The 57,671-nt window shown below is 53.5% G+C and carries 33 protein-coding genes (1 of these 33 running past the window's edge); 4 read left to right on the top strand and 29 right to left on the bottom strand.

Annotated features, from left to right (window positions below; all coding sequences use genetic code 11):
* The 5 genes from FKP33_RS18540 to FKP33_RS18520 all read right to left on the bottom strand — a co-directional run.
* On the bottom strand, nt 1–689 hold the 5' portion of the coding sequence (locus tag FKP33_RS18540; protein WP_141336032.1) for a molybdopterin molybdotransferase MoeA. The gene continues 577 nt to the left of window position 1, outside the view; 689 of the gene's 1,266 nt are visible here — the first part of the coding sequence; the start codon lies at nt 687–689; the stop codon falls past the left edge of the window.
* Nucleotides 690–701: 12 nt separating this feature from the next.
* Nucleotides 702–1,487 (bottom strand): formate channel, encoded by a 786-nt coding sequence (locus FKP33_RS18535; protein ID WP_141336023.1) that lies wholly within the window; start codon nt 1,485–1,487, stop codon nt 702–704.
* Between the two features lie 248 nt (nt 1,488–1,735).
* The gene (gene moaA / locus FKP33_RS18530; protein WP_141336022.1) at nt 1,736–2,752 is read right to left on the bottom strand and encodes a GTP 3',8-cyclase MoaA; all 1,017 of its coding nucleotides are present in this window, start codon (nt 2,750–2,752) and stop codon (nt 1,736–1,738) included.
* Between the two features lie 23 nt (nt 2,753–2,775).
* Nucleotides 2,776–3,570 carry a formate dehydrogenase accessory sulfurtransferase FdhD gene (fdhD, locus tag FKP33_RS18525; protein ID WP_127608959.1) on the bottom strand — a complete coding sequence of 265 codons (795 nt, stop codon included), beginning with the start codon at nt 3,568–3,570 and terminating at the stop codon, nt 2,776–2,778.
* 5 nt (nt 3,571–3,575) lie between these two features.
* Complete coding sequence (locus FKP33_RS18520; protein WP_127608960.1) at nt 3,576–3,932, bottom strand: Na-translocating system protein MpsC family protein; 357 nt, start codon at nt 3,930–3,932, stop codon at nt 3,576–3,578.
* Nucleotides 3,933–4,293: 361 nt separating this feature from the next.
* Between FKP33_RS18520 and fdhF the strand changes: the two genes are divergently transcribed.
* The 3 genes from fdhF (at nt 4,294) to FKP33_RS18505 (ending at nt 8,897) form a co-directional block, all read left to right on the top strand.
* Nucleotides 4,294–7,233 carry a formate dehydrogenase subunit alpha gene (gene fdhF, locus FKP33_RS18515; RefSeq protein ID WP_141336021.1) on the top strand — a complete coding sequence of 980 codons (2,940 nt, stop codon included), beginning with the start codon at nt 4,294–4,296 and terminating at the stop codon, nt 7,231–7,233.
* A 15-nt stretch (nt 7,234–7,248) separates the two neighbouring features.
* Nucleotides 7,249–7,731, top strand: coding sequence for a helical membrane plugin domain-containing protein (locus tag FKP33_RS18510; RefSeq protein WP_141336020.1), 483 nt, complete (start codon nt 7,249–7,251; stop codon nt 7,729–7,731).
* A gap of 113 nt (nt 7,732–7,844) precedes the next feature.
* Nucleotides 7,845–8,897: a P-loop NTPase gene (locus tag FKP33_RS18505; RefSeq protein WP_141336019.1), complete on the top strand. Its 1,053-nt coding sequence runs from the start codon at nt 7,845–7,847 to the stop codon at nt 8,895–8,897.
* A gap of 187 nt (nt 8,898–9,084) precedes the next feature.
* Here the strand turns inward: FKP33_RS18505 and FKP33_RS18500 are convergent, their stop codons facing one another.
* The 19 genes from FKP33_RS18500 to FKP33_RS18410 all read right to left on the bottom strand — a co-directional run bounded on the left by FKP33_RS18500 (nt 9,085) and on the right by FKP33_RS18410 (nt 50,119).
* Nucleotides 9,085–10,062 carry a uroporphyrinogen decarboxylase family protein gene (locus FKP33_RS18500; protein WP_141336018.1) on the bottom strand — a complete coding sequence of 326 codons (978 nt, stop codon included), beginning with the start codon at nt 10,060–10,062 and terminating at the stop codon, nt 9,085–9,087.
* Between the two features lie 23 nt (nt 10,063–10,085).
* Nucleotides 10,086–12,140 (bottom strand): hydantoinase B/oxoprolinase family protein, encoded by a 2,055-nt coding sequence (locus FKP33_RS18495; RefSeq protein ID WP_141336017.1) that lies wholly within the window; start codon nt 12,138–12,140, stop codon nt 10,086–10,088.
* Nucleotides 12,141–12,172: 32 nt separating this feature from the next.
* Nucleotides 12,173–14,374 (bottom strand): hydantoinase/oxoprolinase family protein, encoded by a 2,202-nt coding sequence (locus FKP33_RS18490; RefSeq protein ID WP_258313487.1) that lies wholly within the window; start codon nt 14,372–14,374, stop codon nt 12,173–12,175.
* A 4-nt stretch (nt 14,375–14,378) separates the two neighbouring features.
* On the bottom strand, nt 14,379–14,717 hold the full coding sequence (locus FKP33_RS18485) for an acetone carboxylase subunit gamma (protein ID WP_219996676.1): 339 nt from the start codon (nt 14,715–14,717) through the stop codon (nt 14,379–14,381).
* A gap of 5 nt (nt 14,718–14,722) precedes the next feature.
* Nucleotides 14,723–16,768, bottom strand: coding sequence for a hydantoinase/oxoprolinase family protein (locus tag FKP33_RS18480; RefSeq protein ID WP_141336016.1), 2,046 nt, complete (start codon nt 16,766–16,768; stop codon nt 14,723–14,725).
* Nucleotides 16,769–16,785: 17 nt separating this feature from the next.
* A complete protein-coding gene (locus FKP33_RS18475) occupies nt 16,786–18,117 on the bottom strand; it encodes a phenylacetate--CoA ligase family protein (protein WP_054797056.1) in 1,332 nt (443 codons plus the stop codon).
* A gap of 225 nt (nt 18,118–18,342) precedes the next feature.
* A complete protein-coding gene (locus tag FKP33_RS18470; RefSeq protein ID WP_181410205.1) occupies nt 18,343–20,259 on the bottom strand; it encodes a XylR N-terminal domain-containing protein in 1,917 nt (638 codons plus the stop codon).
* Nucleotides 20,260–20,539: 280 nt separating this feature from the next.
* Nucleotides 20,540–22,432 carry a substrate-binding domain-containing protein gene (locus tag FKP33_RS18465; protein WP_141336014.1) on the bottom strand — a complete coding sequence of 631 codons (1,893 nt, stop codon included), beginning with the start codon at nt 22,430–22,432 and terminating at the stop codon, nt 20,540–20,542.
* Entirely contained in the window at nt 22,429–23,634 is a 1,206-nt protein-coding gene (locus FKP33_RS18460; protein WP_141336013.1) for a response regulator, read from the bottom strand. Before FKP33_RS18460 ends, FKP33_RS18465 begins: the two co-directional genes overlap by 4 nt.
* Before the next feature lie 36 nt (nt 23,635–23,670).
* Complete coding sequence (locus FKP33_RS18455; protein WP_219996675.1) at nt 23,671–25,437, bottom strand: sensor histidine kinase; 1,767 nt, start codon at nt 25,435–25,437, stop codon at nt 23,671–23,673.
* A 119-nt stretch (nt 25,438–25,556) separates the two neighbouring features.
* Nucleotides 25,557–26,621, bottom strand: coding sequence for an ABC transporter substrate-binding protein (locus tag FKP33_RS18450; protein WP_258313486.1), 1,065 nt, complete (start codon nt 26,619–26,621; stop codon nt 25,557–25,559).
* A 123-nt stretch (nt 26,622–26,744) separates the two neighbouring features.
* On the bottom strand, nt 26,745–27,806 hold the full coding sequence (gene yjfF / locus FKP33_RS18445) for a galactofuranose ABC transporter, permease protein YjfF (protein ID WP_141336011.1): 1,062 nt from the start codon (nt 27,804–27,806) through the stop codon (nt 26,745–26,747).
* The gene (locus tag FKP33_RS18440; RefSeq protein WP_127608970.1) at nt 27,803–28,816 is read right to left on the bottom strand and encodes an ABC transporter permease; all 1,014 of its coding nucleotides are present in this window, start codon (nt 28,814–28,816) and stop codon (nt 27,803–27,805) included. The genes yjfF and FKP33_RS18440 overlap by 4 nt, the downstream gene beginning before the upstream one ends.
* Complete coding sequence (locus FKP33_RS18435) at nt 28,788–30,320, bottom strand: sugar ABC transporter ATP-binding protein (RefSeq protein ID WP_141336010.1); 1,533 nt, start codon at nt 30,318–30,320, stop codon at nt 28,788–28,790. Before FKP33_RS18435 ends, FKP33_RS18440 begins: the two co-directional genes overlap by 29 nt.
* 234 nt (nt 30,321–30,554) lie before the next feature.
* Nucleotides 30,555–34,814, bottom strand: coding sequence for a PA14 domain-containing protein (locus FKP33_RS18430; protein ID WP_181410204.1), 4,260 nt, complete (start codon nt 34,812–34,814; stop codon nt 30,555–30,557).
* A 233-nt stretch (nt 34,815–35,047) separates the two neighbouring features.
* Nucleotides 35,048–36,745, bottom strand: coding sequence for an S-layer homology domain-containing protein (locus FKP33_RS18425; protein ID WP_141336008.1), 1,698 nt, complete (start codon nt 36,743–36,745; stop codon nt 35,048–35,050).
* A 26-nt stretch (nt 36,746–36,771) separates the two neighbouring features.
* Nucleotides 36,772–40,707, bottom strand: coding sequence for a beta-L-arabinofuranosidase domain-containing protein (locus FKP33_RS18420; protein WP_141336007.1), 3,936 nt, complete (start codon nt 40,705–40,707; stop codon nt 36,772–36,774).
* Between the two features lie 19 nt (nt 40,708–40,726).
* Entirely contained in the window at nt 40,727–41,332 is a 606-nt protein-coding gene (locus FKP33_RS18415) for a TlpA family protein disulfide reductase (protein WP_141336006.1), read from the bottom strand.
* Nucleotides 41,333–41,419: 87 nt separating this feature from the next.
* Entirely contained in the window at nt 41,420–50,119 is an 8,700-nt protein-coding gene (locus tag FKP33_RS18410; RefSeq protein ID WP_141336005.1) for a family 43 glycosylhydrolase, read from the bottom strand.
* A gap of 520 nt (nt 50,120–50,639) precedes the next feature.
* On the opposite strand from FKP33_RS18410, the gene FKP33_RS18405 reads away from it, so the two are divergent.
* A complete protein-coding gene (locus tag FKP33_RS18405) occupies nt 50,640–51,890 on the top strand; it encodes a copper amine oxidase N-terminal domain-containing protein (RefSeq protein ID WP_141336004.1) in 1,251 nt (416 codons plus the stop codon).
* Nucleotides 51,891–52,228: 338 nt separating this feature from the next.
* On the opposite strand, the gene FKP33_RS18400 is transcribed toward FKP33_RS18405, so the two are convergent.
* From FKP33_RS18400 to FKP33_RS18380, 5 genes are all read right to left on the bottom strand, one after another.
* Nucleotides 52,229–52,963 (bottom strand): gluconate 2-dehydrogenase subunit 3 family protein, encoded by a 735-nt coding sequence (locus tag FKP33_RS18400; RefSeq protein WP_141336003.1) that lies wholly within the window; start codon nt 52,961–52,963, stop codon nt 52,229–52,231.
* A 19-nt stretch (nt 52,964–52,982) separates the two neighbouring features.
* Nucleotides 52,983–54,653, bottom strand: coding sequence for a GMC family oxidoreductase (locus FKP33_RS18395; RefSeq protein WP_141336002.1), 1,671 nt, complete (start codon nt 54,651–54,653; stop codon nt 52,983–52,985).
* 172 nt (nt 54,654–54,825) lie between these two features.
* Complete coding sequence (locus FKP33_RS18390; protein WP_181410203.1) at nt 54,826–56,490, bottom strand: GMC family oxidoreductase; 1,665 nt, start codon at nt 56,488–56,490, stop codon at nt 54,826–54,828.
* 135 nt (nt 56,491–56,625) lie between these two features.
* On the bottom strand, nt 56,626–57,258 hold the full coding sequence (locus tag FKP33_RS18385) for a gluconate 2-dehydrogenase subunit 3 family protein (RefSeq protein ID WP_181410202.1): 633 nt from the start codon (nt 57,256–57,258) through the stop codon (nt 56,626–56,628).
* A 190-nt stretch (nt 57,259–57,448) separates the two neighbouring features.
* On the bottom strand, nt 57,449–57,671 hold a 223-nt coding region (locus FKP33_RS18380; protein ID WP_181410201.1), incomplete at its 5' end, for a DJ-1/PfpI family protein.

Here is a 57,671-nt window from a genome sequence, read left to right as displayed (position 1 = left end):
TATTTGGCTTCTCCCCCAGCTCTTTGGATTTGAGAAAGAATCATATACGTGTTGCTATTTCGAATTTTCCCCGGCTTAAGCGGCTCATTTGCATCAAGAAGCTCACTTCCAGTCGCAATGATTCCGATGACTGGTTTTCTGGCAACAGGTACTTGACTATAGCCAAATGTAGCAAGAAGGGCCATGATCCCTGGATTTATGTAAGTACCTCTCTTCGCTAGAATCATCCCTTTTCGTGCTTCTTCACCTTGAAATGAAATGTTGTCTCCATGTTTAAACGACCTTTTAATCTCTATATAGGCTTGACCGTCCTCTTCAAACGGGCGTGTTAATTCAAGCATGACAACGGCGTCGCAGCTTTTCGGAATTTCCGCACCTGTCATAATGCGGACCGCTTGAAAGGGTCCAACCTTATCACGGTATACCGAGCCAGCCCCGATTGTACCCGTGACTTCGAAGGTAATTGGATGGTCCTTGCTTGCCCGAACCGTATCCTCGGATCTAATCGCAAAACCATCATAAGGAGAACGGTCAAAGGACGGAATATCATGATCCGCCGCCAAATCTTCAGCTAAATAACGCCCGTCTGCCAATTCAAGGGCAACCATTTCTTTTAAACCAAAACTGGCATATGCCATCAGATTACGAACGGCTTCTCCTACTGGAATGGGTGTCCTTCTCTCTACCATTTCTCTCACTCCTTATATCCCTTTTTCCTTTAAACTTTTTTGGAAAGAAAAGAAATAAGCAAACCCGACAAATACAGCACCGCCAATTGCATTTCCTATAAAAGCAGGAACAATATTCCCTGCAAATTCTGCCCATGAAAAATGCCCCGCAAAAATCGCTGCCGGAATCACAAACATATTTGCGACAACGTGCTGAAAGCCAATGGCGACAAAGGCCATGATCGGAAACCACATCCCGACAATTTTCCCAATGATATCGTCCGCCCCATAAGCGATCCAAATCGCAAGGCAAACAAGCCAGTTGCAACCAATTGCAGAAATTAACGTTTGTCCAAAAGAGTCCTGTAATTTCGCCTGGGCTATGGCCACGGTTTTACCCAAATAGGGCCCGGACTCGGTCAATCCGACCACGTGTCCGAAAAAATAAGCAACAAAAAGAGCACCGGCAAAGTTAGCCAATGTTACCCAAAACCAATTATTCAGTAACTGTTTCAAAGAAATTTTCCGCGCGTAAAGTGCAATTGACACGGATAACATATTTCCTGTAATGAGTTCTCCGCCTGCCAGAATAACTAATATGAGTCCCAAAGGAAAAACGATGCCTCCCAGCAAATTGGATAGGCTCCCCCAATGTTGCGGCAAATTGCCGATTACCCGAATATCAAGCAAAAAACCTAATGAAATGAATGCTCCTCCCAAAAAACCAAGCATAAGCATCGTAGGCAGAGACAGCCTCGTCTTTTGGACTCCTGCCTCAATCGCCATGCCGGCGATTTTTCCGGGTACATGAAATGACATAGCCAAACCAATCCTCCATTTTTAAATAAAAAAGCAGCACCAAGAATCCCTACACAAGGTACGGGTTCTCGAATGCTGCTTAATTTCCTTGCACACGTTCTCCTACAAGGCTATCAATCATCACTGTCGTTAGAATAGAAAATATACAGAACTTGCATACCTTCCATTCCTCATATACAAACGTATATGCAGGCGTTGTTCATCATAACAAAAAATGAAGATAACGGCAATCCTCTTTGGACATTTTCCTATCCCCCGATATGCGACATTTCCACTTTAGGAGATACCTTAGGATGGGTATGACTTAATCGTTCGTCTGAGTAGCGATCGGAACGATGATTCCAAACTGCCGAGATGGCGGCGGCAATCGTTTGATCATTTTGCCCGGAATGGAGCAGTTCTCTGAGATCATAGCCTTTGGAAGCAAATAAGCAAGTATAGAGTTTTCCTTCTGCCGAGAGGCGGGCCCTTGTGCAGGATGAACAAAAGGAATCTGTCACGGACGAAATAATTCCCATTTCCTGATCACGATCTGTATAACGATACCGGGTCGCCACTTCTCCGTTATAATTAGCAGGAATTCGTTCAATGGGCATCCGCTCGTTAATCGACTCGATAATCTCTTGTTTGGACACCACTTCATCTAATTTCCAATCATTGGAATTCCCGACATCCATGTATTCAATGAAGCGCAGGGTATATCTCTTCTCTTTGAAGTATTGTGCCATCGGGATGATGTCCTGGTCATTTTTTCCTTTTTGGACCACCATGTTTACTTTAACTTTCATTCCCGCTTCTGACGCGGCCTGCATGCCTTCAAGAACCGTTTTCACCCTGCTTCGATTTCCGTTCATATAAGCAAAACGCTCTTCATCCAGCGAATCCAGACTTACTGTCACACGGGATAAGCCGGAATTGTATAGATCACCTGCAAATTTCTTAAGTAATGAACCGTTAGTGGTTAAGGCAATGTCCTCTACCCCATCGATTAGCTTCAGTCGCTTGATAAGTGCGGGGAGATCTTTGCGCAGCAAAGGCTCTCCTCCGGTAATACGCAATTTTTTTACGCCTAAAGAGACGAAAATCCGTGATAATCTTTCAATTTCATCAAACGATAAAATGTTATCATCAGACAAAAAAGCATAGTCCGGACCGAATATTTCCTCCGGCATGCAATACCGGCAGCGAAAATTGCAGCGATCGGTAACCGATATCCGCAAATCCCTTAAGGGGCGCTGCAGTTTATCCAACACAACATCTTCCATGTGGATGGCCTCACTTCTGTATATCAAATAGTTAGAATCCGATTCGGACACGTATACACATTTAGCGAATGATTACGGATAAAGCCTATTGTGGTAATTCCCAACTGTTCAGCCAGCTGTAATGCCAATTCTGTCGGAGCTGACTTTGACAATATCACTTCGCAGCCTATTTTTGCAACTTTCAATAAAATTTCGGAGGAGATACGACCGCTAAAAACGATGATTTTGTCACCGATGGAAATGTCATTCTTCAAACAATAACCATAAATTTTGTCCAAAGCATTATGTCTTCCTATGTCCATCCGGCTTAAAACAATTCCGTTCGCATCACATAAAGCCGCATTGTGGACCCCGCCAGTATGATGAAAAGTATCCGCAGATTGCTGCAGATCATTCATTAACCGAAAACAATCGTCGATGGAAATTTTTACACGAATATCCTCCATCTTCTTGGCGGTCAACGCATCGTTTACAAAAACAAATCCTTGTCTGCTCATCCCGCAGCAGGAGGTAATATATCGTTTGCTTTGAAAATCACGGTAATACGAATTGACTTTGGTTGTTGTCACGTGGACAAAGCCTTCTCTTTCTTGTATCCATATTTTGTCAATGTCCTCGTATTTCCTGATAATCCCTTCAGACGCCAAAAAACCGATGACCATATCTTCTATAAATTCTGGCGTACAAACCATCGTAACAAATTCCTGTCCGTTAATTTTCACCGTAACCGGATATTCCGTTACAATGCTGTCCTCAACTTTCTCGGCATGACCATTAACAAAACGAAGGACTTCCCTTTTCACCTCGATGGGTTTCATGCTCTTTACCCCCTCTCCACTTCGATGTTTTTATCAAAGACAAAAACGGAAACGGCAATATCTTCTTCTACCTTCATATCCGAAAACAGGTGAACCAATTTGGCGCCGACGATATCCTCCAAGCCTTGTGGAAGATTATTCGAATACACTTGTTGAATCATTTTAGTTCTGGCGATATGGACCATATCCGTACCGTCCGGTGTTCCTGCAATAAACTTCTCTGTAGGCGTCAAATTTCCGTACAGCGTGGAAACGGCCATGTTCTCGACAAATACGGTATGAATACGCTCCGGCCCCTTGCCAAACAAATCTTTGCGAAGCTTTCGAATAATATCATTAAATTCATGAACCATTTTTGACATGACACCATTCTCCTTGTTCAACGATTGATATAAAATTTTTACTGTTGGCTTTTTATTAATTTTCTTATCATAAATCAACACTTGAGAAAAAAAAAGAGCGGCGTCCGAAACTGCGTATTCCAAAAAATAGTTTTTTGTATTGTTAATACGCTAACTAAGCGCTATAATAGTAACCGATAAAGATGGAGTCATGATATTTACCCTGTTATGATTCTATTATTTCATTCGCTTATAATGGATTGGTGTGTTAGCAAGATCTGCTAATGAACTATTCCACCATGATCGTACACGGCCTCCTGTTACCTCAGGCGTGTTTGATTATGGTGGTTTTTTTATTTGTCTAAAAGGAGGAAGTAGAACCATGAACGATAACATGGTTAGAATTACAATTGACGGCAAAGGGTATCAAGCCGCTCCCGGTTCAACCATCCTGGAAATCATTAATCAAAATGGGATCGAGCATCCGCAAATCTGTTATGTTCCAGAGGTAGATCCCATTCAAACTTGCGATACCTGTATCGTAGAAGTCGACGGAAAGCTTGTACGTTCTTGCTCCATGGTTGCTATGAACGGTATGAACATTGAATTGTCATCGAAAGGCGCCAAAGAGGCTCAAACTGAAGCGATGGATCGCTTATTAGAAAATCATCTGCTCTACTGTACGGTATGTGACAATAACAACGGAAACTGTAAGTTACATAATACCGCTGAGCTGATGGAGATTGAACACCAAAAATACCCCTATACCCCAAAAGCAGACGTATCTGAAGTCGATATGTCCCACCCTTTCTACCGTTATGACCCTAACCAGTGTATCGCCTGCGGTCAATGCGTTGAGGTTTGTCAGAACCTTCAAGTCAATGAAACTCTGTCCATAGACTGGGAAGCGGAGCGTCCCCGCGTGATATGGGATGATGGAGCGGCAATTAACGATTCTTCCTGCGTTAGCTGCGGGCAATGTGTCACTATTTGTCCATGTAACGCGTTGATGGAGAAATCGATGCTGGGCGAGGCCGGATTTATGACTGGATTGAAAGAGGACGTTCTCGAACCGATGATCGATCTGGTCAAAGAAGTTGAGCCGGGCTATAGTGGTATTTTTGCCATTTCGGAAGTAGAAGCGGCGATGCGCGATACGCGTACGAGAAAAACCAAAACCGTATGTACCTTCTGCGGCGTAGGCTGTTCATTCGAAGTTTGGACGAAGGGTCGCAAGATTCTTAAAGTTCAACCTACTTCCGATGCACCGGTCAACGCCATTTCAACTTGCGTAAAAGGGAAGTTCGGCTGGGACTTCGTTAACGCTGAAGAACGTCTCACTAAGCCGTTAATTCGTAAAAACGGCGTATTCGTCGAGTCCACCTGGGATGAAGCGCTTGATTTAGTCGCAAGCAAATTAGGCGCGATTAAACAACAATACGGAAATCGTTCCATTGGCTTTATCTCTTCTTCCAAGATTACAAATGAAGAAAATTATGTGATTCAAAAGTTAGCACGTCAAGTTTTCGAAACGAACGACGTCGATAACTGCTCACGTTATTGCCAATCTCCTGCAACAGACGGTTTATTCCGGACGGTAGGTATGGGCGGCGATGCAGGTACGATTAAAGATATTGCGCAAGCAGGTCTTGTTATCATCGTTGGCGCAAATCCGGCAGAAGGTCACCCGGTATTAGCCACTCGTGTCAAGCGTGCACACAAGCTTCATGGGCAAAAACTAATTGTTGCGGATCTTCGCAAAAATGAAATGGCTGAGCGGTCTGATATCTTTATCAGTCCTAAGCAAGGTACAGACCAAGTATGGCTTATGGCGGTTACCAAATATATCATCGATCAAGGCTGGCACGATCAAACCTTTATTGATGAGAATGTTAACTTCTTCGATGATTTCAAGGCTGTGCTTGAGAAATATACGCTCGAATACGCAGAAGAAATTACGGGAATTTCAAAAGAAACGCTTATTCAAGTAGCTGAAATGATTCGCGATGCAGACGGTACTTGCATTCTTTGGGGTATGGGCGTCACCCAAAACACGGGCGGATCCGATACTTCCGCCGCGATTTCGAACTTGCTGCTTGCGACAGGAAACTACCGTCGTCCAGGCGCCGGCGCCTACCCGCTTCGGGGCCATAACAATGTACAAGGCGCTTGTGATATGGGGACTCTTCCAGGCTGGCTCCCAGGATATCAGCACATCACCGATGATGCAGCCCGTGCCAAATTTGAACAAGCATATGGCGTGAAAATCGATGGCAAACCAGGTCTCGATAACATTCAAATGCTTCATGCGATTGAAGAAGGCAAGATGAGAGCCATGTATCTTGTCGGCGAAGATATGGCGCTTGTCGACTCCAATTCCAATCATGTGCACGATATTTTATCCAGTCTTGATTTCTTTGTCGTTCAGGATATTTTTCTTTCCAAAACAGCACAGTACGCAGACGTTGTACTGCCTGCAACTCCATCTCTTGAGAAAGATGGGACATTTACAAACACCGAACGTCGTGTACAAAGGTTGTATCAAGCCCTTCCTCCGCTGGGAGATTCCAAGCCCGACTGGTGGATTGTGCAAGAGGTCGCAAACCGTCTGGGCCAAAACTGGAACTACAGCCACCCAAGCGAAATATTTGCAGAAATGGCAAGCTTATCTCCAATTTTCGGAGAAGCCAATTACGAAGTGCTTGAAGGCTGGAATAGTTTCTTATGGGGAAGCCTTGATGGTGTCAGCACGCCGCTTCTTTATGTCGATGGATTTAACTTTCCGGATAAGAAAGCCCGCTTTGCCCTATCTGATTGGGTGCTCCCGGCCGAATTCCCGGAAGAGTACGACCTTCACATCAATAACGGCCGTATGCTCGAGCATTTCCACGAAGGTAATATGACGAACAAATCAAAAGGCATTCAATCCAAAGTGCCTGAGATTTTCGTTGAGGTTTCTCCGGAGCTTGCGGAAGAACGCGGAATTAAAGACGGTTCGCTCGTTCGTTTGGTATCCCCATTCGGAGCGCTTAAATTACATGCTCTTGTAACGGATCGCGTGAAAGCAAATGAAATCTTCCTGCCGATGAACTCGGTAGATAAGGAATCAGCGATTAATTTCTTAACCGGTCCTGCGGTCGACCAACGCACCAATACACCTGCATATAAACAAACCAAGGTTCGTCTGGAAGTGCTGCGTGTAGACGGAGAAAACCCTCTGCCGCGCACGAACCCGCGCAACAAAAAACGTCATCCCCAAAATGGCGTCGAGGTTCAGCGCAAGTGGGATCGCCCGGGGTATGTCCACTTAACCAATAACTAGACAGGAGGAACGTATATGGCAGCACCAATTACAGCCATTCAAAAGCAAGAATGGACCGATGAAGAGCGGCGGCAGCAAAGGCTGGAAGATTTAAAAACACTGCTTGCCGATAACGAACAAGCCATAAACAAAATATTGGATATCGTTGGTGAACTGAACGACATCGGCGTATTTGAAGCTGCAAACGCTATGCTTCAGGCCAAAGAAAAAATCGCAAAAATTGCCCTGGGACAAATAACCCGTGAACCCGTAACGAATATGATCAATAATCTTATGGGTGCGGCAGGCGCATTAACCAGCCTTGATCCGGAACTGACAAAAAAACTGGCAGGCAGTTTGTCATCAGGCTTGGATGAAGGCAGCAAGCACTTGCAAAGCAATAAAAAAATAGGCATGCTTGACCTTGTAAAAGTATTAAATGATCCGGATATTAACCGTGCAATCGGATTCGGTATTCATTTCATGAAAGGTTTAGGCAAAGGATTAAAAGAAGAATAAATTAAAAAAAAATTGTTAAATCCTGCTTGAAAGGAACCTTTTCGTCTTATTTAGACAAAAGGTTCCTTTCATAAATTGGATTTGACCCCTTCTATTAGAAAAGGAATGATCGTATGCTGACAAACGTAAATGTTTTAGAAGCCCTCAGGCATGTAGAAGATCCTGAGCTTCATAAAAGCATTGTTGATTTAAATATGATAAGAAATATCAAAATCGATGGTGTCCGAATTGGACTGGAAGTTGTATTAACCATCCAGGGCTGCCCTTTGAAAGCTAAAATTGGGCAAGATATCGAAGAATCTCTCAGACGCATCGGCGCTGCAGACATTTCCTTATCATTCAGTTCGATGACGAATGAAGAGCGCGCTGCCTTAACCCAGTCGTTAAAAAAAGAATCTACATCTGAAGGAGGAATGCCCGCAATGTTACGTCCGGATTCCGGTGTAACGTTTATCGCTGTAACTAGCGGAAAAGGCGGTGTAGGAAAATCAACGGTAACGATTAACCTCGCAGCCGCATTGGCGCGATTAGGCAAAAGAGTAGGCATATTAGATGCAGATATATACGGTTTTAGTATCCCGGCCATGATGCAAATCAGCCAGAAGCCAACCATGATTGACCAGACGGCGATCCCTCCCGTTAGTCACGGTATTAAAGTCATGTCAATGGGATTTTTCGCACCGGATAACAATGTAGTGATGTGGCGCGGGCCTATGCTCAACAAATGGATCCGGAATTTTCTCGGGAATACCCACTGGGGAGAATTAGATTACCTGCTTCTTGATTTACCTCCCGGTACGGGTGATGTCGCGATTGATGTAGCTGCCATGATTCCTCAAGCCAAAGAAATCATTGTGACCACTCCTCATAATGTAGCTTCTTTTGTCGCTTCAAGAGCAGGTGCCATGGCGAAGCATACCAAACATGAAATTATAGGCATCGTGGAAAACATGTCTTATTATGAAGACAAAGCTGGAACGAAGAATTACCTTTTTGGACGAGGTGGCGGCGAAACACTTGCGTTGGAGCTGCAAACCGAGGTAATCGCCAAAATTCCTTTTGCACAGCCAGAGGAAAATACCGGTTCATCTGTTTATGAGGAAGATTCTCTCCTTGGGGAGGTCTTCTCACATTTAGCGGAAGAGCTTGTCAACAAAGGTAAATAACTTTTTCGAGGGCGGTCGTAGACGTCTCTAGCAAGATAGGATAAAAAAAGAAGCGATCCTCACCGACAATGTAGCCCTATTTCATATCGTTGTCGCTGAGGACGCAGAATATGCAGCACTCTCGTGCATTCAAAAGTTAAAAACTGTGGATGGGTCTTCAACCGGGCAGCTTCATTTCCTATTCACATCAGCCGTTCCAGTAGGCATCCGTCAATAGTTGTTCAATCCTATCCTGCAGATCCAATAAATCGATATCTTCTTGATCCAACGGGGATTCCGTCGTTAGAAATACGCCTTTGTTTTTGAACGCGGAGCCAAAGCCGACGATCGGCAAGGAGTCCGAAGCTTCAGACCAGAAGTCTTGTTTCAGCGGAATTCCGATCGCCCCCCGTATATTTTCCCCGCCCGAATGGGGATGTAACGAACAAATGCAAGCGTCCGCCCCCAACGATGTGAAGGGAAACCGATTTCCTTCCGTCTGTTGAGGACTCCTTAATACCCCCGGCAGATTAAAATGTCTTATGACGTTAAATATCGGTTTGTATACCCCCGATAAGGCGACTAAACTTTCTTGTGAAGCGCCGCTGCTCCCTTCATTTACAATAATTCCGTCCACACCCGCCTCCGCATACTCCCTGCATAAGGCAATCACAGCTTGAACAACGGTCTCTAGGTGCGGAAGATCGGATAGATCAGCCCCTTCGTCGCTTCCCGCTTGCCGGCCGTAAAGCCCGCTCCAAACCGATAACGGACCGGAAACGGACGCGAACAGAGGAATTTGCTTGCCTTCAACCTGGGCATACCGTGTGGCCGCTTCGATAAAGACCGGGACTCTCCCCCGTCCAAGCCAGGCCTCGGAGTCAAAGGGAGGGGGCTCCTCCCTGGAAAGACGCCCCCCGATCTCCGGCTTTCCGCCGTCCCACCGCACCGGCAAACCGAAAGCTTCGGCTTCCAGCGATGTGTCGAGCGGCATCACGACCGCATCGTAATTCAATAATTGCTGCGTATTTCGCAGCGCTTGATGCAGAAGCCCCGGATCACTCCATGTTTCCTTCAAAGAATATTGATCGACCCTCGTCAAATACGAACCGATGAGCGGGATGAACGGTGGGCGAGGCACTTTGCGGCAGCGCAGCGCGTTTTTTACCAACTCTTTGACGTTCATGCGACTCCTCCCCCGATGAACATTCAGATTCTCACGATCTTACGTGTAGGCTCTGCGTTAGGCCAAGCGCCATAATAGGATAGAGCATCTTCTGACGGTTTATGTTTCGACCATTCCGCTACGAAATCCTCATACCTCTTGCCCCGTCTCTTGCGCGCGTCCCTCTCATCGTTCCGCGCTTGCACAGTGGCTTCTTCGTCGACGGCCCATGTGGATGAATTATACACGAGCTTATACAAGCGCTTCGCCACCTCGTCTGAAATCATGCCTTTGCGCAAATCCGAAATGACGTCTTTCGGATCGCGATCGAGCACGTCGCCATAACCGCTGCCTCCGGAAGAGCTTCCGATAAAAATGTCCCCGCGCCCGAATACTTCGGCGAATCTTATATTTCCTTCGACCTTATAATCTCCTTGAATCGTGCGGTCTTTTACAAGCTCCATCACGTCGGACGGCAAATCTCCGTCGCCGCGCTCCGCCTTTTCGAAATAGTCCGTATTTTTCAAGGATAAACCCGGGTGGGTAGCGGGAGGATACCCTCCGAACAAGCCTAGCGAGGTCGGAACCTTATGGTTTTTGCTGTTCGATTGATACACTAGAGCGGGCACACTCTGTACAGCCACGCCGATCGTCGCGCCGGAACCGCCTCTGTACTTGCCGAACCCCATGGAGTTTTGCAGATGCTTGAAGAACAGATGCAGGTGAGGCTGTTCATTTTCCATATCCTCCACATCCGGCCCTTTGCCCCAGCATCCCCATGGGAATCCCCAGCTGTCGATTCCGTCCCGGTCTGAGCGTGCTCCTCCTCCCTCGCTATTAAAGACGTTCGCCAGGATGTCGGCAAACGACACGCCCCATTGATTCACTCCGGCCACGACAAAACTGGATCCCCTGCAGCCGTAAACGGCTGTCGCAATATCATGCTGCCCGCTGGCAAACAGCAGCTTCGCCATGGCGTGCCCGATGACGGCCATGGTTCCGCTGTTGCTGACCGGTGAATTCGCAACGGAAGCATCCCAGTTGGCATTGAGGTAGGTGCCGAGCGGCACTACAAAGTCAATGGGCGAAAAGATGCCCGAAGCCGTCGGCAAATCGGCGAACGGCACGCCGAACAAGTAAATCGCGCTGTGTGCCCTCACGATATGGGCGAAGGAGTTGAACGATCCGTCGTTTTCCGGGGAGCTTCCCGTAAAGTCAAAGGTTAGTTTGCCGCCCTCTTTCTTCAAGGTAAGGAAACAGCGAATCAAAGAATCTTGCGTGCCGATAGTGTCGAAGAAAGCGACGGACCTGTATGTTCCGTCTTCCCAGCTTTCCAGGCGCTTGTAGACGGCTTCCTCGGCCACTTCAATCATCTTTCGCATCACGCCGACTACGACATGAATCCCTTTGTCCTTAATCAGCTCTTGAATCCTCACCCGTATGCGGTCGCAGCCAACCACCCGAGCCTTCGTATCGATCACTTGCATTCGCGGCGCACGGGATACCATGTTGGCCATCATTTCTAAAATATCGTTGCGGATTTGATAATTTTCTCCGATTTTCATCGGCGGCAGCTTCATGCCTTCATCGTATCGGGTCCGGGCGGTAACCGGCATTCCTCCCGGTTCGATGGCACCCGTTTCCGGTTGATGTACGGCGGTGGCGGCCCAGGCTACCAGTTCCCCCTCATGGAAAATAGGCATGACGGCCGCCTGATCGGGATTATGCACGCCGCCATACAGCGCCTCATTGGCGTAAAAAATGTCCCCTTCGCGAATCCCGACGGTCGGATCGTCCTTGAAGTATTTCAGAATATATTTGATGGCAATCTGCGTCGTTACGGAGTGGAGAAACACCCCGCAGTAGGCTGTGACCAAGTCTCCCTTGGCCGTGTAGAGACCGACAATCAGGTCCCCCGAATGGAAGAAGCCGGAGACGCCGACCCGCGTAAGTATTTCCTTGCCCTCCAACACGATATTGTTCAGCTTTTCACTGTAGATCTCATATTCTCCGGGCTGCAGCCGTTCCATGCATTCCGTTTCGAAATCTGACCGCGGTTCAGGCTTGAACCTCTCGTTAATCTCCAAATCAAGCGGCATTGTCTGTTCCCCTCCTCATCATAATGGTTCCGTTACACGATGGAGATGCGATCCGCCGAACGAATGGCATCCGGTACAGCGGCATCGGTCTTCGTAATGAGCCCGTTAAGATACTTGTCGACGGTATAGGCAGCGCCGGGCGGCAGCACCACGGTCGTGTTGCTGGATTCAATAATCGCCGGACCGCTGACGACATTGCCGCAGCTCAATTTCTCCATCTGGTAAATATCCGTATTGCGGTATTCCTTCAGCTCCTCCCAATACGCTTCCCGTTTTCCTTTCCAGGCGGCGCTCGGATCGGTGCCTTGAGGGACCGCTTCAGGCAGTTCATATTTCGGCTGAACTACGATAGCATGAAGCACAATATTCTCGATTTCGACGCCGCCTTCCGGATAGACCCCTAACGGACTGTACGCATTGGAATATTCTTTGGTGAATTGATCCCATAAGACTTGCACATCTTCCCGGCTCTCCAGCGTCAAAACTGGAGATTTCGTTCGCTTCACATTGAGCTGTCCTCCGAACTTCATATCCGCTTCCAGCTCAAATACCACCTGTTCCTCTTTGAAGCCTTCGCCGCGAATATCGCGCAGCGCTTTGTCTTTCAAGCGATATACGACTTCATTGAAGCTGTCATAATCCGCCAGAAATTCTTTGGTTCCCGGCTTCAGCAAAATAATATGTTTGGATTCCTCATAGATGTGCTTGATATCCATCAAGCTGGAAGAAAACGCGCAAAATACAGGAGATTGCTGCATGACGACAATGTTGGAAATGCCGGCGTGAAATCCGTATCCGCAGCAATGCGTCGCTCCGGCTCCGCCCATGGCAAACAGGACAAAATCTTTGGGGTCGTAGCCTTTAAGGGCCGTTTCCTTGTGAATGATATTTCCCATATTTCCATCTACGATCTTCTTAATCAACGCCGCCGCTTCAACTACGTCGATTCCTAACGGCCGGGCTATTTTATCGTGAATCGCCTTCCGCGCTTTCTCCAGGTTCAGCGTCAATTCGCCGCCGTGGTAATAATCCGGATCAATATATCCCAAGATGAGATCGGCATCCGTGACGGTAGGCTCGGTTCCCCCTTGATCGAAGGCTGCAGGTCCCGGGAAAGAGCCCGCACTCTGCGGCCCGACTTCCAGTCGGTTGCCGAGCAGCGTATTGATCCAAGCAATCGATCCTCCGCCGGCTCCTATGGATTTGGTTTCAATAATCGGCAAATCCACCCGCCATCGGTCAATCACAGGGTGAAATTGATAAAATCGGGTGCTGCCGTCCACGACAAGGCCAAGATCGAAGCTGGTTCCGCCCATATCGGAAAACACGACGTTGTCGTAGCCGTAAAGCTTGCCGATGTAGCTGCTGCCGATAACGCCGGATACGGGACCGCCATTGTAGGTGTTGACAGCGGCTGTCCGGTACACCTCTCCCATTCCGCCCGTGTTATACACCATGAGCAAGGAGCGGTCATATCCCAGGTCACGAAGCTCATCCCCGATGCCGGCCAATTCCTCCGCGATCGTTTGATGCAAATAGGCATTGAGAATCGTTACATTGGCCCTGCTGTATTCAAACCGTTTGGGCAGCACAGCATGGGAAAGGAAAACCGGCATATTCCCCAAGAAAAATTCAGGATAATCCTCTTTAATGATTTGTTTGATCCGCTGTTCATGCACCGGATTTTTAAACGACCAAAGCAAGCAAACGACAAATCCCATGACGCCTTGGTCGACAAGATACTGGAGCTTATTGCGAAAATCTTCCTCATTCAGCGGACGCACCACGTTCCCGTTCGAATCAATTCTCTCTTTGACGCCTACGACAAGCTCGCGCGGAATCAAAGGCTGTGGTTTGTCCACCTTGGCTACATTGCGGGCTTCTTGGGAGCTGATGCCATCCTGCCATTGGCTGCCTTTTCCGATAAAGGTGACGTCTTCGAACCCTTCGGAGGTTATCAATGCCAGCTTGGGTCCTTTGCGCTGAATCAGCTTGTTCATGGCCACCGTTGTCGAATAGCGAATCACTTCCGTATCCGTTAGTAATTCCTCCGTGGTCAGGCCGAGCTCCGCCGCCCCTTTTTCAATCGATTTCATAAAACAAACGGATAGATCGTAGCCTGTGGTCGGGCTTTTCGCAATAACGGACTTATCCTTGTATCGGATAAAGCAATCCGTAAAGGTACCGCCGATATCGATATCGATCGTTGCTTGTTTCTTTTGCTGAATCGACATGTTTTTATCCCTCCTTGGCCTGTACATACTTTTCCTTCAGGCGGTCGATATCCAGCTCAATGTCATGCGTGATCGGATGACCGGGAGGAAGCGCTTCCACTTCAATCATCGTTCCGCACCCGGGGCAATAAAACTCAATATAACGCATCCAATTCGGGTCCGCGGAAAACGTATACGTTTCGTCAATGACAGGCGGGTGAATATCATGAGGGTCGCGATCGTAAAGGAGGCACCCTTTTTTGTAGTTTTCTCTGGCGGAAATCAGTTCATGGCCGCAGCAGCGGCATACCCACATTTCCTTCTGCAGCTCAATGTCAAGATACTCTGTAATTTGGCGTCTCAAAACGGTTACACCTCCAAGATTCCATTCAAATGTTGATCCATCCGGTAGCCGGCGTTCGGCGGAATGAAAATCGTCGTATCGTTACTCTCGATAATGGCCGGTCCGGCAATCTCATTGCCAGGCTTCAAAAGCGATAAATCATAAATGCGCGCCTCGAATTGATCCGTTCCCATTCCGATCGATCTGAACCCTTTTTGCGCCGGCAGAGGATTGCTGTCGGACATCGCTGCCTCCGGCAAACGATAATGGGAGACGGGAGCCTGAGCACGGAGACGAATAAATTCAACGATCAATTCGGAAGCCTTCCATGTCCGGCACAACCCTTGCAAATATTCGTTTATTTCTTTGGCGTTTGCTTGCGTTTCAACAGTAGAGAACGGCAGCGGATATATACCCCGCTTCTTCCCGTCTGCTGTCGTTACCTCCACTTCGATATCGAAGCAAACCTCTTCCTGGCTAAAGCCTTCGCCGCGCATATCGCGGTATGCCCAATTTTTCATGATGCCCAGCTTTTCCGACAACTCGGAATGCAACGCGGGATCCGCCGAATCCTCATTCGCCCGGATTTGAAAACGGCTTCTAGTTTCGTAGACATGGTTAATGTCGGCTGTGGATAGACCGAAAGCGCTGAACACAGAACTGAAAGGGAACGTATAGATACGTTTGATTCCGCATTTTTGGGCCATGTCCGCACAAAACAAGCCTCCGCCGCCTCCGAAGGAGAAGAGTACGAAGTTTTCCGGTGTGTATCCCCTTTCTGCAGCAAGGCTCTTTAAAGCTTCCGAACCGATCGTCGTTAATTCATCGATGATGAGGCCGGCTGCTTCCCGAACGGAAATATGGAGAGGAGCGGCGATCGCCCTCTGGATCGCGTCATGTGCTTTTTGGGCGTGAAGCTTCTTCTTCCCTCCAAGGAAGAACTCCGGATCGATGAGTCCTAGAATGACGGCCGCATCCGTCACGGTCGGCTTGGAGCCTCCCAGATTGAAGCAAGCCGGCCCGGGTACTGCCCCTGCGCTTTCAGGACCGACCTGAACCTTGCCCTCCTTCGTTACCTTGGCGATCGATCCTCCGCCCCCGCCTACGGAAAGAACATGTATTAAAGGTGTATGAACGGGCACCTTGGCAATTGAGGAAGCGGTATCGAATGTCATCTTCCCGTTGTAGATCAAGCCGACATCTGTACTGGTACCGCCGACATCCAGGGTCAGGATGTTATCGATTCCATATTGTTGTCCTACATATTGCGTTCCCATCAATCCTGCAGCCGGGCCCGAGTTATACGTATCGATCGCTTTGGTTTTAGCCACCCTGGCCACCCCGCCGTTCGAGTGCGCAATGAGCAGCGGGTTGGTCAACCCTTGCTGCCGTATGCCTTCATCCGCTTTATACAGGTATTTGACCATGTCGCGATGAAGGTAAGCGTTTACAATCGCGGCGTTGGTTCGAATTCCGTCATCGGCCCGAAGACTGATTTCTCCTGCCAAGAGGACGGACTTCGCCCCCAAATAGTGGGTAGGAAAATCCGTTTGAATGATATCTCGCACTTTGCGCTCGTTATCTGTATTGAGGTGGGCGTTTTTCAGGCTGACTACGAAGGCGCGCGCGCCCGCATCCAGCAATTTTTTCGTGGCGCTGCGAACTTCATCCTCGTCGACCTCTACGCTTATACTCCCGTCCTCCGCCACTTTCCCGCGAATCCCAACCACTAATTCCGGTTCGACAAGGAAGTTAAGAACGGGGTTCTTCTCTTGATAAAGCGAGCGATCAAAACCTTCGGTCACAATCAAACCAAGCTTGGGCCCTGTACGCTGGATCAGCGAGTTCGTTCCGACGGTCGTGGATAAACGGATCGTCTTGGTTTGCAACAGAAAATCTCCCACATTCTCAAACCCGAACCGGCGCGCTCCTTCGGCAATGCATTGATTAAAACAAACGGTTAAATCATGCGGAGTCGTGTCTACCTTGACGGTTTCGTATTTCCCGCCTTGGGTGAAGAAACCGTCGGTAAACGTTCCCCCTGTGTCGATATCAACAGTAAATTGCGACACGTTCAACCCTCCATTCGCTATTTGAACATTTCTTTAACAAGTTTGGCCTTCATTTCAAACCGCGGTAATGTTCCCGGGGGAACGAGCTCAATATTTGCCGAGAAAAACAGTTTTGTGCGAAGCTCATTTTCGAGCTCCGACTTTAACCGATGCAGCTCCTCTTCCGTCAGCCCATTTCCATGTTCTACAAGTACAGGCAGCGGTGGATTCACTAAGGGAGGCGGCTGATGCAAAAGGATTTGAATTTCCCCGGTTGTCTTCGGCCGGAACATGCTGATCACATCACGTATCGCACTTGGGAAAACATTCACTCCTCTCACGATCAGCATGTCGTCGGTACGGCCGATGCAGCGGATGCGGAAGCTGTTCAATCCGCAGGAGCACGGCGCCGTTTCCACGCGAACGAGGTCCCTGGTGCGAAATCTCAATAAGGGTACGCATTGACGGTCAATTGCCGTATAAACCAGTTCTCCTTCGCAATCTTGGGACAGCTCGATGGGTTGACCGCTTTCCGGATCAATGATTTCACAAATTACGTAGTCGGGAGCGACGAAATGCATCCCGTTCTGCTCCGAACATTCGCCGAACAGAACCGGAGCCATATCTGCGTTGCCCATCGCCTCGACTACCCTGCATCCCCAATCCTCCTCAATTCTCCTGCGAATTTCGGGCATTCCGCCCCCCGGTTCTCCGCCGGTTGAGATGAGCTTCAGTCCCAATTCCTTCGGCTCCATTCCCCATTTGTTCCTGACATGCTCCGCCAAGTAAAAGGAATAGGACGGGGTACAAAGCATCACATCCGCTTTCAAATCGATGATGGAGCTGATCACCCGGTCAGAAGCCCCCGTTCCGATGGGAATGAATGTCGCGCCAAGCCGTTCGATGCCTTCTTTGGCCGAAGAACCGACGAAAAAGGTTAATCCCATGGCAAAGACGACCCGGCTTTCACGCCTCATCCCGCCCGTGTACATGACCCGGGAGACGATTTCATTCCACACTTCACGATCGCTATCCGTGATTCCCACATACGTCGGGCGGCCGGTCGTCCCGGAAGAAGCGTGGATCCGGATGATGTCTTCCATCGGAACGGCTCCATGAAGTCCCAATGGAGGAGCCGCAAGCTGGCTTTCCCGCAGTTCATCTTTGGTTGTAAAAGGAATCTTGGCTAAATCCCGCAGTCCCTGAATATGCTCCGGGCTAATTCCGGCCTGATCCAATTTGCGCCGGTAAAACTCGGATCGGTCATACACATAACGGATTTGGTTGCGCAGTTTTTCCGCTTGAAGCTGCGGCAGCTGTGAATTGAAAACCTTCTCCTGAAGCGAAGGGTTAAACGGGCTGGTTGGCATAAAAACTCACCTCCAATAATTTGTTGATCTTCACAGCTCCATACTATTTTAAATATTCAGAATATTCAATGCGCATTTAGGTTAAGTTCTTAATCCTTTTTGCACTTCATCGGTTAATCGATTCGTACAAAAAAAGCATCGGCACTTTATACGAAGCGTCTAAATCCCGTTAACAAAAATACCTCTATGTCTGCACTGTCGCAGCATAGAGGTCATCTTCATTCGCTACAATTCAAATACTCCGTAAAACATAAGGATTTGCAGCGCCAAATGCGTATCGAAAAAATCCTTTGCCCTTGTCAGGTCGATCCCGCTAATCTCCTGAATGCGTTTTAGACGATATCGGATTGCGCCGATCGAAATCATCATTTCGCGCGACGTCTGATGAATATTTCCTTGGTTTTCCAAAAATAGGTACAGCGTTTTTAAAAGCTCGGCATCTTTTTCCTTATCGTAGGCCAATAAATCCTTAAGCAATCTCATGGCAAAGCTCTCCAGCTCTTGCGCATTTTTGGCGTGGAGAATAATTCCGAGCGATCCGAGCTCATCAAAGGTAATGACATTCGACTTCACTACTCTCGAATGCGCTATTCCAATGGATTTGTTGGCTTCCTCATATCCGTTCCGAAACGAGCCTATCCCTTTGCAAAGAGAGCTGACACCGAGCGTAATCCTGAAATCCGCATAGTTGGCATTGACGATATTCACCAACAATTCGCCGAATGATTTCGGATCAAGCTTCATCTGAGTCAACAGCACTTCGGGTATGACGGAAATGATTTTATCGAGCCTGGTAGAAACGAGACCATTTCTCCCGTACGATTTCAATTGACTATGTATGGTTTCCGCGATCCTTTTTTTGAATTCCATGAAATGGGTGTCCCGCTGTTGAACGTGGCTTTCATAACGGTGCTGCAGGCTGAAGACAAATACATAATGGGGCTTGTCCAGATCGTATCCCATCAATTTCATTCGGTAGGATAGGTTTTCCACATTCGGATTTTCGATGAGAAGCTCGTTCAGAAACTCCCCTTTCATGCGCTGTTCCGCCTCAATGACCGTCCGTTCATTCAGAAATTGAACCGCACATATCGTAGAGGCGCGCTGCAGCGAAATGGTTTCGATTTCATCAAACGGGTCGAGCGGTTTGACCAATGAAAGATACCCGCATACTTCATTCTTCAGTAGAACGGGAGAGATTAAGCGTTCATGCTGCCAACCGAACTGTCCGGGAACGGAAAGATGAACCGTTCTTTTTTCATCCATTAACCGCTGGATCCGTTGTGCCTGCTTCCCGCCCGAAGTTTGAATAAACGTTAAGATATCATGAGGCGTATACTCGCCGAATGATTCAAGCAGGTTGAAATTTTTATCCTCCAGGACAACCGTTGTACGAAGATTCTGAGCCAAAATTTTGACGATCGTGGACAAACCTCCGCCTTGAATCAGTATTTTTGACAATTTTTCATTGATGCTTAAGGCGTTGCTCAACACTTCCTTCTGTTTTTCTATCCGGCGGTAAGCTCTATCTAGCTCTATCGCTAGATTCTCCTCTTTGTAGAAAGGTAATTCCGGATTGATTTCCGCATCCCATTCTTCGACAGGTTTCCCCACATATCGGCAATGCCGGTCGCCTTTGCCTATGCATTCGATTTCTTTAAAAATGACTTTCTTTCCTAAAAATTCGCTGCCGTATCCGCCGGCATAACCGATCAGGGTCGAGCAAACCGGCTCATGATGATAGCCGAAATACTCCAAATGCTGCTCCGCCTCGTAAGAATGGTGCCAATACCCTTCACTGTAAAATTCCCCGGTTTCGCGGTTTCCCCGAATCTCGATCGGAACGGCCAGTACGTTTCCTGTAACTCCGTGAATTTTCGGGCCCGCCAGAAGCCATTCCGTTTCCTCCTCCCATGCAAACACATCCTTGACGTACCTCGCATCGTTGGTTCCGCAATGCCACCCGTACCGGAGCAAAAAACCTTTCGCCCGATCCATGCCCAGAGCGGAAATCAGATCTTTACGCAAGGTACCTAAGGCATCGACCCCGACAAAAATGGTTCGCCGATCTTTAAAAAAAATTTTCCCCTCATTCGACTGAAATGATAGCAATTCGGCGGCAGATAAGTCGGTAGCCCTCATTGTTCTTTCTCCTTTCACCATTGGACCGGTTTTTGATTAGACTTTCTATCCTTCCGGGTGACCTGCTAAAAAACGATCGAAAGACGACTGTCAACAGTATGAATAAAGATTGGAGTATAGGAAATAATCGCAAGTCAATGAAAGCGTGTACATTTTAAAGAATATCGGTACACCTAAGCTTTGGGGATACGATCTTACTCCACATCGCAGTTGCAACGAACGGACTTAAGCTTCCTGAGCAAGCGCAGGACAAGCAGCAGAAGGATGGCCGGGAAGCCTATTAATACTCCCGGCTCTGCAGCTCGCGCTTGGCCGAATCCTGGGTGAACACGCCCTCCGACGTGATGATTTTCATCGGCAGCTCCTTGCCCTCCTTATGATCCTTGACGGCTTTCATCAGCTGCGGGCCGAGCAGGGGGTTGCATTCTACGACGAAGTTCAGCTTTCCCGTAGCAAGCGCCTTGAGCGCCGTCTTGGTCGCATCGATCGATATGATCACGATGTCCTTGCCCGGCTGTAAGCCGAATCTCTCAATGGCCTGCATCGCACCAAGCGCCATATCGTCGTTATGGGCATACACAACCTGAATATCGCCGCCCCGCCGCTGCAGCGCCTCCGACATTAACGCTCTGCCCGACTCCAGCGTGAAATCACCCTTCAGCGATTCGATCAGCTGAAAGTTAAAGTCATTGCCGATAACCTCCTCGAAGCCTTGCTTGCGTCCTGCCGCGGGGTCGGAGCCCTCCGTCCCCTGCAGCTCGACGATCTGAACCTTTCGTCCCCGGCTTCCAAGCTCCTGCAAGAGCCATCGTGCCGCACGCCGGCCTTCCTCCACGAAATCCGAGCCGATGTAGGACGTCCATAAGGAATCGTCCTCTGTCTTGACTTCACGGTCCGACAAGATGACCGGGATGCCGGCCTGCTTCGCTTCTTGCAGCACCTGGTCCCAGCCCGTCTTCACGACCGGTGAGAACACGATGATATCGACGCGGGCCTGAATGAACTTACGGATCGCTTCCACCTGCTTCGCCTGACTCTGGTCGGCGTTCTCGTACAGCAGCTCGAACCCTTCCTCCTTCGCCGCGGCCATTACCGAATTCGTATGCGCGAGCCGCCAGCCGCTTTCCGTTCCGACCTGTGCAAAGCCGATCTTGAGCTGATGCCTCTCCTCCGTAAATGGCGAGGAAATCGCCGGATACGAGGCCAAGCGCTGCTCGAAGGCTGCGGCATTATCCGGGGTGATGCGATAGCTGCGTAAAATCACCTTCTTCGGAATACCCTTTTCCTTATTCAAAATATCGAGGGCATACCGGATCGCTTCGCCGCCCCCGGTCGGACTGGTGAACGTGCCGGACAAAATGCCGTTCTTGACAAGCGGCAATCCGCCGTTCTCGCTATTGACCCCGTCGACGCCGATAATTCTCACATCCTGCAGACCGCTCCGCTGCAGCGCCCGCGAAGCCCCAAGCGCCATGGCGTCGTTCTGCGCGAAAACAAGGTCGATGCGCGGACTGCGCATCAATACGGCTGACATTTCGTCCTCGGCACGGTCCCGCTGCCAGTCCGCGTACACCGTATGCAGCAAGCGAAGGTTATCCTGTCCGGCGAGCGCTTCACGGAAGCCCAAGCTGCGTTCTTCCACCGTGGGTGACCCTTGTACGCCTTGGATTTCTACAATGCTGCCGCCGCTCGGTCCGAGCAGCTGCTTCACGTATTCGCCCGCTTTGCTGCCGATCAAGCGGTTGTCGGTCCCGATGTATAGCGTATAATCGTAGCCGGTCACACCCCGCCCCAGCACAATGACTGGAATTTTGGCGTACACCTCCGCAATGGTCGGGGTCAGCAGAATCGGATCGTCCAAGGAAATGATCAGCAGATCGATCCCGTAGCCCATGAGCTTGTGCACATCGTCCGTTTGCTGCTTGCTGTCATTCGCGGCATCCGTGAAAATGACGCGCAGGTCGCTATGCCGGGCGACCTCACGCTTGATCTCCTCGTTCATGACGATCCGCCACGGCTCGATCAGATTCGGCTGCGAGACACCGACCAAGTATTGAACCTGATCCTTCGGCACCTTCTGCCCGCTCGTGCCGCGTATGGACGATATGAAGCTGACCATGAGTATAAATAAGGTGAAAACGATGAGCGCCAGTTTGGCCCTGCCGCTAGTCATGTACGACACCCTTTACGATAAGACATCGGCGATACGCCCGTTATTTTTTTGAACGCGTTGCTGAAGTAATGCTGGCTGTTGTAGCCAACCTTCTCCGCGATTTCGTACACTTTATAATTGGGATCGTTCATATACAGCATCGCCTTGCGAATACGAATCTCGGTTATATAATCAATAAATGAAAGGCCAACCTCTTTCTTAAGCAGCTTGCTCAAATACGTCGGACTGACGCGTACATGGTCGGCTACGTCCTGCAGCGTTAAATTCGGCTCGGCAAACGACTGATCGACGTATTTGCGGGCGAGCATGACGATCGGGGAAAAGTTGACCTTCATCCCGACCTCCCGCACCAGATCATGATAGATACGCTCCGCCGCCAAAACATCCGGCTCCAGCAGCCGGTCCGCGGCGACCACGATTTTCGATAGGATTTCCTCGATCTTACTTTGAATCGAACCGCATACCAGCATCCAATCATGATCCCGTTCGAGGGATGAGAGCACGACGACATGGCCCCTATCATCGGAGAAAACGATATGCTCGCCTAGCGCGGCGACAACCTCCTCGATAATGTTTTTCACGGCGAATTCGAGCAGATCCTTGTTCCAATCGCGTTTCACCGTGCCCACGTTCGTGCTCTGCAGCACTTTAAATACGGCCATGCGGTTCGCTCCGACCGGCAGCTTCAAATGCGCCATTGTACTTTGAATCTCAACCGGAGACAGCACGCCGGCCATCCACTTGCGCAGGAAGGTGTCGCGGATCAGATTGGAATTGCTTTGCAGCTGATGGTTCGCCCAATGGAACCGCTCGCTTTTCGTTTTGTTCTGATCGAGAACCCGCAGCGCCTTCTCCACAACTTCCCGCAGCGCCGCTTTCTCGACCGGCTTCAGGATGTAATCGAACACCTTCAGCTTAACGGCTTGCTGCGCGTATTTGAATTCGTCGTGTCCGGTAATCACGATCACGAGCGCCCCCTCGGAATCGAAGCGAAGCTGCTCGATGAAGGAGAGCCCATCCATAAACGGCATGCAGATATCGACAAATATAAGGTCGGGCTTCAAGGCTTGAGCCTTTTCCAAGGCATCGAGTCCGTCCTCCGCTTCCCCCGTCACTTCAATGCCAAGCTCCTCCCAAGGGAGCACCTGTCTGAGCCCTCTGCGAATTTTCGGCTCGTCATCCGCGATCATCAGCTTCCACATCAATAGGATCCCCCTCTTGCCTTTCAGCCCGAATAGTTAAGCTTTCACGAACGGCAAATAGACATCGATGCACGTTCCCTTGCCATATTCGCTCTCCACCTGCACCCCGTAGGACGACCCATACGTAAGCCGAATTCGCTCATGAACGTTGAAAAGGCCGTACCCGCTCTTAAATTCCGGGTTTTCAGAGCCCTGAAGCCCCATTCGAACATACTCGATTTGCTCCGGCTTCATCCCGAGTCCGTCATCTTCAACGCGAAGCCGGATTTTATGCTGCTCCTTGACCGCTTCGATTCGAATCCGGCCGCTGCCCCGTTTCGTCTTGATGCCATGGTAGATCGCATTCTCAACCAGAGGCTGAAGGATCAGCTTCAGCACGCTGCAGCCCTCCAGCTCCTCGGCCACGCGAATCTCGTAGTTCAGCTTTCCTTCGTAACGCGCCATTTGAATGATCAGATAGCTCTCCACGTGCTTGAGCTCTTCGGACAACCGGATGATCTCATGCCCCTTGCTCAGCCCGATGCGGAACAAATTCGTCAGCGCACCGATGATCTCCACAATGTCGTCGGCCTTCCGGTCCTGCGCCATCCATTGAATCGTATCCAACGTGTTGTACAGAAAATGCGGCTTGATTTGCGCCTGCAAAATTTTAAGCTCGGCCTCCCGCTTCTCCTTCTGCTCCGTGTATACCATATGAATCAGGCGCTCAATTTCCTGCACCATCTTGTTGAAGCTGTGCCCGAGCTGCCCGATTTCATCGTTGGACCGGCTGCGGAAACGCAGATTCAATTCCCCCTCCTCCACCTTGCGCATCAAGCTTCGCAGCTTGCGTACCGGACTGATGATCGAGTTCGTGAAAAACCAAGAGGCGGCGAACGCCAACACCAGCGTCACCAGTACGACAAGCACCGTGTAAAACTGCAGTCGCGTAATGACGCTGCGCGACTCGTCGAGCGGGAATACACCCACGATTTTCCAGCCGATGTTCTGGAAGGGTGTATGCATGATCTGATAAGAACGCCCGTTGATCGTCTTAATCAGATCGTTGGAAGCGCTTACCATCCATTCCGCCTTAATTCGGTAAACGACAGGATTGACCGATGAATACACAATCCCTCCTTGGCGGTCCGTCATATATATAAATCCGCTTTTGCCCAAAGAAACCGATTCAATGGTTTGTTGGATAATATTCAACTTCATGTCGATCAGCACGACCCCGAGCATGTTTCCCGTGAGCGGGTCTTTAATCGCTTTCACGAACGACAGCACTTGGTCGGCACTGTAGTTATGGTCCGCCTTGATATTCCGACCGATCGGCTTGCTGATCATATGCAGCTCGTCCGGCCGTTCCACGGCTTCCCGATACCAAGCTTCGGATGTAAGCCGGTCCCGGGATATCGTTCCCAACCGGTTGCTGATCCACCCGCCCGCGCGGTTGACCAAGAGGATGCCGGCAATTTCCCCGTGGCGCTCCTCATATCGCCGCATCACTTCCCGAAGCGCCCATTCGTCACCCGTTTGTCCGGCGTAAAAGGACCTCACCTCACGGTCCTGGGCGATGTACTCGATGATGTTCTCCATTTCCGTGAAGTAAAAGCTGATGTTGTTCTTGACCTGACCCATCATCTGACTCGTATGCTCGTTCGTGCTTTCCTCGATGGAACGCTGATACATGGTGCTGCCGACCGCGCTTAAGGTCACGATGGAGATCAGAATAATAAGCACGAAATACAAAAGCAGCTTGAAGCGAATGCTGTTACGATACAAATGTTTGACGTTCATGCCCTTGGTCGACGCGAACACGCACTCACCCGATTTCGTTTTACTCTATTATAACGCAGGCGAACGCTCCTGTTAATATCTGGAATAGCAAAATTGCAAAGGAGCCGGAGCCCCTTTGCAACCTGACCTGAAGCAGCTGCTTAGTATTTGCGGGTTGGAAGCGCGTCGATCGCTTTCTGGCCAAAGAAGACGCCTTCCTCCGATTTGATCCATTTCGGCGGCTGTGTGCCGGCCTTCAGATCGAGAATCGCTTTTTTCAACTGCGGCCCAAGCAGCGGGTTACATTCGACGGTGACGTTCAGCTTGCCTTCTTTGATCGCTTCGAAGGCCGCCTTGACGCCGTCGACGGACACGATGAAGATGTCTTTGCCCGGCTTCAAGCCGTATTCTTCAATCGCTTGGATGGCGCCGAGCGCCATATCGTCGTTGTGCGCATAAACGGCATGAATATTTTTGCCGTCGGATTTCAGGAACGCTTCCATCACCTCTTTGCCTTTGGCTCTTGTGAAATCGCCGGTTTGCGACTTGATGATTTTATAGTTCGGATTCGATTTAATGCCTTCCTCGAAGCCCTTCTTGCGGTCGTTCGCCGCACTAGCCCCCACCGTGCCCTGCAGCTCGACGATGTTTACCTTTTTGTCCGCACCCAGCTGCTCTATCATCGTCTTGGCCGCATTCTGGCCCTCCAGAATAAAGTCGGAGCCGATAAATGCCGTGTACAGGGACTCATCGTTCACCTTAACCGTGCGGTCCAGCAGGAATACCGGAATTTTGGCCGCCTTCGCTTCCTCCAGCACCGGCTCCCAGCCCGATTCGACGACCGGCGCCAGCGCGATGACATCGACCTTCTGGGCGATAAAGGAACGGATCGCCTTAATTTGGTTTTCCTGCTTCTGCTGCGCATCGGAGAACTTCAGCTCGAACTGCGCGTCGTTGCCGAACGTTTCTTTAATCGACTGCGTTTCCGCATCCCGCCAGCCGCTCTCCGCCCCGATCTGGGAGAAGCCGAGCACAATCTTCTTATCGGCCTTCGTTTCCGGCGCGGGCGCAGGCGCAGGAGCGGGCGCAGGCGCCGCTTTCGATTCCCCGCCGGACGATGAGCCACCTGTCGTCGAACCTCCCGAGCTCCCGCACGCCGTTAGCAGCATACCTGCCAGCGTCAGCGCCGTAACCAGTTGAAACGGTCTTTTCATCTTGAACAACATACTTGTATTCCTCCCTTTGGTTGATCATGTTTACACCTTCACTATAAGATGTTTGGTAAGTGCTTGTATTTAGAATATAGCGTTATAATTTGCTAATTTCGGCACATTATAGTTATCGTCTGCTTAATGCGCAGCCCCTCCCGGCGACTCCACAGATGACCCGGCCGACTGCTTCGCATCGGCTCCCGGCCCAGGGGAAGTGCGCGTAATCGTCTTCCTGCGCTCGCGTCGAAGCAAGATCCAACGCTGGAGCAGGATAAACAAGAATAGCAGAAAGCCTACGGCGATTTTCGTCCACCAGGAGCTCAGCGTGCCTTGATACATGACGATCGTTTGAATGATGCCCGAGCACAAAACGCCGAGCACCGGTCCGATCAAATAGCCGAAGCCGCCGGTTAACAGAATGCCGCCGATGACGCATGCGGCGATCGCGTCCATCTCCATGCCCATCAAGTGCAGCGTATACCCCGACAGCATGTAGAACGTGAATACGATCCCCCCCAGAGCCGAACAGAAGCCGCTGAACGTGTACACCAGCACTGTGATGCGCGCGACCGGCAAGCCCATCAGCACAGCGGACTTCTCGTTGCCTCCGATCGCATACACCCCCCGGCCGAATTCGGTGTATTTGGACATGTATACCGCTATCACGACCATCGCAAGGGCAATCACTACGCTGACCGATATCGTATTGTCGCCGAAGACCGGAATTTTAAACCTGGAGATGGCTTTGTAGGTCGCATCGTTGATGACAAGGCTTTCCGTGCTGATCAAATAGCTGATACCGCGGGCCAGGAACATACCGGCGAGCGTCACGATCCATGGATGCAGCTGAAAGCGGTGAATGATATAGCCTTGGCCCGCACCGAAGAACGTTCCTAGCAGCAGCGATAGCGCCATGACCAAGTAGGCGTTCATGCCTTCCTGCAGCAGCGACGCGGACAATACGCTGACCAGCGCGACGACGGAGGCGACGGATAAATCGATGCCTCCCGCAATAATGACGAAGGCAAGTCCCGTGGCTACGATAATCAGATAGGCGTTGTCGATGAATAAATTGAAGAACACCTGCCAGGAGAAAAATCCGGTATACAAGAACGAACCCGCTGCATAAAGCAGTGTAATGAGCAGCGTAGTCGTCAAAATGATGATATTGTTCTGATTGATCCTCACTTTGAGCTTCATGATTCGGCCACCGCCTGCTTCGTGCGGCTTTGGAACAGCTCGCGGAAGCGCTCCGACTGCAGCAGGCTGACGACGATGACGACGAACGCCTTCACGACGAGAATGCGCTCAGGCGGAATCCCCATCGAGTAAATCGTCGTGCTTAAAGACTGGATGAACAGCGCCCCGACGACGGTGCCCGCCAAGTAAAATCGTCCTCCGCGCATCGAGGTTCCGCCGATCACGACAGCCAGAATCGCGTCCAGCTCAATCCACAGCCCCGCGTTGTTGGCGTCCGCACTGCTGATATTGGAGCTGACCAGCAGCCCCGCGATGGCGGCGCATAAGCCGCATACCGCATAGACGAACAAGTAAATTTTGCGCGGCTCCACGCCCGCGTACTCACTGGATATTTTGTTCGTGCCCGTCGCTTCCAGGAACAGACCGAGGGCCGTACGTTTTTTCAACACATAAACAAGGCCGAACACGGCTGCGGCTACATAAACAGAGAACGGAAGACCGAACAGAAAGCCTTTGCCGATATACCCGTACGCCGCGTTGCTTGTGGTCAGCACCTGCCCTTCCGTGATCAGCTGGGCGATGCCCCGGCCGACCGTCATGAGAATGAGCGTACCGACCATCGGCTGAATGCCGAACACCGACACGAGCATGCCGTTCCAAAGTCCGCACAGGATCCCGACGGCAAGCGCCGCAAGAATGGCTACCCAGAGCGGTGTCGACTCCAGCAGCGAAATGGAGACCGCCCCTGCAATCGCGAGTACGGAGCCGACCGAAATATCGATGCCCTCCTTGGCGATGACGAGCGTCATACCGATGGCGATAATCAGCGTCGGCGCCGCCCGGTTCAGGACGTCGATCAAGCTGCCGAACAGGTGACCGTCTTTTATTTCGATTTGAAAAAAGCCGGGTACAAAGATGAAATTGAACAGCAATATTGCCGTCAACGCCAGCACCGGCCAAAATATTTTCATTCGTGTGAAGTTAAGCGCCCGTTGTTTTATAAGCGACATTCGGCTCGGCTCCTTCCGCAATCATTCGCATGATGTTTGATTCGTTCATCGCATCCCCGGCTACTTCGCCAATTTGCACCCGGTCCCGCAGCACCACGATCCGGTCGCAGCATTCGATCATCTCCTGGAGCTCGGAGGAAATGATCAGGATCGACAGACCGCCGGAGGCCAGTTCAAGGATCAGCTTGCGAATATCTCCCTTGGAGCCGACATCGATCCCGCGTGTCGGTTCGTCCAGAATAAGCAGCTTGGGCTGGGTCGCCAGCCATCTGGCCAGAATGACCTTTTGCTGGTTGCCTCCGCTTAGATTGTCGATGCGCTGTTCCATGCCAGGGGTTTTGATGCGCAGCAGATCGATAAAGTGCTGGGCGAGCTCCTGCTGCTTCTTCAGCGGGATGTGACGGAACAAGCCCAGCTTCGCCTGCAGGGCAAGCACGATATTTTCGCGGATCGTCAGCTCGCCCACAATGCCTGCCACCTTGCGATCCTCCGGACAAAACCCGAGCCCCTGGCGGATTGCCTGCTTCGGATAGATCGAACGGAACGTTTCCTCCCCGATCACCAGCACCCCGTCGTCGGCCTGATCGATGCCGAAAATCAGCTTGGCGATTTCCGTCCGGCCGGAGCCGAGAAGACCCGCCAGGCCGACAACCTCGCCCTTCTTCACCGAGAGGCTGACCGGCTGGATGGAGCCAACGCGGCTTAAGCCTTTCGTCGAGACGATCGCCTCGGAGGATAAGCTTGGGGTCATTTTCCGCTGGCGCTCCTCTTCCTTCCACTCCCGGCCGATCATTTTGGAAACGAGACTGCTCTTGGGCAGCTCTTTCGTGGGGTATTCGCCAACAAGCGCCCCGTTGCGCAGAATCGTGATGCGGTCCGTCACCTCGTACACCTGATCTAGAAAGTGCGTGACAAATACGATGCCAAGTCCATCTTCGCGAAGCTTCCGCATGACCGCGAACAGCTGCGCCACCTCTTTGTTATCCAGGCTTGAGGTCGGCTCATCCAGAATAAGCACGCCGCTCGACATATCGACGGCGCGTACGATCGCCACCATCTGCTGAATGGCCACGGAGTATTCAGACAAGGGCTGTCTGACGTCGATGTTCAGGTTGAGCCGCTGGAGCCGGATCTCGCTCTGCTCGTTGATCCGCTTCCAGTCAATGCCCCCTCTTTTCCTCGGCACCCGCCCGATGAACATGTTTTCCGCCACCGATAAATTGGGACACAGATTAATTTCCTGATACACCGTACTGATGCCGATGCTCTGCGCCTCCTGCGGCGACCGGACGATCACCGGCTTTCCCTCCAGCCACACCTGTCCCGCATCCATGGTATAGACGCCGGTCAGCACTTTAATCAGTGTCGATTTTCCTGCGCCGTTCTCGCCCATCAGCGCATGAATTTCACCCCGATGTAACGTAAAATTCACATCACTCAGCGCTTTAACCCCGGGAAAGGACTTGCTGACGCCTTCCATTTTCAACAATAGATTGTCACTCATTAGGTGAGCACCTTCCTTCCCATCATCGGTATTCCTGCTTGCGTTTATGGAGAGTATCAAACTCCCGGAAGCTCAGCTTAACTTTCATTTTAAGTTCAAGGCTGCCAGGTGTATTTAGACGGAAAGGTTATTTTTTACAAATTTCCGTTCTATTTCGCATACAGCGCGAACGCCAAACAGGCTTCCGCAAAGATTGCTTACGGAAGCCTGTTCGGTATAAACCTGCTTGATGGCTTATTGCAGCACGGATCTGGCCACAGTGGTCAGATCTTGAATATCGACCTTGCCGTCCTGATTCAGATCAGCTGTCGCGGACCAGCCGCTGTCCCCCTGTTGCTTGCCGTAATGGCTCGCTATGATGGCCAAATCGCCGATCGAAATGCTGCCGTTTCCGTTCAGATCGGCGTTGATTTTACGTCCTTCAAACGCCAGCATAGCCGTTGTCAGCGCGTTTAAGGCTTCCGTAATTTGCTGCTGCGTCGCCTCCGCGTCGTTCGCTACGATTGCCGCTTGCGCAATAATCACCTGCATCGCCGCCCTGGAGCCCGGCAAATAGTAGCCGTGCCGCAGGTCTTCCACGGCCGCATCCACTTTGGCCTGCGCAGCTGCGATCGCTTCGTTCAAATCCGATTTATCCGGCGCTTCCGCCGTGACTTGAAGCTGATGGGTTGTGCCGGGAATCGTCGTCTCCATTCCGGTTCTGTCCGCAATCGCGATACCGCTCAGCTGAATGGAGGTGTAGGCGCTGCCCGGTGCAGCCGTCGGCTTCGCCTTAAACGAGAGCTTCAGCCAAGCGCCGTTCGCCTCCGCTCCGCCGCCAAGGCTGGCGCCGACCATGCGCACCTTACCCGGCTCCAGCTCGCGCTTCTCCAGCAGGCTGAAGCCGTCCTTTACCGATACGGCGTCCGTTAGCTCCAGCTTAGACGGGTCAAAGCCGACCGTAACATCTTGAGCATAGACGCTGCCGTACACGTTTCCAGCCACATCGCTTAAGCTGTACGTCAGGTCAAAGGACTGCCCGGACCCTACAACCGCCGGCCCCGTAAGCGAGGCCTTAGGCTGCGCTTGAACCGGAGCTCCGACCGAGAAGTAGTCGAAGTCGGCCGTCATGGAGGTGTTGTCCCCGGCCGACAGGCCGTAAAACCCGATTTGAAGATTCGTCAAATCGGCCTGCACCGGATCAGCCGCCGGCGCCCATGCCGCCCCGTCCCAGTAGTGCGTCGTGTACACGTTGCCGGTCTTTTTGATTTGCAGGTAGACGGTATCGGTACCCGGATGCTTCGCCATATTCGTCGCTTTGGTGTATACCGCATTCCGCTCGACCGCCGTTTCCAGCGATTTGCCCGTACTGCCGACAGTATCCCATACATGGCCCAGCCTCACATAGTTGTCCTCGTTCTGCCAAATGATTAAACCGGCCTGCTGATGATTTTTGGCGACAGGCGCCGTGACCTTCGTCGTTATGGCGAAATCGCCCTCCGGGGCTTTGCGCAGAAATACGTTTTTCAGCGAGTTAGAGGTTTGATGGCTATCCCCCGACAAGGTTTGCAGCCGCAAGCTGCCCGGTTTGGCCGTCAAGCTCCAGCGGGCCGCATCCTCCCGGTAAATGGACCAAGCCGGATCCAGCGTACCGGTCGCAAACGAGTCCGTAACGGCGCCCTGCGGAATCGGATCATTCACGCTTACGATGAGCTGCCATTTAGCCGCCTTCAACGCATTCATCGCATGAATCCAGTCATTGGCCGTCGAGCTGCCGTTCATGCTCACGGCCTTCGCAGCGTCAACTGTGGAACGATAGGCGGCGATTGCCTCCTGCGGATATTGGCCGGCGCCATCACCAGCCTGAAGGCGGCTTAATAGCTGCTCCGCCAGCTGGAGCTCATCGATCAGGTCCTCCCTCGTCACGCCGCCGATCAGCTCGCGGTGCGCTTTGGCGATCCGGTTGAAATCCAGCTTCTCGACCTTGCGATCATACGACAGAAGTCCGTTTATCTCGTATTCAACATCTGTGATTTGCGTATAGATAGCGGCACTTAAGCCAGGGCTTTGCTTCAGCTGCTTCAATCGGTCGATGAACTGCACATATTTGTCGGTCAGCTCCTGCTTGCTGTTCATCAGCTGGTACGAGAACACGAGCGGGCTCCACTCATGGCCCGGTACATGCAGGCCGAGTCCGCCGTACTCGCCCAGCACCGCAGCGCGCGTCTGGGTTGGAGTCGGCGAGGTCGGCGCCGGATACGCATGCGCATCGATCAAATCGCCTGCGCCGGAATCCTGCCAGCCGCTGGTATTGTTGATGAGACGCGTCGAATCGAGTCCCTTCACGTAATTGGCCGCGTCTCTTGTTTGCTGTCCGCCCCAGTCGAATTGGCCCCAGCCTTCGTTAAAGACGGTCCAAACGACAATAGACGGTGCGCTGCGGAGCTGATCGACCATCTCCTTGTACTCCTTCAGCCACTGGGTCTTGGTCGCTGGCGTAATGTCGGAACCCCGGTTGCCCTGACGGTCCTCCAGGCTTGGCATATCCTGCCAGACCAGCACACCGAGCTTATCGGCCCAGTAATACCAACGGGCGGGCTCGACCTTGATATGCTTGCGGACCATGTTCATCCCGACCCGCTTGACGGTTTGCAGATCGAACTTCAGCGCCTCATCCGTCGGTGCCGTATACAAGCCGTCCGGATAATAGCCCTGATCCAGCGGTCCCATCTGGAACACAAATTTACCGTTCAGGAGCGGACGCAGCACCCCATCCTCCATCCCGAGCTTGATTTCCCGCATGCCGAAATAGCTGGTTACCTCATCCGCGACCTGCTCCCCGTTCTTCAGGCGCACGGTCAAATCATACAGGAACGGATCGTCCGGCGACCACAGCCTTGGGTTCGGCACGGGCAGCTGCAGCGTCTCGCCTGCCGCTCCGGTCACACGGCCGACGATCTCTCCGCCAACCTTGGCGACGGCCTCGACCGTAAGACCCGGGGCCCCTTGGACGGCCGGCGTCAGCTTCAGCGCTTGGCTCTGCAAATCCGGCGTCATATCCAGCTTCTCGATATGTGCGTTTGCTACCGGCTCCAGCCAGACGGTTTGCCAAATGCCGGACACCGACGTATACCAGATGCCGCCCAGCTTTTTAACCGTTTGCTTACCGACCGCCTGATCCTCGCCCATATCGGTTTGATCCAGCACATGTACGATCAGCTCGTTCGATCCGCTCACCAATGCATCCGTAATATCGAAGCTGAACGACGTGTAGCCGCCCTTGTGACTGCCGATAAGCTTGCCGTTGACATACACCGTGGCCAAATAGTCCACCGCGCCGAAATTGAGGTTCACGCGCTGCCCGCTCCAGCTGTCCGGAACGGTAAACGACCGTTTGTACCACATCCGGTCCTCCACCCGGTTAATCCCGGACAATACCGATTCTGCTGCAAAAGGCACGAGGATTTTTTCCCCCAGCGTCCTGCCTGTCGGAACGGCATCGTCTTCCTTCGCCGCTTCGAACTCCCATTCCCCGTTCAAATTGGCCCACTGCCCGCGGACCAGCTGCGGTCGCGGATAGTCCGGCAGCACGTTCTCCGGGTTCACTTCGGCCGCCCAAGGGGTCGTAATTTGATACGTCGAGCGGTTTTTCAGCTGGACATCGAAGGCCGCGACGGCTGCGCCGTCCCGGGTGTTCAGCCCGCCCTTTCCGTCGTAGCCTGCACGTACAAGCCAGACGTCCTTCGAGTAAATCGGATAGGCAAAGCTCAGCATGATGACATGCGGTTCGCCGGGCTTAAGCGATGCCGAAGCGATCGGCCAATCGACGCCCACCACCTGAATGCGAAGATGCTCCGTCAATCCGGCCGGCAGCTCTTGGAGCGGCTCGCTCAGCACGACCTCGGCTGTAGAGCCGTCCGTTGCTACCGTCCCGCCATAATCGAAGCCGGCCGGCGGATAGAAGGCTTGGGTCGGGACGGCCTGCTTCGGCACACGGGGACTGGACCATCGCAGATGGAGGTTGGAGCCGCCGTTATTCTCGAAGTATTCGAGCTTGAATTCATGCTTCTGCCCGGCGGTTAGCGCTAGGGGAGCGCCGGTTTGCTCCTTATCCCAATCGTCGACCCAGTGATCGATCACCAGCTTGTTGTCAATCCACAACCGGAAGCCGTTATCCCCGATGATCGAAAAGGTATAGTTCTCTGTCGTTTCCGGCTGTATAAAGCCGGTCCATCGGACACTGACGCGATCGTTTCGACCCGTTAGCGCACTGAACACCCCCTCAAGGCTGCCGAAGTCGATGTTCGGGTCGATGATCGTTGATTTCAGCTCGCCGAACGTAAAGTTAGGGGCTCCGGAATTCAGGTAATATTCGGCTTTCAGACCGTGCGTTTCCTCGGGTGCAGTCACGCTCTCGGCGGCTAGCGCCCGGCCGGGCACCCGCAAACTGGTCAAAACAAACACGAGCACCCAGACGGCAATGAAACCTACACGCAGCGTTTTTTTCCACTTCATGATTGTGAACGACCTCCGATTCATAGAAATGGTCAAGACTTTTTGATGGCGCTTACGAAACGTAAAGCCTCCCTTCTTTCTGAATTGAATGCTGCCCCCTCTTATTGTAGAAAACGGGCCGGACAAAGTATTTACAATATCCTGTTCTTTTTTTGTAATTTTATGATCTGTATAGAAACGATCCCCAACCGCTCCAAGCAATCGGGGATCTTTCCTTCTCTTTCAGGGCACAGTTACTTCTTCAGCAAATTCAGGATGGCCTGCGCCGTCTCCGCACGTACGGCATCTGCTCCAGGATCGAACTGCATCGCCCCCTTGCCCTTCATCAGACCAAGCGCAATCGCCTCGCTCACCTCCGCCTGAGCCCAGCGCGATACCTCCGAACCGTCCGTAAACGCCAGAAGCCCGCCGCCGCCGGCCCCTGTCGCCTGACCGCCGTTCTGCTTATACGCTCTAACCAGCAAGGCTGCCATCTGCTCCCGGGTCATCGGGGCATCCGGCGCAAATTCGTTCAAGGAGACGCCCTGCACGATGCCCGCCTGATAGGCGGCCGTCACGTCGCTTGCGTACCAAGCGCTTGCCGCGATATCCGTGAAAGGCGACGGCGCAGCGCTTGGCGCCAGTTCCAGACTGCGGACAAGCATGGCGGCAAACTCCGCCCGGGTCGTCTTGCCGTTCGGCTGGAACTCGGTTTCCGTTACGCCGTTCACTACATGCCGGGCAGACAGCACCTTCAAGGTGCGGTAGGCCCAATGCTCAGCGGGTACGTCCGCATAGGTCTTGTCGAGTTCCAGCAGCGCATAGCGGCTTAAATGCTCCAGCGTTACCGTCATTTGTCCGGAAGCGGGTTCAAGAGTGCCGCCTACATACGCCCATGCCTTCGTCGCTTCGTTGAAATAGTACACGCCGAGAAGCGATTCGTCCACCGTCGACGCGTCGTAAGTGAACGTGAGCTGAATGCCGCCTGAGACGATTCCTGCGTCAAACGCCTGACCGTCTGCCGAGCGCAGCGTGACCTGCAGGTCATACACCACGCCGGCTATCTTGATCTTGGCTCCGGCTCCCGCAGTCGGTGCAGGAGCCGCCAGCCCCGTTACCGGAACCATCTTCACCTCCACGGTCGCCCCCTTCAAATCGTTCGCTCGGGCAGCCAAGGCAGCCAGCAGCTCCGGCTTCACCTTCATAGCAAGGTGTCCCGCTTGAACCTCCAACTCATGTCCGGATACCTTGTCAAAAGGAACGATAGCCGTCGATGCGCTCTCCGGCAGCCTTACGGACGCTTTGCCGTCCTTGACCTCCACCTCCGTTAGCGCGGCGGCATTCGGCTGTTGTCCGGCATTGCCTCCGCTGCTGCCGCCGCCGGTATCGCCTCCCCCCGTTGGGTCGCCGTCGGTTTCACCGCTGCCCGAAACCGAAGCGCGTACCTCAAGTTCAGGCGACGCGGTGACTGCCGGCGCCTTGGAATCGGCCGGTATCACCTTTACGCGCCCCAGCGTCACCGTCGCCTGTCCCGCTGATTTCGCCTTAAAGATGACCGTGCCGAGCGTGGCCTGCCCGCTTTGTCCTGAAGCGTCTCCGGTTTTGGTAAAGCCGAACAAAATATCGCCTTGGGCGAGCTTCTCATCGATCAGCCTTGGCGGACTGACGTTCGGATCCGGCGTAATGCTGAACCCTCCGGTTATTCCTGTGGACATCCCGATATATTCAAGCCGGCTCGTATCGAAATGCAGCTCCAAATCATAACCGTACAAATCGACCAGCTGTTCCCCCGTTATCGTAACGCGGAGCTCCTGACCGATGTTCAGGCTTGTGCGCGAAGCCGTCAATTCATAGGCCGGGCTGCCCGCCGCCGCTCCTCCCGGCGTGATCCAAACGGCTGCGTATAGACTAAGAGCGGTCGTTACCGCTGCCCACTTTCGACGCATACTCATGAACTGCTTCACCCTTTCTTCTCGTCTTAAATCGATCTTGCCACAATCGCAAGGTCTTCCATGTCCACCTTGCCGTCTTGGTTGACGTCGGCCTTAGCCGCATTCGCATCCCAGTCCGCCTCTTTCGATTGCTTCCCGTATGAACGGGCCGCCATCGCCAGGTCGCCTATGGTAACTCCGGCTGAGCCGTTCAGGTTGGCATTGATCCGCTTGGCCTCGAAGCGCTGTACGGCCTCCGTCAAGGCTTCGTAAGCGTTCTTCACCTGCTCCCCGGTTGCCTCCGCATCGGCCGCTACCAGACGGGCCTGCTCGATGGAGCTTTGGAGAGCCGCCTTCGCACCGGCGATGTAATACCCGTGCCGGTTATCCTCTGCCGCTGCATCGTGCCTGGTCTGTGCGTCGGCCGCCGCCTGCTGAAGAGCCGTTCTGTCAACGTCCGTGCCGACAGCAGCCCTTGAAGCAAGAGCGATGTAATCCAGCTCGTAAAAGCCTGCGTCCGCAGCCGTTCCCCGCATAAATTTGATGCTGTTGATCCCTTCCTGAAGCTCGACCTGAACGCTGGTCGCCATAAACCGGCCCCAGCCGATCGTCCCCGCCAAATCCACGTGTTGCTCCTGCCCGTCATTCACGATGATGCGGGCCGTTGCGGGACGATAATTCCCTGTATTCTGCGCATACCACACATACAGCCTGTATACACCGCTCTTCGGTGCGACAACCTCATTGAAATTGACATAGCTGTCGGGAAAATCGATATGGCCGACATAGCTCGAGGCGGATGCGTAACTGTTGTTCGTATTCACCTTGGCATTGTGGATCTGTGCTTGCTCCGCCTCGTATTTGGCCGGCGAGACGTTCTCGTCCCCGGTCACCTCCGGGAAGTAAGTCACGCGCAGATTTTCCGATCCGAACGGAACGAGCGTCAGGTTGACCGTGGGCTCCGCGGAATAAACCGGCCCTACCGGCGGCTCTGCCGCCGACACGCCGTTCGGGGCCTTGCCCCAGGTCGGGATCAGCTTGCCTTTGGCAACCAGCTTCACGGGCGTCTTCGCCTGCTCGAACGGATTGTCCGGCATCTCCGAGGTGACGACCTGAATCGATGCCTCCGGATGAGCCCGATCGATCAGCAGTCCGTAATTCCACGGATTGTCTGCCGTGATGTTGTACTGCTTAAAGCCGGGCTCCGTCACCTGAGGCGCCGGATTCGATTGCTCGGTCCACTTCTCGTCGATTTTCAACGAATAGACGAGCGGCCCGCGTTCGATGCCGACCGAATTATTCACCCACGTGGACATCCGAAGCTTCATCGGCAGCGTCAGCTCCACCGTATCGCCCTGGCTCCACGTCCGTTCAATCGTATAGTAGCCGCCGGATGTAACCGCCGGCTGCGGTTCCCCGTTCACCTTGACTGCCGCCCCGTCCGTCCAGGCCGGTATGCGCAGCTTGAGCGGAAAGGCTACACTGGCCGAAGCCTGCTCCACGGTAAACCGAAGCTGGTCCTCGAACGGATAATTCGTGGCCTCCCGAATCGTCACATCCGCTCCTTTGATTTTCGCCGATACCCGGCTCGGACCGTATGCAATCACGCCAAGTCCCCCGTCACTCGTTGCCGCCCACATATCTTTGACAAAATAAGGCCAGCCCATATGTAAATTGAAGCGGCAGCACGGAAAGCCGGAAAACGGCGACTGCACGGTGCCATTGTCGTAATTCTGCTTAAAGCCGTGGTCCGTATTCCGGCTCTGAATCTGATTCGGAAGCGAGTAATATTGATGTGTCTTGATGTCCTTGCTCATCGCGCCGGGAAGTGAGTTGAAGGTCAGCTTTTCAAGTGCGTCTCCTACGGACGCTTCGCCCGTGATCATCGCCGTCACCGCATCGCTGTGAATGCGCTCCACGATCGCGCAGAGCTCGACGCCCTGCGTCGATGCCAGACCCGAGAGCATCTCGGTGCCTGCGTTGATCCCGGTGATTTGATTGTGCGAGCGATTCAGATTTGCGACGCCGGCATCATAGGCGTTCTTATCCGAATCGTTTTTCGAAAGCTGGTAGTAAATCGCCGGCGTTTTGATCGATTGATTCACGTTTACGGTATGCTGCGTATAGAAATTGTCCGGGTTCGTCCGGGCCGGTTCCAAAAATTTGTTGTTCGTCAACAGATCCGTCACATCGAACCCTTGCGCGTTCAGCTTCTCCGCCAGCTGCAGCAATGACGCATCCCCCGTCCGGTTGTAAAGCCAGAGCACCACGTTCATGTTGTCGCCATTGCGTATTTTCCCCCAATCGAACAGCGGCCGCTGATCCAGATTCGCGAGCTGATAGTGAAAATACTTGGTGAGAAAATCGGTCACCCGCGCATCGCCGGTCGCTTCGTAATAGTCCTTCAGCACATAGATAGCAACCATCCGCGGCCACCAGTCATTGTCGCTCTTCGGTCCGAAATTACCGTCCGCTCGCTGGCTCTGCAGCATCCAGTTGACCCATTTTTGCGATTTGGCGATCAGCCCGGGATCGTTTAACGTATAAGCGAGCGCTACCAGGCCCTTCACATAATACACGGGCCGCTCCCAGTTCGTATCGGGCGCCGTGCCTCCCAGCCATTCGGAGTTGCTGCCGAGCTCCGCATACAAATCCTCCGCGTAGCCGGTAGCTCCGTCCTTCATCAGCTCAAGCTGCTTCAGCAGCCAGCCTTCGGCCTTCACGGAGCCGAGCGGCAGCGAAACGAAGGGCGTTTGTACGAGCGGCGCTTTATTGGCTACCGGCTCCTTGAACGCTTCAACCGGAACGGCGTATTCGCTGGCGATGAAATGATCGAACACCGGCTGTCCACGCTCGACGCGGTAGCCGATTCCGCCGGACTTTAAACGCTGCGGGCTGTCATCCGTCACCGTAATCAAGGGCTTGTGCATATCCTCTACATACACCTGGATCTGATCACCGTACGTCGCAACCTTCAGCTGATACAACCGGTTCGGATCGACCTGTTCCAGCGCCTTCACCGTTTGCAGCACCGTACGGTCGCCGTTCATTCGCTCCAGCGTCACATTTCCGTCGGCGCTTAATCCGGCATAATAGCCGTGAACGTTAGAGGATCCGGGCCCGGCACCGGCCACGCGGAAGAGCAGGCCGGCATTCGCATCCGCAGCAGCAAGCTTCAGCTCCGTTTCCACGGTGGCGTCGCCGAAGTCCGCGTCCTTGGCCAGCAGCTTCGCACCAGCGCCTCCGGCTTGCACAGTAACGCCTCCCGCTTGCAGGCCCCAAACGCCGTCGATCACCTTCCATTTCTCAAGCCCGGAGACTGACGGAGGATCCTCGAACGTATCCTCGAACGCCAAGCTTTCGTCTTGTTGCTTGATCCTCAGATTGTCGTAAATCGCCTCGGATTGATAGATCCGGACGCCGATTTTCCCCGATGCGTAGCTGTTATCGGTATGCTCCAGCACAAGGGCGTCATTCACATAAAAGCGAATGAGCGGGCCTGCAGCCGTCACTTTAAAACGATAGGTTACGTTCGGGTTCACCGTGATGGAAGAGCGCTTTAACTCCGTCCAGTTGTTATTCATCCGGCCGAGAAACACGCTGCCCGTGCCGCCGGCGCTGATTCCCGCATAATAGCCCTTCACATTGTCGGCTCCTGAAGAGGCGTCGGCGACCCGAAACAAAAGGCCGGCGTCCCCGTTACGATTGGCAAGGCTGATCTCCGTTTCGACCGTGAAATCCTGCAGCTCCGCGCTCTTGGCCAAAGCCTTGTAGCCCCGGCCTGCAGGCACGGTCAGCTTACCGGATGAGATGGCCCACGAACCCTCGATGATCTCCCAATTGTCATTGATGTAGCTTTGATCAAAATGATCCTCTATAAAGCCGGGCGCTTTCGCAGCCGCTTCGAGATGAACCGCCGGCAGAAGCAGGCTGACATACAGTGTTAGGATCAGAAGCGCCGCGATTCTTGCCTGAAACCTCATGTGTCCTCATTCCTCCCCATTATTCGCTCGACAAGCGCTCCAGCTTCTGCTCGAACTCTATCGGATCGGCCATATGGAACGTATCGGCGATATAACCGTCTTTATCGATCAGAAATGTCGTCGGCAGTGCATGAAGCTCGTATAAATAAGCCGCACGCTTATTCTCGTCCATCAGCGTCGGATAGGCTAAGCCGTTCATCCGCATGAATGCCGAGATGCGCTCGGGGTTCTTTTCTTCCGTCGAGACGTTGATTCCGTAAAAGTCCACATGATCCTTGTACTGCTCATGCAGCCGCTTCAACGTGGGAGCCTCCACCGCGCACGCCTCGCACCAGCTGGCCCAAAAATGGATCAGCACCGGCCGGTTCCTAGATCCGCCGATCGTTACCGTTTCGCCCTCCAACGTCTTCAATGTAAAAGAAGGCGCTTGGACGCCGGAATGCCTACGCTGTAAAGCCGTCTTCGGCGCCTCAGCCGTCATCAAGATTTGCTCCATCGCTTTGGCATCGATCTTGCGGGCGGGATCGAAGCCAGTCGGCTCCGTCAGTTTAAGGTTCTGCACCAAGGTGAAGCCGGTGATCAACAGCGCCAGCACCAGCAGAATCGGCAGCCCTATTCGTTTCATAACCGGTCGTCACTCCTTCCGAGGCTTCTGCCATTTGCGAAGAAACGCCCCGCAGGTGCAGCCGCCGGGCGTCTCTTCGCTTCATTCCTAATCCAGCATAGCTCTGGCTACAATCACCAGATCCTCAATGTCCACCTTGCCGCTGTAGTTCACATCCGCTTTCATCGCTTGCTCATCCCATCCGGGCTGACCGGATTGCTTGCCGTAGGACGCCGCCGTTAAAGCCAGATCTCCGACGGTAATCCCGCCTGAGCCGTTCAGATTGGCATCGATTCTCTTCGACTCGAAAGCGGCCAGCGCCTCCGATACGGTCCGCAGCGCCTCGGTTATCTGCTGCGGCGTAGCTTCCGCGTTCACCGCCGTTGCAGCCGCATGGTCGATGGCAGCCTGGAGCGTCGCCTTGGAGCCCGGTACATAAGCGCCATGGCGATTGTCTTCCCATGCGCCGTCATGCTTCGCTTGTGCGGTTGCGATCGCCTGAACCAGCGCTTCCTTGCTTGCCGCCTTCGCCGTAATTTGCAGACTGTGCGAGGCGCCCTTCGCCATCAGCTCGGCGCCTGCTTCATTCGCAATGGCAATGCCGCTTACCGAAACGACGGTCTGCACCGCTTCCGCGACAGGCAGCGCCTGGAACGTCAGTTTGAGCCAGTCGCCGTTCGCCGGGAGTCCGGCGCCGAGCGCCGCCGCCAAGATGCGGACCTTGCCCGGTGCAAGCAGCCTCTTCTCTACGATCGCTATGCCTTCACGCAAAGCTGCGGCATCCTTAAGCTCAACCTGGCTCGGATCGAAGCTTACGGTCACATCAAGCGCATTGATATGCTCGAAGTCAACCGTCGTCACCGCGCTTAGACCGAAGGTCAGGTCGAAGGCCATGCCCCCTGCCGTAGACGCTGCGCCTGCCAACACGGACTGTGCTTTGGCATGGGAAGGCACCGGCTGCGGTGTAATTGTCGGTCCCCAGACCTCCAAAGCGTCAATTCCTCCCGGCTGCGGCACAAAATGCACACGGTCGATCGCCAGCTTTCTCGGCTCGGTCGTACCGGCCTTGTAGTGCGTGTGGTACACCATGAACAGCTCCGAGCCGTCCGGAGAGCCGATGAATGAATGATGTCCCGCTCCCGGCATGATTGCGTTCGATTTCATGATGGGATTGTACGCGTACTTGGTCCAAGGGCCTGTAGGCGTCGGCGCTGTCGCATAGCCTACCCCATAATCCGGACTCTCGAAATGGTTGCCGGAATAGGTCAAGTAGTACAGCCCGTTATGCTTCAGGACAAAAGGTCCTTCGTTGATGTTCGCCACCGGTGCCTTCTGGCTCAACTCCCACGTCTGTGTAGCGCGGAATACGAACCTCAACGTATCTTCCTTGATGCTCTTCATATCGTCATTCAGCTCGGCAACCCAGATCTCGTTGCCGTTATTGAAGCGGACAAAGTACATATAACGTTTGCCGTCATCGTCGGTGAAGATGTGCGCGTCGATTTCCGGCGTATTCAGATGCAGCGGCTGCTGGACCTCCTGCACGAACGGCCCGAGCGGCGAAGTGCTGGTGGCGACCGCAAGCCGTTCCTGAACCGCATAGTACATATAGAAGATGCCGTCCTTCTCGACGACCTCCGGCGCCCAGAATTGTTTATCGCCCCATGAATGGTCCTTATGCAGCGCCCAGCCGTCATGCGCCGTCCAATTCACGAGATCCGGGGAAGAATACACCTTGATTCCGTTAGGCATGTTCGGCCAATCGGCCGTATTCGTTCCGTACAAATAGTACATGCCATCATGCTTCAGGATAAACGGATCGGCGACGCCCGGAAGCACGGCATTCGTGTAGGTCGGACCTGCCGGAAGCCCGCTTTCGTCGATCGAGGTTACCCTTACATTGTCAAAGTCCGCATCCGCATTCCAGGTGCGGAAGCCGATCCGGCCTGTGGCCAAATGGGAAGCTTCCAACAGATCGAACTTCGGATACCCGTTTACGTTCAGCGGATTGTCATTGACATAAATCTGGAGATGATCCTCCCGTGCGATCACCTTCAGATGCACCCATTCATCGGCTGCGACCGGAAGCTTCCTGGACGCAAGCTCCGTCCATGTTCCTCCCGAGTTCGAGCCCAGGACCACAGATTGATTGGCTGCGCTGATCCCAAGGTAGTAGCCCTCGTACGCATCCGCTCCAATCTCTGCACTAGTTGCCCGGAAAAGAAGCCCTGCTTCATTCCCGCCGGCGATATGCACATCCGCCTCCAGCATGAAGTCCGTAAAGCTCTGTCCGTCAAACAGCGCCTTATGACCGGCTCCGGCCTTCACGGAAAGCCGCCCTTCGGCCGCCGTCCATACCCCGCCGTAAGTCGACCAGCCGTCAGCGGCATTGTCAGTGAAATCATCCGTAAACAGCACGCCCGATGGCAGAGCGGTATCTTCAACGGTCACCACCGCTTGATCCCAGAAGTCTCCATTCACCGATGCCGCCTTGATTACCGTACGGCCCGGTGCCTTCGCTTCAACCAAACCGCTGCTCGTAACGGCCGCGATCGACGGATTCGACGAGCTCCAGTGAAGCTCCTTCCCGCTGGCGCCGAGATTCGTCAGCTGCACGTTCCCGCCCGGCCGCAGCGTTACCATTTTCGGATCGAGCTTCACCCCGCCTTGAATGGCCCGGATCGCGAAATAATCGAATTTGGCATCGATGCGATCATTTGTCGCGACAATATTGTTGGCGAACAAACCAACCTTAATATCGGTCAGAGTTGCGGTTACCGGATCGGCGGCTTGAAGCCATTCATACCCGTTCCAATAATACGTCGTATACACATTGCCCAGCTTTCTGATTTTCAGGGTAATCGTGTCGCCGCCGGGATGTGCAGCGGGATTGCCCGGCTTCTTGTAGCTGCGTCCGATCTCATAGGCCGTTTCGATGGTTGCTCCGTTCACCCAGACATGGGCCAGCTTCACGAAATGATCGGCATCCTGCCAGATAAACAGTCCGCCCTGCTGATGATTTTTGGCGATCGGCGCCGTGACCTTCGTTACGATTTCGAAATCGCCGCTTCCCGGATTGCGCAGGAACACGTTGTTTTGACTGTTATTGTCCTGATATACATCGGTCGGCGTCGTATGAATGGTCAGCGCTCCCGGATTTTGCGTCAAGCTCCAGTCGCCCGGGCTTTCTTGGAAAATCGACCATTCACCGCTCAGCGCGGCGTTGTCAAACGAGTCCACCTGAAAGCCGGTCAGATCAGGCTCGCTCGGCAAGCCCCGTACGGTAACTACGGCCTCCGTGAACAGAGCCGGATTTCCGGCGCTTGCCACCTTCACGGCAGCCGTTCCCGGCTTCAGACCTTTAATGAACAAGGTCGTGCTGCCGGTAGCCGAATCGACTACGGATTCCGTGACTAACGCCACCTCCGGATTCGACGATGTCAGGGTCAACTGCTTCATCGTGCCGGCAAGCGGTCTAACTGCGGCCACGATAGCAGCGGTTTCCCCTTGAGCCAGCGTTAAAGCCGTCTTATCGAGCATAACGCTCTCTACCGGAACAGCCGAACCGCTGCTTTCCAGCGCCTCCAGAATGATGCTGTCAAGCTCCGCGAAATGGTTTCTTTTGGTAAGTTTGATCGTGTTCGCGCCCGCATTCAGGCTGATATCGATCGACGTCGGGTTATAGCGCTCCCAGCCGTAATTGCGGTAGCTGATGACTTGAGAAGCCGCACCGTTAACCGATACGTCGTGCTGCGCCGCAGCTCCGCCTGCGGTGCCATTGGCTGCCATCACGATCAGGGAGTACGTGCCTGCCCGCTCCACATTCACATGAAAGATTACGCCGTCGGTGCCCGCGTTGTCCAAGCGACCGACAACTTTGCCTCCCGAAGCGTCAACGCTGTTGCGGATTTCAGCCGTTCCCAGCAGCTCGCCGTACTCCGCTTCGTAGTGGTAGCGCTCCACCTCCGGTGTACCGGATGGCTGCTCCACCGGCGAACCGTAGGCAGCCGGAGTTCCGAAGTTCGGCGTACCGTCCGCATTCCATGTAAACTTCTGGGCTCGCACGCTGCGATTGCCCCAGCTTCCGCCCGACCTCAGGTCGGCATGGTAGACGATCCAATCTTCTGTTCCGTCCGGGGACGTCGTGAAGGTATTGTGACCGGGTCCGAAAGCGCCCGGCGCTTGACTGAACACAGGACCGGACTTCGTCCAGGATGCCGGATTCAATACATCGCCGTCCGAATTTGTCAGCAGACCCAGCTTGTATTCGTCCGTCCAGCTGCCGCTGGCCGAGTAGACGATAAACAGCTTGCCGTCTTTCTTCAAAATTTCCGGCCCTTCATTAATATAAGGCGTACCTATGCGTTCCCAAGGCTGATCCGGGGTGGACAGCTGTACCCTCGGACCGCTGATGGTCCACGGATCGCTCATCGGCGCGATGTAAATGTTCTGCTTCTCATTGACATCGCCTTCCCATCCGGACCAGACAAAATACATGGAACCGTCGTCCTTCTCGAGTACGGTCCCGTCGATCGCCCATTTATCCGAGGCGTCGGCGATTTTACCCTTCAACGTATACGTGCCTTGCGGATCCTGTGAATTGCCCTCAAGTACATACATGCGGTGATTGGCGTTGTTGCCGTCGTCCGCCGCAAAGTATATGTACCATTTGCCCTTGACATACTGCAGTTCCGGCGCCCATAGCTCCTTCGAATACGGCTCCCCGGCCGGAGGCGTGTATACCGTTACACGCGGCGCAGTGCCGATATCCTGAAGCCGCCTTGCCTTGGCGACCTGAAGGGACGAATCACTGTCGGACTTCACGTAATAGTAGAAGCCGTCCTTGAATACGATGCTCGGGTCAGCGGCGCCCGCACCGCCGGAAACCGGTACGATCGGGTTCACGAAAGTCGTTCCGGCGCTAACCGTTACTTCGGAGGTCGCCGTCGCTCCCCCGTCTGCCGCGGTTACGGTTATTGTAGCTGTGCCCTTGTTCACACCCCGGACGAGTCCGGTGCTGTCGACAGCGGCTGCCCCGGTATTGCTGGAGCTCCAAAGCAACTGCTGGTTGGAGGCGTCGATCGGTTCCACCACTGCGTTCAATTTTTTCGTTTCGCCCGCTTTCAGGCTGAAGGAAGGCGTATCCAGCATGACCGACTGAACGCTTTTGCCCGTATAAACCGGCCGCATGACCTGCTTCGCCAAGCCTGGTCCGGACCATCGCACATGCATACTGGCGTCTCCCGCCGCGTGCGCATACTCGATGCGGACCGTGTACGTTTGTCCGGCGTTCAGCGCGATGTCGCCGCTGACTTCCTCCCTGCCGCCGCTCGTCTTGTCGACGACCTTCGTATCGCCGATCCACACCCCTGCCAGATGATCGCTGTCGACATAGACCGTATGCACGCCCGATTGAACCGGCTTGATGGAGCCGACCCAACGGATCGAAAATTGGTCCTCGCCGATGCCCGCCGTCGGATCGGGCGAGCCGGTTCCTTTCTCGTCGCCAAGATCGAAGTCAACACGTGGCGTGATCGAAGATTTAGCCAAGGTTGTGAAGCTCGCGTCTTTAAAGTACTTCACCTGAAACACGGGCAGCGTGTCGAAGGCCGGTCCGGTGAGCGCCTTGATGTCGTTGACATCCCACGGATGCCCGTCAGGGTAAACGATGCCGTGGAACGGAACCTCCGGCTCTGAAGTCAGCGGAGTCACATCCGATCCCCATGGGAAGCGGGTGTTATCCCGGCCGATGCCGAATTCCCACATGACGAACCCGATGCCTTGGTCCCCATAATGCCGCACGACGCCGGGTACCGATTGCGTCAGCCGGTTCATCGTTTCATCGGCCAAAATTTGTTTGCTTACGCCAAACGGCGTCGGGTAATCGGATTCATACGGATGCCATGTGATAAAATCCGATGTTGGGCCGCCCGAGAATTGGGCCCCCGTCGACGATACCGGCAGGCTGGAGCCGGTTTCCTTGATCCAAATCCGCGAATCGTTCATGATTTGCTTCGTAATTTGGTCCATCAGTCCGCTTTCGCCGTTGCTCGGCTCGTTATAGATGTTCCAGAAGGCGATTCGCGGATCGTTCTTATGCGCATTGACAATGCCCTGCACATAGCTTTTCAAATCATCCTTATTCGCGGCGTAGTTCGCTTTGATGTCATCCCCCGGGGCCTCTACCCAGCGGCTGTTATGAGCGCCGTACCTTGGCGGCAGCTGCGGTCCCGGCACCGGATGATCGTCCCAGCAGTCGTCGAAGAACACGATCTCCACCTTGATGCCGTACTTATCGGCCAGCTGCAGAAAATCCTCCAGATTGGCGAGCAGCTTTGCACTGTCGTTCTTCCACAGCAGGTTGTGCAAAAATACCCGTACGAAATTAATCCCGTACGTATGAGCATACGAAAGCTCCCGGTCGTTTACCTCATGATTGTACGCATCCCACTGCTGCAGCTGGTTGACCGCATGGGTCGGTACGAATACCGCGCCCTTCACCCACGACCAATCATAGGTCGGCTGCACGACTGCGCCTGCGTCTTGTACGCGGATGTTATCGTAGCCTGCGTTCACCCAGTGCGACCGCACGCCGATGGCCCCTGTAGTGTAAGCGCTGTCAACTGCGCTGACGATATGCTCGCCGTCGACATAAATATCGATTTGGCTGCCTAAAGCCGTCACTTTCAAGCGGTACGTTTTATTTGGCTGCACCGGGTACATAATCGATGCGAGCTCCGTCCAGTTGTTGCTTAAACGACCCAGCTGGACGCGGCCGTTCACCCCAAGGCCGGCATAATAGCCTTTCATGCTGTCGGCTCCGTTACTCGGATCGCTTACGCGGAAAATAAGCCCGGCGTTATCGTTGTTGACGCCGTCTTGGAGCGTAATGTCGGCTTCATAGGTGAAATCGGCAAAGTCAGTGCCTTCCGCGACCGACTTGAAGCCGGCGCCTTTGTTCACGCGGTAAGCGCCGTCGGCTGCATTCCATACGCCGCCGTAGGTCGTCCAGCCGTCCGCTTGCTTGTCATTAAAGTCTTCCGTAAAGCTGTGTTCTTCCTTCGTAAACACAGACGTTTGCGTCGACGAATCGAGCATTCCTTCTTTCACCGCGTAGGCTCTCAGCACGGTCGTTTGTGTGACAGTCAACGGCGAGCCGTAAACAGGCGAGCTCGTATTAGGCATGCTCCCGTCTGTCGTATAATGGATGGTGGCCCCGGGTGTAGGGCTTAGGATCATAACCGTTTGCGAGCCCTTGAATGTCCCCCCGCCGGGGATAAAGACCGGCGCTTTCGCTTGGGACGTCACCTTCGTCAGGCTCAAGAGCGATACATTATCGTACACGGCCGACTTGTTGTCGTTCCATGTGCGCAGTCCGATCGTTCCGGACGGATAGGTTTCGTCCGTGAAGGCGGTGACGAGCTTGCCGTTCAAATAAATGTAGTAGCGGGTGCCGAGCGCCACGACCTTGAGCCGGTTAAATTCATTTGGCTTTACATCCGCCACTGTCTTGGATATACCGGTCCAGCTTCCCTGACCGCCATTGCCGGCCGAGTTCATTTTGCCGACAATCAGGAACCCCGACGTATTCAGACCTGCATAATAGCCGTTCATCTTATCCGCGCCATGGCCCGGATCGCTTACGCGGAAGATGACCCCGCTGTCCTGAAGCGTCCCTTGCGGATTCAGATCAACCTCCAGCTGGAAGTCGCCGTACACCGCATCCACCACGGCCTTGTCACCGCGCGGATTCGTGACCTGATACGCGTAAACATCCTGCGAAACCGTCCAGCTTCCGGTTTGTTGACCGGCATACGTCGTCCAGCCCGACGAATTTCCGTCGTCGAAGTTTTCGGTAAACACCGGCTCCTGACCGGCTATGACGTAATGCGCGCTAACGACATCAGAAACCGTCTCCCCCGCCTTCTCCGCATAAGCTTGGATAAGGGTCGTCGTTGCGATGGAAATCGGGGATGAATAGACGGGGGATGTCGGATTCGGCGCGCTTCCGTCGACCGTATAGCGGATCGTGGCTTCCGATGTGCCTGCGGTTAACGCCACGAGCTGCTCGGAGGCGTAAGTCCCGCCGGTAGTAAGAAACTCGGGCTCCGCCGTCGTTTGCGCCGCATAGGCCTTCGCTTGAATGTTGTCAATCACCGAGGTTCCCCACCAGGTTCTTAAGCCCACGGCGCCTGCAGACGTTATTTGCTTGCCGTCATTGTCCGTGAAGTCGATCTTAGGCGTGTTCATGTCATTCACAAAGACTTGAATCCGGTTGCCCACCGCGATCACCTTCAGATGCGCGTTGGCGGAGTCAATCGGTGCTGTCGTGAGCTCCCTCCACTCATTGTTGCCCGTCACACGGCCCAGCATGACTTTCTTGTCCACGCGCAAGGCGGCGAAATAACCGTTGTAGCCATCCGCAACGTTATCGCTTACATTTGTGACCCGGAATATAAGCCCGCTCTGATCCGAATGAATGCCGCCAACTTGAAAATCAGCTTCATAGATCAAGTCGGCGAAGCTTGTATGTTCGGCAATGACCTTGGCTCCGGGTGAACCGTTTACCGTGTATTGCCTGGCTTCATTCACTTGCCATCTTCCCCGGTTTGCGGCATCTGCCGATCCGTAAGCCTTCCAGCCGTCGGCATTCCCGTCGTTGAAATCTTCCCGGAACACGGCTAGCGGCTCCCCGACAGCTGCGGCCAGCGGAATCGGCGGCATTAGGGCCAGCATCATACTACTAATGAGGACGTAAGCCAGCGCCTTTCGAATGTGCGAATATGTAACCGAACCTTTTTTTCTCAATCGACTACCTCCTTTCGGGACTCCTTGATGATTTTGCGGTCTGCAAGCTACGATGTCTTCACGACAAAGTACGATTCATCATCTCACCTTCTACCTCTCCAGATTTAGGAACTAGCTTAAGCATAACAAGAAGCACTCCTAAAGTATTTGCAATTTCCAGCAATTTTTTAAGCTATTTCATCCCATTTGCTGCCGTCCGGTCATACTGACGATCCTGCCGGCCCATCTGCGGCTCCGGGATTTCGTCTGCCATGATAAATCACACTTAAGCACTTGGAATTATGTGAATGAAAATTGCCGCCATTCGACATCGCATTCGAGCACTGGATGGGAATAAAGGCACGCCACCCGGGATAACCTCCTCAGGTGATCGTCAAACCATGAAAAATTGACTAGATTTGATCCCCCTGGATACCCATTTTTATTTCCAGAATTTATAGTATGATAATTCATTATTGGTTGGATTTTACATAAGTACAAATGGTTCTGGATTTTATCAACATTATTTTGGAGGGTTAGGATGAAAAGAACTAGTACAACCTTTAAGCTCCTGCTCGGCTCACTTGCTATTACATTAAGCTTTGGCGCGGTTCCCCGCCATGCCTCGGCGGCGGATACGGCGTTCATTAACCAGATGAGCGATCAATACCATGCCTTTGAGAAAAAACATCGGGATATATACAAGGCTTATCTCCAGAATGAAAGACATTTGTATGACACGTATCACGGTCAAATGACGTCGGTTTATAACGAGCTGATGCGGGTCGCGCACGCAGACCTCGATGGGATGACAAGCATACTGGAGAACGATATTCAGCAGTTGAAAAAAAGCTACAAGGAAAGCAATGCATTTAGAGACTATGTGAGGACGACTGACAAGAACCGGGCAGGGGGTCCGATGGATCTCTATGAGGACACGATGGATCCGAACGACGCAGGCAGCCCAATGGATCTTTTCGAGGACAGCTTAAATCCTGATTCGGCAGGCGATGCTGCGGATCTTTATGATGACACACTCAACCCCGATTCGGCAGGCAGCGCCATGGATTTGTATGACGATGAGGTGAACCCCGACTCGGCGGGTAGCGTAATGGACCGGTTTGACGATGAATCGTCTATTCACAGCGCAGGCAGCATTATGGACCGCTATGACGACGGCGACCTGCCAAAGGCCGAGGCGGAAAAGCTGATGGCGGAGGCTCTTGTCCAAGCGGAAGCGGATATGAACAAGCGGATCAGCGACACCCAGCGAAGTGTCCAAAACCGAAAGAACGAGTCACTGCGAGACATACGTGACGCCTGGTTAAACGTCAAGCATGCGATTCTGCAGCAACGCGAGAGAACCATTGCCGAAGTTTCCGCAGCACGGGAGAGGCTGACCGGAACAGGCATCGATTTTAAACCTTTAATCCTGGATGACTGGATTACGGTAGTCGTAGACGGGGATTATCTGATCTTCGAACAGCCGCCGGTCATCGTCAACGGTAACACGCTGGTGCCTATGCGGGCTATTTTTGAGAAGCTTGGAGCTGAAGTGCTCTGGAACGCCGGCGATCAATCAGTCACAGCCAACAAAGGAGCGACGTCAGTCTGGCTTCAAATCGACAACAGCAGCGCCAAAATCAAGGGTCAGGATCAAACGTTGGAAGCGGCCCCCAGAATAGTGAACGGGAACACGATGGTCCCTTTACGGTTTGTCAGCGAAGCGCTCGGAGCTAACGTACACTGGGACGACAACAAAAAAACGATCACCATCACACCCGCTTCCTAAGTCTGGTTTCCAAGGGCGAATAAACGAACGAGAGCATCCACCTCAGCAGGTGTTGCTCTCGTTTTACGCCCAACATGGGCGTCACCTCTAAGGTGAAGTCCGGAATGGGGGGTGGCAAGCGCCTACCGTTAGCCAAGAGCAAGACCCTCTGAGTGTTGGAGAAATTTGGGGTCCTCCCCATCAATCGCGTTTTAACCCGGATACGGAGTCTTCATCAAGAAAAAGCCACTCTACCAACTCCAGAGTGGCTCCTAATCTCTCGAATCGTTGTATGCCTACGGAGCGTCCACTCTAGATCCACCCCAACTGAAAGGCTCTTACAACGGCGATCTTTATGGCTACTCCTCTTGCTTCTCTTCTACACCGATTGCTGAATTCTCCCTCTCCTTCAGGTAAGGGACCAGATCGGCCCAGTCGTAATCTTGGACGTAATATTCCTTGACGCTGTACTTGCAGGTGTTGGTGTCGGCCAAGGTTTTAGGGCCGGGAAAGCCGATGACCTTCCAGTTGACGTGATCCTTGTTGCCCCCGTAGACCGGGTCGCAATAGAACCCTTGCCGGGTGTGGAGCACCAAAGCACTGAAGAAGTCCATGCCCTCATCGAACGCACCCTGGAGAAAGGTACTGTGCTCACCCTCAGAAGTCAGGGTCATGGGCTGCGGCTTCGGCCTCCCTGACAGGGCCACCAGAATCTCATCCTGTCGGTCCTCGCTCAAGTCCTTGAAAGCGGCACCGAACTGCTCACGGGAGAGTTCATCCAGCTTCCGGATCCCCTGACGGTAGTTCTCCTGCATCTCGGTAATGCGCTCCCGCCAGGCGTCGGCCTCTTTGCCCTCCATCATTAGAAACCCGCTCCCGTCGGCAGCTGCGTAGATGTAGTCTATGCCCGAAAGGTAACGGTCGATGAACCGGACCACGCCAGCCTCCCGTGCGCCGGGGTCATGGTCTGTTGGTATGATCCGAGCTGTCGCGGATTCGATCGTCTCCCACTCGTGCTGATCGAAGAACAAGCGCTCGTCGGACTCGTGATCCACTGGAGATCCGATGACGGACCAATCTGCTTTGCTTGTCATGAAACACGCCTCCTCTTTGTTATAGGCCTGCGGCTTTCTGCTTCTGGCGACCCTTGGCATGGACTTCCGCGATATACTCGGAGCAACGCCAAGCGTTGGCCATCATCGTGAGCGTCGGGTTGACCCCCAGGGACGTTGGGAAGCTGCTCCCGTCCAGGATGTAGAGGTTCTCGACATCGTGTGCCTGACACCACTTGTTCAGCACGCTCTTGGAAGGATCATTGCCCATCCGCGCGGTACCGTGTTGGTGGCAAGTGTTGCCGGTCAACGAGTTTTCGGGAATGACCTTGATGGTCTTCGACGCCCCCGCCGCTTCGAGGATCTCCGCGTTTTTGTTGATCATCCACTTCGCCATGCGAATATCGTTCGAGTGCGGTTTGTACGTGATCCGCGCAACCGGTACCCCCCAAGCATCCTTAACCTCGGGATCAAGGTCCACTCTATTGGACTCTTGAGGCAGGTCCTGAAGGATAATCCCGATCTTCATCGAGTAATTGTAGAAGTCGCGGTCCGCATCTTTCATGGCCATCCCCCACTCCGGCCTATCCGGGAAAACCCAGTTGATGGGGTGTCCTACTTGCGACGCCGCCAGGATACAACCGCCGATGTGTCCCCGCTTCTCATCGGTTTCGTAGAACTGCATCGAGCCTCCGCTGATGTAGTTACCAACAAACCCGTAGAGAGGATCGTGCACTTCCTTGTCGAAGAGGCCGGTCGCGAACGCGTATTCGTGGAAGGTCGCGTTCTTCCCGACCAGTCCACTGCTGTTTGCCAAACCGTCTGGGAATTGGCTGGATTTGGACATCAGCAGCAGCCGCGTCGATTCTATGGCACCAGGGCATAAAACCACGATGCTGGCCTCCTGTTCGACCTCGCGCCCCTGCGAATCGAAGTAGATTACCCCCTTGGCACGGCCATCTTGATGTAGGGTGACTTCACGGATGTAGCACCCGGTTCGCAGATCGCACCGTCCCGTGGCCAGAGCTTCGGGGATAAAGGTAGTCAACGTGCTCGACCGAGTGGTTCCCGGGTCGCCGTACTGATTCCAGAATCCCGTCCAGTTCGATGGAGTCCTCCCCTTGTGGGGCTTCGTGATGATGGCCTGAGGAATCGGGAATGCGTTTATCCCGAGCTTATTGCTCCCCTCATAGAATTTCTTCCCAAACTGCGTAGGAGGCAACGGCGGTGTTGGGTATCCTTTGCTCCGCCGTGGTTCATACTTGTTTGCTTCAGCAAGCCCGGAGATACCGAACTCCCACTCGACCTTGGTGAGGTAGGGCTCGAGGTCATCATAAGTGATAGGCCAATCCGCAAGGCTGGCGCCCTCAATATCACCGTGCAGAGAGCGCATCTTAAAGTCACATTCCAACGGACGCGGGACCCATCCGGCCCAATGCACCGTACCTCCGCCGACCATCTGCGGCGTGGGGGAAAACTGGAACCGCTTCGCTTCAGCGTGTTCATCCGGACGCACGGTCCTCGGGTTGATCTTCGGGTCCGGCCACAGGTAGTTCCGGTTAACATACTTAAGTTCGTCACCTGAGAAGTTCTCCGGCTTCATCCGGGGACCTTTCTCTAACACCACTACTTTCAAACCTGCTTCTGCCAGAACCTTTGCGGTAGTGGCACCGGTTGCACCTGCCCCCACGATACATACGTCGACCGGTTCGGGCTTCTTCACATACGTCATATATATCTTCCCTTTCTAGACGAATTCGTCCTCGCGAAATGGATGGTTATTGCTGCTAACTCATCGGCTTTGCGGGTTGTGGTGGTTTTCCTCTTTCTTGTTCGAGCGTTACTTAACGTCATCGGCAACGGCGGCCTCGACCTTTTCGAACACGGTGTTGTCTCACGCTCTCTCAAAAACCCGGTGCATCGGCATTGCTGGGTGTGACCTTCTGCGACAGGATGTGGGGGTGACGCCGCTTGATGTATTCGGCGCAGCGGACGGCAAGTGCCTGCAAGGTACTGGTCGGATTGACGGCGGCGCTGGTCGGGAGCGAACTGGCGTCGACGATGAAGAGGTTAGGGACGTCCCAGGTCTGATTGAATTTGTTGGTTACCGAATCTTCCGGCGAATTTCCCATCCGGCAGGTGCCCATAATGTGCCAGCCTGGCGATGGTTTCGTAACGCCGGTAACCCCCGTACTACTCGAATCTATTAGGCCGCCAGCGGCCTCGGCGGCCTCTCGAGCCCTTTGCCTGCCGAACTCGATGAGTCGAGCGTCGTTTTCGGGCAGCTTGTAGTACAAATGTGGCGCGGGAAGCCCGCTTGAATCGGTGACCTTGGGGTCTAGCGTGACCCTGTTCGTTCTTACCGGGAGATCCTCTCCCTGCACGTAGACGAGTACATGCCGTCCGAAGTGGTCGTTGAAGAATTTCCGGTGGTCCGCCCCCCACGGCGCAAGATAACCACTCGTCGTTCCCATAGCCGTGTAGGCGGAACCGTTGGCCCGCCCGACTTGCAATGAGAATCCGTTGACGAAGTCATGAACTGGATTCGTGTCATAGAACTCCTGGCTGTACAGGGACGCCGGTTCGGGGCCCTTGTAGTCCTCTATGGGCTCATCGAACCAGAAGTCTTCGAAGGCCCAGCTGTGGAACATGAGGTGCGTGCCTACAAGTCCGTTGCTGTTCGCCAAACCGTCCGGGTGTCCGTTCTGGGCGGACATAAGGAGCAAGCGGGGGGTACCGATAGCGTTCGCACACATCACGACGATGTCTGCGCGAACCTCGTGCCGCTCGCCGGTAATTCGGTCGATGTAAGTCGCACCAGTGGCGCGCCCGTCGTTGCCAACGTTAATCCGCTCTACCCGAGCGTTGGTGCGCAGATCGACGCCGTTTCGGATTGCCTTGGGCCAGTAAGTAACATCTGCAGAGCCGATCGAACCGCGCGGGCACCCGCTTAAGCAGGGTCCGCACGCATTGCAGGGGAGACGGCCGTCCTTATGCCGGGTCAGGATGGCGTAGTCTGCCGGCCACCAGTGCCACCCGAGTTTCCCGAACGCCTTTGCCATCTTCAGGCCGAGCTTTCCCGGTGGGATAGGGGGACCATAGCCCGGCGGTTTTTTGGGATTCCCCAGGTCGCCGACTACACGCGCCACCCCGACCTCCGCGTCATTGATGTTGTAGAACGGCTCTAGCTCCTCGTAGCTGATCGGCCAGTCGATCGTTCCTTCCAGCCCGTGCTCCGTCCCCTTACGGAAGTCGACCGGTTTGAAACGTGGCCAGGCGCCCGCGTAGTGCCTGGTCGAGCCGCCAACAGCGTTAAATACGTACGGTGTTGCGTTTCCCGTAGTCGGATAGTCCTCCGGAAGCTTGCGCTTGTTCGGCTCGAAGTCCCAACCTCGTTTCCTCTCGATCTCCCATTCGTGGTGGAAATGCGGGTGGTCGAGCGGATGCACCCAATCGCCCTGCTCCAGGCACGTGACCTTGATCCCTGCGTCGCTCAGCCGTTTGCTGACTGCGGCACCGGCCGCTCCCGCGCCGATTACTAGAACGTTCGTGTCCACATAGTTCGCCATTTTTGATCCTCCCTCTAAATAAGTTCGGTTCAGCGTATCGGCCGTCTTTGATTACTTTGATTATCTGGACGAAGACGTAAGCATCAAATTTCAGCATTACAGGAATGCTCCTCGCTTGATAGTGTCCTGCTCCACTCAACTCCCGGCTATGTCGGAGGTCCGGACGTTCACACGCTTGACCTCTTCTGTCCGGATATACGAACCTTTTACTCGCGAGAACATCGATTCATCCCACTGTTCGATAACGTCCAGATAGCCGTAAGGCTGCGGCGTACTCCGGTAGTCGCGACCTGCCTCGAGATTCTCGTTTATCGCCTTTGTGACCTCGGGCCGCGAGTAGTACCCGTAATAGACTAGATCTCTGAGTTGCGAGAAGAAGGTTTGCGACTCCCGCTCGATACGTTTGAGGATCTCGATCTGCTTGGTCACGTCTGCCTGAAGTAAGTCCTCGCCGAGCTTATCTAATTCTGCCTTGAAGTCATCCTCACCGGCGAAGGGGAACCATCTAGGCTCCTCGCCGCTCGGCGCGATGTAGTGCGCGATAAAGTGCACGATCCCGACTTCGCTAGGCCAGGGAAATCCCTCGCCGCCAGGAATGATTCGATCGGCTGCCGCATTCAGAGCCGCCGCTTGCGTCTCCGTGAACTCGATCAGCTTTGCAAAACCGCCTAGCCTCGGCTTGAGTGGGGCGAATTTTTCCCTTGCCTCTTTCGTTGCTCCAACATTTGTGTTTCCTAGCTCCTCCTCGGGAAAAGACAAAGACGACACGCTAACTCCTCCCTCCAACTTCTAGAGTTACTTGTGCCACCATCCCCGGAAATGGATGGTTTTCGCTGCTAATCCAACCATTTCACGGGTTAAGGCGGTTTTCCCCTTTCGCAACACCGCCTAGCCTCGGACGGGTCAGCGGTGCTCGTCAGCGTCCATTGCTGCAACGTGCGACGTCTACCGCGCCTACTTAGACGCTACTGCTCACGGACGCCCGATCCAGGTATCCGACGATTTCCCGGGCGAAGGCCGGCAAGTCGTCAGGCGTTCGGGACGTAATCACGTTCCCGTCGCACACGACCTCAGCATCTACCCACTCGCCCCCGGCGTTCACCATGTCGTCGCGAATCGGCAGATAGCCCGTCACCCGCCGTCCGCGTACCGCACCCGCAGACGCGAGCATCCATCCGCCA

The organism is Paenibacillus sp. tmac-D7, assembly GCF_006519665.1.
In the GTDB taxonomy this organism is placed as follows: domain Bacteria; phylum Bacillota; class Bacilli; order Paenibacillales; family NBRC-103111; genus Paenibacillus_G; species Paenibacillus_G validus.
This window is presented reverse-complemented; position numbering and strand designations above follow the sequence as displayed.

Bases quoted from the DNA above. Each gene is read 5' to 3' on its own strand.
- FKP33_RS18495 (WP_141336017.1), bottom strand. From the start codon at position 12,140: ATGCCGCTTGATTTGGAGATTAACGAGAGGTTCAAGCCTGAACCGCGG.
- FKP33_RS18520 (WP_127608960.1), bottom strand. From the start codon at position 3,932: ATGTCAAAAATGGTTCATGAATTTAATGATATTATTCGAAAGCTTCGC.
- FKP33_RS18465 (WP_141336014.1), bottom strand. From the start codon at position 22,432: ATGACTAGCGGCAGGGCCAAACTGGCGCTCATCGTTTTCACCTTATTT.
- FKP33_RS18405 (WP_141336004.1), top strand. From the start codon at position 50,640: ATGAAAAGAACTAGTACAACCTTTAAGCTCCTGCTCGGCTCACTTGCT.
- FKP33_RS18510 (WP_141336020.1), top strand. From the start codon at position 7,249: ATGGCAGCACCAATTACAGCCATTCAAAAGCAAGAATGGACCGATGAA.
- FKP33_RS18430 (WP_181410204.1), bottom strand. From the start codon at position 34,814: ATGAAGTGGAAAAAAACGCTGCGTGTAGGTTTCATTGCCGTCTGGGTG.
- FKP33_RS18390 (WP_181410203.1), bottom strand. From the start codon at position 56,490: ATGGCGAACTATGTGGACACGAACGTTCTAGTAATCGGCGCGGGAGCG.
- moaA (WP_141336022.1), bottom strand. From the start codon at position 2,752: ATGGAAGATGTTGTGTTGGATAAACTGCAGCGCCCCTTAAGGGATTTG.
- FKP33_RS18460 (WP_141336013.1), bottom strand. From the start codon at position 23,634: ATGTGGAAGCTGATGATCGCGGATGACGAGCCGAAAATTCGCAGAGGG.
- FKP33_RS18425 (WP_141336008.1), bottom strand. From the start codon at position 36,745: ATGAGTATGCGTCGAAAGTGGGCAGCGGTAACGACCGCTCTTAGTCTA.
- FKP33_RS18435 (WP_141336010.1), bottom strand. From the start codon at position 30,320: ATGAGTGACAATCTATTGTTGAAAATGGAAGGCGTCAGCAAGTCCTTT.
- FKP33_RS18440 (WP_127608970.1), bottom strand. From the start codon at position 28,816: ATGTCGCTTATAAAACAACGGGCGCTTAACTTCACACGAATGAAAATA.
- FKP33_RS18400 (WP_141336003.1), bottom strand. From the start codon at position 52,963: ATGACAAGCAAAGCAGATTGGTCCGTCATCGGATCTCCAGTGGATCAC.
- FKP33_RS18500 (WP_141336018.1), bottom strand. From the start codon at position 10,062: ATGAACGTCAAAGAGTTGGTAAAAAACGCGCTGCGCTGCCGCAAAGTG.
- FKP33_RS18395 (WP_141336002.1), bottom strand. From the start codon at position 54,653: ATGACGTATGTGAAGAAGCCCGAACCGGTCGACGTATGTATCGTGGGG.
- FKP33_RS18490 (WP_258313487.1), bottom strand. From the start codon at position 14,374: ATGTCGATTCAGCAAAAGAAACAAGCAACGATCGATATCGATATCGGC.
- fdhD (WP_127608959.1), bottom strand. From the start codon at position 3,570: ATGAAACCCATCGAGGTGAAAAGGGAAGTCCTTCGTTTTGTTAATGGT.
- FKP33_RS18415 (WP_141336006.1), bottom strand. From the start codon at position 41,332: ATGAAACGAATAGGGCTGCCGATTCTGCTGGTGCTGGCGCTGTTGATC.
- yjfF (WP_141336011.1), bottom strand. From the start codon at position 27,806: ATGAAGCTCAAAGTGAGGATCAATCAGAACAATATCATCATTTTGACG.
- FKP33_RS18505 (WP_141336019.1), top strand. From the start codon at position 7,845: ATGCTGACAAACGTAAATGTTTTAGAAGCCCTCAGGCATGTAGAAGAT.
- FKP33_RS18475 (WP_054797056.1), bottom strand. From the start codon at position 18,117: ATGCCAACCAGCCCGTTTAACCCTTCGCTTCAGGAGAAGGTTTTCAAT.
- FKP33_RS18420 (WP_141336007.1), bottom strand. From the start codon at position 40,707: ATGAGGTTTCAGGCAAGAATCGCGGCGCTTCTGATCCTAACACTGTAT.
- FKP33_RS18450 (WP_258313486.1), bottom strand. From the start codon at position 26,621: ATGTTGTTCAAGATGAAAAGACCGTTTCAACTGGTTACGGCGCTGACG.
- FKP33_RS18535 (WP_141336023.1), bottom strand. From the start codon at position 1,487: ATGTCATTTCATGTACCCGGAAAAATCGCCGGCATGGCGATTGAGGCA.
- FKP33_RS18470 (WP_181410205.1), bottom strand. From the start codon at position 20,259: ATGAGGGCTACCGACTTATCTGCCGCCGAATTGCTATCATTTCAGTCG.
- fdhF (WP_141336021.1), top strand. From the start codon at position 4,294: ATGAACGATAACATGGTTAGAATTACAATTGACGGCAAAGGGTATCAA.